This is a genomic window from Massilia aquatica (assembly GCF_011682045.1).
GTDB classification, from domain to species: Bacteria; Pseudomonadota; Gammaproteobacteria; order Burkholderiales; family Burkholderiaceae_D; genus Telluria_A; species Telluria_A aquatica.
Genome location: NZ_VVIW01000005.1, coordinates 343,761 through 399,078, shown reverse-complemented (window position 1 = coordinate 399,078; position 55,318 = coordinate 343,761). Strand labels below are relative to the sequence as shown.

Annotated in this window: 49 protein-coding genes (1 of these 49 running past the window's edge); 26 read left to right on the top strand and 23 right to left on the bottom strand. The window is 63.2% G+C overall.

The window, feature by feature from the left end; translation table 11 throughout:
* Together F1609_RS12400 and F1609_RS12395 are read right to left on the bottom strand one after the other, a co-directional pair.
* A partial coding sequence (locus F1609_RS12400) for a tetratricopeptide repeat protein (RefSeq protein WP_167076731.1) occupies positions 1–2,057 on the bottom strand: 2,057 nt, incomplete at its 3' end.
* A 10-nt stretch (positions 2,058–2,067) separates the two neighbouring features.
* Complete coding sequence (locus F1609_RS12395; protein ID WP_229421841.1) at positions 2,068–2,763, bottom strand: toll/interleukin-1 receptor domain-containing protein; 696 nt, start codon at positions 2,761–2,763, stop codon at positions 2,068–2,070.
* Between the two features lie 99 nt (positions 2,764–2,862).
* On the opposite strand from F1609_RS12395, the gene F1609_RS12390 reads away from it, so the two are divergent.
* Positions 2,863–3,843 carry an NADPH:quinone oxidoreductase family protein gene (locus F1609_RS12390; RefSeq protein ID WP_167076730.1) on the top strand — a complete coding sequence of 327 codons (981 nt, stop codon included), beginning with the start codon at positions 2,863–2,865 and terminating at the stop codon, positions 3,841–3,843.
* Positions 3,844–3,923: 80 nt separating this feature from the next.
* Here the strand turns inward: F1609_RS12390 and F1609_RS12385 are convergent, their stop codons facing one another.
* The 4 genes from F1609_RS12385 to F1609_RS12370 form a co-directional block, all read right to left on the bottom strand.
* The gene (locus tag F1609_RS12385; protein ID WP_167076729.1) at positions 3,924–4,763 is read right to left on the bottom strand and encodes a DUF6159 family protein; all 840 of its coding nucleotides are present in this window, start codon (positions 4,761–4,763) and stop codon (positions 3,924–3,926) included.
* Positions 4,764–4,899: 136 nt separating this feature from the next.
* Positions 4,900–6,726 (bottom strand): DUF885 domain-containing protein, encoded by a 1,827-nt coding sequence (locus F1609_RS12380; RefSeq protein WP_167076728.1) that lies wholly within the window; start codon positions 6,724–6,726, stop codon positions 4,900–4,902.
* Positions 6,727–6,729: 3 nt separating this feature from the next.
* A complete protein-coding gene (yoaA, locus tag F1609_RS12375; protein ID WP_370661622.1) occupies positions 6,730–8,745 on the bottom strand; it encodes a DNA repair helicase YoaA in 2,016 nt (671 codons plus the stop codon).
* Between the two features lie 55 nt (positions 8,746–8,800).
* The gene (locus F1609_RS12370; RefSeq protein ID WP_166881122.1) at positions 8,801–9,001 is read right to left on the bottom strand and encodes a YdcH family protein; all 201 of its coding nucleotides are present in this window, start codon (positions 8,999–9,001) and stop codon (positions 8,801–8,803) included.
* A gap of 221 nt (positions 9,002–9,222) precedes the next feature.
* Between F1609_RS12370 and F1609_RS12365 the strand changes: the two genes are divergently transcribed.
* On the top strand, positions 9,223–10,029 hold the full coding sequence (locus tag F1609_RS12365; RefSeq protein ID WP_167076726.1) for a PP2C family protein-serine/threonine phosphatase: 807 nt from the start codon (positions 9,223–9,225) through the stop codon (positions 10,027–10,029).
* A 46-nt stretch (positions 10,030–10,075) separates the two neighbouring features.
* On the opposite strand, the gene F1609_RS12360 is transcribed toward F1609_RS12365, so the two are convergent.
* The 6 genes from F1609_RS12360 to F1609_RS12335 all read right to left on the bottom strand — a co-directional run bounded on the left by F1609_RS12360 (position 10,076) and on the right by F1609_RS12335 (position 18,029).
* Complete coding sequence (locus F1609_RS12360; protein ID WP_167076725.1) at positions 10,076–10,777, bottom strand: hypothetical protein; 702 nt, start codon at positions 10,775–10,777, stop codon at positions 10,076–10,078.
* Positions 10,778–10,809: 32 nt separating this feature from the next.
* Complete coding sequence (gene zapE, locus F1609_RS12355; protein ID WP_167076724.1) at positions 10,810–11,907, bottom strand: cell division protein ZapE; 1,098 nt, start codon at positions 11,905–11,907, stop codon at positions 10,810–10,812.
* A gap of 67 nt (positions 11,908–11,974) precedes the next feature.
* On the bottom strand, positions 11,975–13,408 hold the full coding sequence (lpdA, locus tag F1609_RS12350) for a dihydrolipoyl dehydrogenase (protein WP_167076723.1): 1,434 nt from the start codon (positions 13,406–13,408) through the stop codon (positions 11,975–11,977).
* A 16-nt stretch (positions 13,409–13,424) separates the two neighbouring features.
* A complete protein-coding gene (locus F1609_RS12345) occupies positions 13,425–13,760 on the bottom strand; it encodes a PspC domain-containing protein (RefSeq protein WP_167076722.1) in 336 nt (111 codons plus the stop codon).
* A gap of 61 nt (positions 13,761–13,821) precedes the next feature.
* On the bottom strand, positions 13,822–15,108 hold the full coding sequence (odhB, locus tag F1609_RS12340) for a 2-oxoglutarate dehydrogenase complex dihydrolipoyllysine-residue succinyltransferase (RefSeq protein WP_167076721.1): 1,287 nt from the start codon (positions 15,106–15,108) through the stop codon (positions 13,822–13,824).
* A gap of 65 nt (positions 15,109–15,173) precedes the next feature.
* The gene (locus F1609_RS12335; RefSeq protein WP_167076720.1) at positions 15,174–18,029 is read right to left on the bottom strand and encodes a 2-oxoglutarate dehydrogenase E1 component; all 2,856 of its coding nucleotides are present in this window, start codon (positions 18,027–18,029) and stop codon (positions 15,174–15,176) included.
* 425 nt (positions 18,030–18,454) lie between these two features.
* On the opposite strand from F1609_RS12335, the gene F1609_RS12330 reads away from it, so the two are divergent.
* From F1609_RS12330 to F1609_RS12285, 10 genes are all read left to right on the top strand, one after another.
* Positions 18,455–19,093, top strand: a complete 639-nt coding sequence (locus tag F1609_RS12330) for a PepSY-associated TM helix domain-containing protein (protein ID WP_167076719.1) — start codon at positions 18,455–18,457, stop codon at positions 19,091–19,093.
* Between the two features lie 24 nt (positions 19,094–19,117).
* Complete coding sequence (locus tag F1609_RS12325) at positions 19,118–19,633, top strand: DUF2271 domain-containing protein (protein ID WP_167076718.1); 516 nt, start codon at positions 19,118–19,120, stop codon at positions 19,631–19,633.
* Positions 19,634–19,654: 21 nt separating this feature from the next.
* Complete coding sequence (locus F1609_RS12320) at positions 19,655–20,476, top strand: DUF4198 domain-containing protein (RefSeq protein ID WP_167076717.1); 822 nt, start codon at positions 19,655–19,657, stop codon at positions 20,474–20,476.
* Positions 20,477–21,499 carry an FAD:protein FMN transferase gene (locus F1609_RS12315; protein WP_167076716.1) on the top strand — a complete coding sequence of 341 codons (1,023 nt, stop codon included), beginning with the start codon at positions 20,477–20,479 and terminating at the stop codon, positions 21,497–21,499.
* Positions 21,496–22,839 carry a sulfite reductase subunit alpha gene (locus F1609_RS12310; RefSeq protein WP_167076715.1) on the top strand — a complete coding sequence of 448 codons (1,344 nt, stop codon included), beginning with the start codon at positions 21,496–21,498 and terminating at the stop codon, positions 22,837–22,839. Before F1609_RS12315 ends, F1609_RS12310 begins: the two co-directional genes overlap by 4 nt.
* A gap of 171 nt (positions 22,840–23,010) precedes the next feature.
* A complete protein-coding gene (locus F1609_RS12305; RefSeq protein WP_167076714.1) occupies positions 23,011–25,302 on the top strand; it encodes a catecholate siderophore receptor Fiu in 2,292 nt (763 codons plus the stop codon).
* Positions 25,303–25,377: 75 nt separating this feature from the next.
* Positions 25,378–26,058, top strand: a complete 681-nt coding sequence (locus F1609_RS12300) for a Fe2+-dependent dioxygenase (RefSeq protein WP_167076713.1) — start codon at positions 25,378–25,380, stop codon at positions 26,056–26,058.
* 58 nt (positions 26,059–26,116) lie between these two features.
* On the top strand, positions 26,117–26,500 hold the full coding sequence (locus tag F1609_RS12295) for a BlaI/MecI/CopY family transcriptional regulator (RefSeq protein WP_167076712.1): 384 nt from the start codon (positions 26,117–26,119) through the stop codon (positions 26,498–26,500).
* A 56-nt stretch (positions 26,501–26,556) separates the two neighbouring features.
* Complete coding sequence (locus tag F1609_RS12290) at positions 26,557–27,168, top strand: hypothetical protein (RefSeq protein WP_167076711.1); 612 nt, start codon at positions 26,557–26,559, stop codon at positions 27,166–27,168.
* Positions 27,169–27,270: 102 nt separating this feature from the next.
* The gene (locus F1609_RS12285) at positions 27,271–27,831 is read left to right on the top strand and encodes a 2OG-Fe(II) oxygenase (protein WP_196785431.1); all 561 of its coding nucleotides are present in this window, start codon (positions 27,271–27,273) and stop codon (positions 27,829–27,831) included.
* Positions 27,832–27,967: 136 nt separating this feature from the next.
* Here the strand turns inward: F1609_RS12285 and F1609_RS12280 are convergent, their stop codons facing one another.
* Positions 27,968–28,762: a class I SAM-dependent methyltransferase gene (locus F1609_RS12280; RefSeq protein WP_167076710.1), complete on the bottom strand. Its 795-nt coding sequence runs from the start codon at positions 28,760–28,762 to the stop codon at positions 27,968–27,970.
* A 136-nt stretch (positions 28,763–28,898) separates the two neighbouring features.
* Positions 28,899–29,852: a ribonuclease Z gene (locus tag F1609_RS12275; RefSeq protein ID WP_167076709.1), complete on the bottom strand. Its 954-nt coding sequence runs from the start codon at positions 29,850–29,852 to the stop codon at positions 28,899–28,901.
* Between the two features lie 141 nt (positions 29,853–29,993).
* On the opposite strand from F1609_RS12275, the gene F1609_RS12270 reads away from it, so the two are divergent.
* Complete coding sequence (locus F1609_RS12270; protein ID WP_167076708.1) at positions 29,994–30,452, top strand: DUF421 domain-containing protein; 459 nt, start codon at positions 29,994–29,996, stop codon at positions 30,450–30,452.
* A gap of 33 nt (positions 30,453–30,485) precedes the next feature.
* Here the strand turns inward: F1609_RS12270 and gluQRS are convergent, their stop codons facing one another.
* Complete coding sequence (gluQRS, locus tag F1609_RS12265; protein WP_167076707.1) at positions 30,486–31,394, bottom strand: tRNA glutamyl-Q(34) synthetase GluQRS; 909 nt, start codon at positions 31,392–31,394, stop codon at positions 30,486–30,488.
* A gap of 25 nt (positions 31,395–31,419) precedes the next feature.
* Positions 31,420–31,917, bottom strand: a complete 498-nt coding sequence (locus tag F1609_RS12260) for a nuclear transport factor 2 family protein (protein WP_167076706.1) — start codon at positions 31,915–31,917, stop codon at positions 31,420–31,422.
* A gap of 455 nt (positions 31,918–32,372) precedes the next feature.
* On the opposite strand from F1609_RS12260, the gene F1609_RS12255 reads away from it, so the two are divergent.
* On the top strand, positions 32,373–33,776 hold the full coding sequence (locus F1609_RS12255) for an Atrophin-1 multi-domain protein (protein WP_167076705.1): 1,404 nt from the start codon (positions 32,373–32,375) through the stop codon (positions 33,774–33,776).
* 399 nt (positions 33,777–34,175) lie between these two features.
* On the opposite strand, the gene gltA is transcribed toward F1609_RS12255, so the two are convergent.
* The 7 genes from gltA to F1609_RS12220 all read right to left on the bottom strand — a co-directional run bounded on the left by gltA (position 34,176) and on the right by F1609_RS12220 (position 40,349).
* Entirely contained in the window at positions 34,176–35,477 is a 1,302-nt protein-coding gene (gltA, locus tag F1609_RS12250; protein ID WP_167076704.1) for a citrate synthase, read from the bottom strand.
* Positions 35,478–35,559: 82 nt separating this feature from the next.
* A complete protein-coding gene (locus F1609_RS12245; RefSeq protein ID WP_167076703.1) occupies positions 35,560–35,826 on the bottom strand; it encodes an FAD assembly factor SdhE in 267 nt (88 codons plus the stop codon).
* A 189-nt stretch (positions 35,827–36,015) separates the two neighbouring features.
* Positions 36,016–36,726, bottom strand: a complete 711-nt coding sequence (locus F1609_RS12240) for a succinate dehydrogenase iron-sulfur subunit (RefSeq protein ID WP_054263811.1) — start codon at positions 36,724–36,726, stop codon at positions 36,016–36,018.
* 9 nt (positions 36,727–36,735) lie between these two features.
* Positions 36,736–38,514 carry a succinate dehydrogenase flavoprotein subunit gene (sdhA, locus tag F1609_RS12235; RefSeq protein WP_167076702.1) on the bottom strand — a complete coding sequence of 593 codons (1,779 nt, stop codon included), beginning with the start codon at positions 38,512–38,514 and terminating at the stop codon, positions 36,736–36,738.
* A 2-nt stretch (positions 38,515–38,516) separates the two neighbouring features.
* Positions 38,517–38,882 (bottom strand): succinate dehydrogenase, hydrophobic membrane anchor protein, encoded by a 366-nt coding sequence (gene sdhD / locus F1609_RS12230; protein WP_167076701.1) that lies wholly within the window; start codon positions 38,880–38,882, stop codon positions 38,517–38,519.
* A complete protein-coding gene (gene sdhC, locus F1609_RS12225; protein ID WP_167076700.1) occupies positions 38,882–39,304 on the bottom strand; it encodes a succinate dehydrogenase, cytochrome b556 subunit in 423 nt (140 codons plus the stop codon). The genes sdhD and sdhC overlap by 1 nt, the downstream gene beginning before the upstream one ends.
* A 247-nt stretch (positions 39,305–39,551) precedes the next feature.
* On the bottom strand, positions 39,552–40,349 hold the full coding sequence (locus F1609_RS12220; protein ID WP_167076699.1) for a GntR family transcriptional regulator: 798 nt from the start codon (positions 40,347–40,349) through the stop codon (positions 39,552–39,554).
* A gap of 318 nt (positions 40,350–40,667) precedes the next feature.
* Here F1609_RS12220 and F1609_RS12215 point away from each other — a divergent pair, with 318 nt between their 5' ends.
* The 12 genes from F1609_RS12215 to F1609_RS12160 all read left to right on the top strand — a co-directional run.
* Entirely contained in the window at positions 40,668–41,657 is a 990-nt protein-coding gene (locus tag F1609_RS12215) for a malate dehydrogenase (RefSeq protein WP_167076698.1), read from the top strand.
* A 104-nt stretch (positions 41,658–41,761) separates the two neighbouring features.
* Positions 41,762–42,757: an HpcH/HpaI aldolase/citrate lyase family protein gene (locus tag F1609_RS12210; RefSeq protein ID WP_167076697.1), complete on the top strand. Its 996-nt coding sequence runs from the start codon at positions 41,762–41,764 to the stop codon at positions 42,755–42,757.
* Positions 42,758–42,773: 16 nt separating this feature from the next.
* Entirely contained in the window at positions 42,774–43,361 is a 588-nt protein-coding gene (locus tag F1609_RS12205) for a hypothetical protein (protein ID WP_229421840.1), read from the top strand.
* Positions 43,362–43,395: 34 nt separating this feature from the next.
* Positions 43,396–46,104 carry an aconitate hydratase AcnA gene (acnA, locus tag F1609_RS12200; protein ID WP_167076696.1) on the top strand — a complete coding sequence of 903 codons (2,709 nt, stop codon included), beginning with the start codon at positions 43,396–43,398 and terminating at the stop codon, positions 46,102–46,104.
* Positions 46,105–46,356: 252 nt separating this feature from the next.
* On the top strand, positions 46,357–47,622 hold the full coding sequence (locus F1609_RS12195) for a DUF2863 family protein (RefSeq protein ID WP_167076695.1): 1,266 nt from the start codon (positions 46,357–46,359) through the stop codon (positions 47,620–47,622).
* 631 nt (positions 47,623–48,253) lie between these two features.
* Complete coding sequence (locus tag F1609_RS12190; protein WP_167076694.1) at positions 48,254–49,354, top strand: hypothetical protein; 1,101 nt, start codon at positions 48,254–48,256, stop codon at positions 49,352–49,354.
* A 350-nt stretch (positions 49,355–49,704) separates the two neighbouring features.
* Positions 49,705–50,595: a DUF4124 domain-containing protein gene (locus F1609_RS12185; RefSeq protein WP_167076693.1), complete on the top strand. Its 891-nt coding sequence runs from the start codon at positions 49,705–49,707 to the stop codon at positions 50,593–50,595.
* The gene (locus tag F1609_RS12180) at positions 50,592–51,431 is read left to right on the top strand and encodes an ankyrin repeat domain-containing protein (RefSeq protein WP_167076692.1); all 840 of its coding nucleotides are present in this window, start codon (positions 50,592–50,594) and stop codon (positions 51,429–51,431) included. Before F1609_RS12185 ends, F1609_RS12180 begins: the two co-directional genes overlap by 4 nt.
* Before the next feature lie 38 nt (positions 51,432–51,469).
* Positions 51,470–53,623, top strand: coding sequence for a type VI secretion system Vgr family protein (locus F1609_RS12175; RefSeq protein ID WP_167076691.1), 2,154 nt, complete (start codon positions 51,470–51,472; stop codon positions 53,621–53,623).
* Positions 53,623–54,141 carry a DUF6484 domain-containing protein gene (locus tag F1609_RS12170; protein ID WP_167076690.1) on the top strand — a complete coding sequence of 173 codons (519 nt, stop codon included), beginning with the start codon at positions 53,623–53,625 and terminating at the stop codon, positions 54,139–54,141. The genes F1609_RS12175 and F1609_RS12170 overlap by 1 nt, the downstream gene beginning before the upstream one ends.
* Positions 54,142–54,156: 15 nt before the next feature.
* Positions 54,157–55,302, top strand: a complete 1,146-nt coding sequence (locus F1609_RS12165; RefSeq protein WP_167076689.1) for a DUF2169 family type VI secretion system accessory protein — start codon at positions 54,157–54,159, stop codon at positions 55,300–55,302.
* Positions 55,299–55,318, top strand: the 5' portion of a protein-coding gene (locus F1609_RS12160) for a hypothetical protein (RefSeq protein ID WP_167076688.1). 1,048 nt of this gene lie beyond the right edge of the window; the window shows 20 of its 1,068 coding nt (coding positions 1–20); its start codon is at positions 55,299–55,301; its stop codon lies beyond the right edge, outside the window. Before F1609_RS12165 ends, F1609_RS12160 begins: the two co-directional genes overlap by 4 nt.

The following is a 55,318-nucleotide window of genomic DNA, read 5'->3' as shown; positions in this document are numbered from 1 at the left end:
GCCTCGGCGCCCTGCCCCGGGCGCGGCCAGCTGGCCGGCGCCGGGCCCGCCGGGTCGGGAGCGGCGCCGGCCGGCCCCGGCGCGCCGCAGTCGGCCAGCTTTTGCTGGAGCCGCCGCGCGGCGTCGACATCGCCCTGCTGGCTCAGGGTCGAGGCCAGCCGCAACTGGCTGCTGAGGGTGTCGGGATGGGCGGCGCCCAGGCTGCGTTCGCGGCTGCGCGCCAGCAGTTCGAGCATGGCGCGCACGCCGGCCAGGTCGCTCTGGGCGGCCATGATCTCGGCCAGCAGTTCGCGCGCCTGCATCGTGGCTGGATGGTCGGGGCCGGCATGGCGCTCGCGCGCCGCCACCACCCCTTCCTGCAACTTGCGCGCATTGCCCAGGTCGCCCAGCTCGCGCAGCAGGGTCGCCAGCTCCTGGGTGCAGCGCAGGGTGTCTTGGTGTTCGCTGCCGAGCAGGCGTTCGCGCCCGTCGAGCACGCGTTCGTAGACCATGCGCGCGCGGCTGTATTCACCGTGGCGGGCCAGGGTGCGGGCCTGTTCGGCCAGGCAGTCGAGCGTGCGCATGTGGGCCGCGCCGTACAGGCGCTCGCTGGCGTCGATGACCTGCTCGTGCAGCGCCAGGGCGCGCCCGAAATCGCCGCGCCGCGCCACGGTGGCGGCCAGCGCGGCGCGCGCCATGAGCGTATCGGGATGTTCGGGGCCGAGCAGGCGCGCGCAATCGTCGAGCAGCAGTTCGTGCAGGAACTGGGCCTCGGCCAGGCGCCCGTCCTGGCGCAGCAGGGTGGCCAGCTGGGCCCGTCCGGCGCGGGTGTCGGGGTGGTCGTCGCCCAGCAGGCGCTGGCGCAGGTTGATGCTTTCTTCGAAGCAGGCGATGGCCTCGGCGGCGCGCCCGGCGCCGCGCTGCAGCATGCCGAGCTGGTGCAGGTCGCGCGCCAGCGGCAGCGACAGCGCCAGGTCGATGCCGCCCCCGAGCCGCTCGCGCGCGGCGCCGATGGCGCTGGCCAGGCGCACTTCGGCGTGCGATTGCCACGGAAAATAGTTACCGAGGAACCAGTCGAGCAAGGTGTCGAAGGTGCGCGTGAGCGAAAAGCGGTCGCTGTCGCGTTCGCCGCCGTGGGCCAGCTGCGCCGCGCCGGCCATGGCGTGCAGCTCGGGCAGCTGGACTTCGTCGAAGTAACTGTCGAGCGAGACCCGGGAGACCCCGTAGCACTGGCGCAGCAACTGTTCGATCGTGCTCTGGTAGCCGGCCAGCGCCTTGTGCGGGTCGCCGCGCCGCCACAGCAGGCGGCGCGCGCTGTCGGCACTGTCGATCGCGGCCGCCAGCGGGTACACCAGCAGCGGGCGCTGCTCCTGCTCGTGGCTGCAACGGTATTCGATGGCGCGCGTGACCACTCCGGCCAGGCCGTCCAGGCTGCGCTGGGTGGGCGTAAACACCGTCACCAGGCGGCGCGGCAGCAAGGTGGTGCAGATGCTGACCGCCGCCGAACGCCCGCTGCGCGCGTCGACCAGCACGTGGGCGAAGCGCTGCGCCATGAACTCAGCGAAACAGCGGAACAGGGCCGGACACAGCTGGAACAAGCCATCCCAGTCGAACTGGTCGGCGCGCTCGCCGTAGCTGTCGTCGAAATGACCGGCGCGCATCAGGTACAGTGGACGGCTGAGGTCGACCCGCTCGACGAACGGTTCCCAGTCGACCGCCTCGAGCACCTGGCGCGCCAGCGCCACATCATCCTGGGCGTGCGCATCGTCCTCGGCATAGCCGCGCGGCGCGCGCGCCGGATGGCCGCGCCCGAGCAGGCGCAGCTGGTCGCGGCAAGCCTGGAAGTATTCGAGCAGGCCGGCGCGCTCGCCGCGGCGCTCGAAATAGTGGTGCAGGCCGGGCGAGGCGGTATCGAAATCGATCATCAGCACCGGCACGGTGGCGTTCTCGCGCCCGGCCAGCAGGCGCGCCATGGTTGCCAGGGCCACGCTACGCGCGCTGGCGCTCTCGAACGAATAGAAGGTGGTGACATCGCCGGGACCGGAACGCGGCGGCAGGGTAAGGCGTTGGATTTCCATGTTGCTCCTCTTATTTTTTCGGGAAAGACAGATCCGGCAGATCGCGCCACTCTGGTGGGACAGCGGGGAGCACGAATTGGTTGCAGTCATGGCCCACGGGCGTGTACTTTTTTTGATACTGATAATGGATGACAATCCGGTCCACGATTTTTTTGATGTCCGGCAGAAAATCCGGATGCGATTTCAAGTCGCCGGTGGCCATCGTGAAATGCGAAAAATCGACGTAGAAACGCGAGGCGGCGATCTGCGGCGGCAGGCGCGCCGGATGCATGGTCATGATCACCGGAATGATCAGGTGGCTGGGCATCGGATACCACTGGCTGCGCTCGGCTTCGATGGCCTGCATCGCGGCGAACTCGCGCCGCGTGTAGCCGTGCGCCTCGTATTTGGGGGTGTAGATCAGGATCATGGTGACGCTCTCGCACAGGGCGCGCGCGATGCGGCGGTCGAGGTCGTCGCCGCCGCCAAGCTGTTCGGTGTCAATGAACAACTCGTCTTCATTGTCGAAATAGGGTTCCAGATAGCAGCGGATGGCATCGGACAGGGAAGCCTTGAACCGGTTCATCAGCTCATAGCGGCCGTGGGCGTAACTAAAGAAACAGCCGTAACGGATTGCCATGTCAGCCTCCCTCTCCTGTGAATCCACCAGCGCGCTTGCATTTTCGACTGTAGCAAGCGCGGCGGCGCCCGCCTTGCGCGCACGCAAATGGTCGGACCATCGCGCCACCCCCGCCCATCCCGAATTGAGGCATAATCAAAAATCAAACGGTCGTACTATTTTCTGAAAATACTATTGGAGACACCTATGAAAGCCGTGGTTTGCAAAGCGTGGGGGCTGCCCGACAGCCTGGTAGTGGAACAACTGGCCGCCCCGGTGGCGGGAGCGGGCCAGGTGCTGATCGATGTACAGGCGGCCGGGGTCAACTTCCCCGACGTGCTGATCATCCAGGGCAAGTACCAGTTCAAGCCGGAGCTGCCGTTCACCCCCGGCAGCGAACTGTCGGGCGTGGTGGCCGCGCTGGGCGAAGGCGTGAGCAATGTCAAGGTGGGCGACCGGGTGATCGCGTTCTCGGCCCAGGGCGCGTTTGCGCAGCAGATCGTGGTGCCGGCCCAGGCCGTCATGCCGATGCCGCCCGGCATGGACTTCGACACCGCCGCCGCCATCACCCTCACCTACGGCACCTCGCACCACGCGGTGGTCGACCGCGCCGCGCTCAAGGCTGGCGAAACCATGCTGGTGCTGGGCGCGGCCGGCGGGGTCGGACTGGCCGCCATCGAGATCGGCAAGGCGCTGGGCGCGCGCGTGATCGCGGCCGCCTCGAGCGATGAAAAACTGGCGGTGTGCCGCGAGCACGGCGCCGACGCCACCATCAACTACACGACCGACGACCTGCGCGAAGCGATCAAGGCCGCCACCGATGGCAAGGGACCGGACGTGATCTACGATCCGGTCGGCGGCGTCTACGCCGAACCGGCGTTCCGCTCGATCGGCTGGCGCGGGCGCTACCTGGTGGTGGGGTTTGCCAACGGCGAGATCCCCAAGCTGCCGCTCAACCTGACCCTGCTCAAGGGCGCCTCGCTGATGGGGGTGTTCTGGGGCGAGTTCGCCAAGCGCGAGCCGAAGGCCAGCCTGGCGGCCATGCGCGAACTGATGGGATGGCTGGCCGAAGGCAAGATCCGCCCGCGCATCTCGGGCCGCTACGCGCTCGAACAGACCGCGCAGGCGCTCAACGACATGGCGGCGCGCAAGGTGACCGGCAAGGTCGTGATCCTGCCGCAGCGATAAGGGCAGCGCAACCGGGCGTTAACGCAAGGGCGGGTGGGGACGCTTGCGCGCCGCCACCCGCCGCTGTCAACGCGAAAAAATCAGGCCTTCGGTGCGAACGCGCTGTTGAGCACGGACTGGTCGAAACCGTTGCCGGCATTGCCGTTGGCGGCGAAGCGGTACAGGGTGGCCGCGTAGACGCCGGACAGCGCGTTATGGATCAGCAAGATCAACAGCGACGCCAGTACCCCGATCACCACGAACGCAATGGCCAGGCCCGCACTGCCGATATTCACGCCCAGGCCCACGCCGGCCAGGGTCACGCTCACCACCAGCAGCATCAGCACGCCGAAGAACAGGCTCATGCCGGACTGGCCGACCACGTTCTCGCCCCAGGTTTGCTTGAGCAGGGTGGCGCTGGCCTTGATCGACTCGATCGGACCGGTATTGCGCACCACCAGCACCGGCACCACCAGGAAGGTCGCCACGGTCCAGCCCACGCCGATCAGGCCGACGATAAAGCGGCCGACAAAGCCGAGCCGTTCCTGGATGGCGCGCAGGATGACGCCGACCGTCGCGGCGATCACCGCGTAGCCGAGAATGGTGCCGAAGCGGCTGTTGGCGATGCGCAGGCCGTCGCCCAGGGTCGGGGAACCGCCATCCATGCGGATCATGGTGGCGCCGACCAGCGCGGCATTGAAGTAGAACATGACGAAGTACTGGCTGATGTAAAACAGGAAGGCCAGCGCGGTCCAGGCGGCATCGCTCTCGCCCAGGCCGTCGAGCGAACCGAGGCCGAAGGCCGGCAGCAGGAAACACAAGGCCACGGCCAGCGAGGCCGCCACCGAAATCACGGGGAACATCAGCAGGTGGCTGTCCTGGCGCAGCACGGCGGCGCTGGCCTTGACAAGATCGAAGCTGCGCTTGAAACGGTCGAACATGGTGGCACTCCTTTGATGGTAACTACGCAAGAAAATATTTCTTATGCGCATTGCTGTACAAAGTACCACAGAAGATCATGTCAATCTATCAATAAATTGCCTTTTCAACCGGTTGATTGACAATTAACAACAATTGTCACCGGGCCTGTTGCGCGATCCAGGCATTCATCTTGGTCTCGAGCAGCGCCAATGGCAAGGTGCCGTCGGACAGCACCGCGTCATGGAATCTGGCCAGGCTGAATTTGTCGCCCAGCGCCGTCTGCGCGCGCTGGCGCAACTCCATGATCTTCAGCGCGCCGACCTTGTAGCCGAGCGCCTGGGCCGGCCACGCCATGTAGCGTTCGGTCGCATTGCGCGCATCGTCTTCCGTATTGCCGGCCTCGTCGACCAGGAAGCGGATGGTCTGCTCGCGCGTCCAGCCCTTGGCGTGCAGGCCGGTATCGACCACCAGACGCGCGGCGCGCATCATGTCGAGCATCAGGTGGCCGGCGTAGGCGTTGGGATCCTCGTACAGGCCCATTTCCTTGCCCAGCGATTCGGCGTACAGCGCCCAGCCTTCGACATACGCATTGTTGCCACCGAACTTGCGGAACTTTGGAATCGGCAGCTCCTGCTGCTTGGACAGCTGGAAGTGGTGGCCCGGATGGCCTTCGTGCAGGAACAGCGAAGTCATGCGCGTGCTGGCGTACCTGGCCGGGTCGGGAATCACGGCCCAGAAGATGCCGGGACGCGCGCCGTCGGCGGCGGCGGCGGTGTAATGGTCGGACGCGGTCTCGCGCGAGAGCGGCGGCTCGGCGCGGATCTCGAGCGGCGCCTTGGGCAGGGTCGCGAACAGGCGCGGCAGCATCGGCAGGATGCGCGCGTTCAGGGCCCGGTAGGCCTGCAGCACTTCTTCCTCGGTCTTGAACGGACGATATTTATCTTGCTGCGCCAGCCAGCGCGGCAGTCCGGCCGGGGCGCCGCTGTAGCCGAGCTTGGGCGACAGCCTGGTAAATTCGGCATTGATGCGCGCCATCTCGGCCAGTCCGATGCGATGGATTTCTTCCGGCGCGAGCGTACTGGTGGTTTGCGACGCCACCCACGCGCGGTACCAGTTGCCGCCGTCCGGCAGGCTGCCCCAGCCGGCAGTGGTGCGCGCCGCCGGCAGGTATTCGGTTTCCAGAAAGCTGGCCAGCTTGCGCAGCGCCGGCAGCACCTGCACCCGCACCGCTTCGCGGTAGGCGCCGGTCATGCGCGCCTTTTCGCCCTTGGAAAAGCGCTCAGGCAGCGAGCGCACCGGCGCCGCATAGGCGCTGGTCTCGACCGTCGCGGCGGCCAGCGTCTTGATCTGCGGCAGCAAGGACTGCACCAGCGCCTTGGGCAGCACCACGCCCTGCTTGATGCCGATGCGCATGTTCGCGATGGCCGCGTCGGTCCACTGCGGCAAGGCCGTAATGCGCTTGAGGTAAGCCTGGTAATTGGCCAGCGTAGCCAGCGGCTGCGAACCGTCGCCGGCGCCAAAATTGGCCAGCAGCACGGGCAGGCTGTCCATGTGGTTCATCGGTAGCAGGTAATCCTTGAGCGCCTCGAAGCGCAGCAGGTTGTTGACTTCGAACGCGAGAATGTCGTAGGTGGTCAGGTCCAGCGGCGCCAGCCGGCTGCGGTCGATCCGGGCCAGCTCGTCGCGCACTTCATGCAGCATGGCGAACTGGCGCGCCCGCACCGACGGCACGATGGTCATCGGCAGCAGGTCGTCGAAGCGGTTGTCGCCCGAGAACGTGGCGTTGACCGGCTCGTAGCGCGCCTGCTCTTCGTAATAGTGCTCGGCCAGCCGGGCCAGCTGCGCGGCGGGATTGGCGGCCGGCTTTGCCTCGCCCGCCAGCGGCGGCGGCGCCGGAACCGGGGCAAGTACCTGGCCCACGGCGCCCGCCGTAACGGTCGTGCCCAGCAGGGCGGAAAGTAACAGCGAGCGCAGCACGGTCATGGCTTAATCCCGGGTATCTTGAGGTGGTTTGAAAAAGGCGATCACGTCTTCCTGCAGGCGGGTGCGCTTGAACGACGGCAGGCTCTGCCACACGCGCTTGCCGTACGACTTGGAAATCAGGCGCGGGTCGCAGATCATCAGCACGCCGCGGTCGGTCTCGTCGCGGATCAGGCGCCCCGCTCCCTGCTTGAGGTTGATGATCGCCTCGGGCAAGGTGTGGTGCATGAAGCCGTTCAAGCCCTGCTTTTCCATCACGTCGATGCGCGCGGCCAGCACCGGGTCGTCGGGCGGGGCGAAGGGCAGCTTGTCGATGATGACCAGCGAGAGCGCATCGCCGCGCACGTCCACCCCTTCCCAGAAACTCTGGGAGCCGACCAGCACGCCGTTGCCGGCTTTGCGGAAGGAGTCGAGCAGTTCGGTGCGGCCGCGCTCGCCCTGGACGAACAGTGGAAAGTCGAGCCCGCGCTTGGCGAACTCGTCGCGCAGGCGTTCGGACACCTGCTTGACCGCGCGGATCGTGGTGCACAGGAAAAACGTGCGCCCGCCGGCCGCTTCGATCACCGGCAGCGCACTGTCGATCACGGCATCGGTGTAACCAAAGGAATTCGGCTCCGGCAAGCCGTTCGGCACGTACAGCAAGCCCTGCTGCTCGTAGTTGAACGGGCTCGGCCAGGTCTTGGACGGTTCGCCCGTCAGGCCCATCTGGTTGGAGAAATGCTTGAAGTCGTTCTTGACCGCCAGGGTGGCCGAGGTAAAGATCCAGCTGCGCGGCGTACCTTCGCGCTGGTTGTTGAAGATCGGCGCGATCGACAGCGGCGTCTTGTGCAATTGCAGCGAGGACGAAAAGGCCTCGACCCACAGCACCGCCTGGTCGCCTTCGACCAGCTTGCCCTTGCCGTCCTGCTTCCAGCCGTCCAGCGAAGCGGCCAGCTCGACCGCACGCACGCGCACCTGTTCGATGGTTTCGGCGCGCGCGGCCTGGTCTTCGAGCACGGTGATCATCTCGGCCAGTTTTTCCTTGAGCGTGTTCAAGGCCGGAAAAAACTCGGACGACGGCATGATCTGCGCCAGCGACAGGCGCATGATGTCTTGCGGGAAGGTCAGGCGCAGGTCGCGCGCCGCCTTTTCGACCACCATGACCACCTTGGCCCAGTCCGGCCCGCCGCGCGCGTGCGAGAGGCCCTCGGCCAGCACGTCGCGGCACAGTTCCAGGATCTGCGAGGTCGATACCGTCTGGCCGAAGAACAGGGTGGCCGTATCGGGCAGCTGGTGCGCTTCGTCGAAGATGATGGTATTGGCCGACGGCAGCAGTTCGGCCACGCCGGTGTCTTTCAGCGCCACGTCGGCGAAGAACAGGTGGTGGTTGACCACCACCACGTCAGCCTGCTGGGCTTCGCGGCGCGCCTTCATCACGAAGCAATCCTGGTAGTACTGGCACTCGGCGCCCATGCAGGTGTCGCGGGTCGAGGTGACCAGGTTCCAGATCTGCGCGTTTTCGGGCACCTTGGCCAGTTCGGCCTTGTCGCCCGAACTGGTCATCTTGATGAAGCGCGAGATTTCGCGCAGGTTGCCGACATCGTCGCGCGAGGTCATGCGCCCGTTCTGCAGGGTGCGTTCCAGGTGATAATGGCAGACATAATTCGAACGGCCCTTGAGCAAGGCCACCGAGACCGGCGCCTTGAGCGCGGCGCGCACGGTCGGAATGTCGCGCAAGAACAACTGATCCTGCAAGTTCTTGGTGCCGGTCGAGATGATGGTCTTGCCGCCCCACAGCAACGCCGGCACCAGGTAGGCGAAGGTCTTGCCGGTGCCGGTGCCGGCCTCGGCGATCAGGGTGCTCTGGTCGGCGATGGCCTGGGCGATCGACTTGGCCATTTCGGTCTGCGAGCGGCGCGGGCTGAAGCTGCCCACGGACGGCGCAAGCGGGCCGCCCGCGCTGAACAGGCGGTCGACTTCGGCATCGTGTTTACCTTCCGGCAGGGCCGGCACGGAGGGTTCGCCGTCGGCGTCAGGAGGCACCGCAGGTGCAAGTTGAGGGTCGGTCAAAGTGGCATTTCAGAGAAGCGAAGACGGATCAGGCCGGAACATCGGGCACTAATTGCATTTTCAACAGGGTAATATGGTCTTTCAGTTGCAATTTGCGCTTTTTAAGGCGGCGCAGCTGCAACTGGTCGTGGTGCCCGTCCAGGGTCAACATGTCTATGACCGCATCCAGGTCGCGATGTTCCACATCGAGTTCGATCAGGCGGCGCTGGATAGTTTGGTCATCGTTCATGTGTGGCATTCCAGACAAGTTCATTTCAAAAATTTCATCAACTGCGGGCGAAAAACGCATACAATCTGAAACAATTTTTGTCACACAGAAAATAGTCACTGCTTGCAACAAGCAGCATACTGAGTGCATAGTTTAATCTACGGCGCCGTTGCAGCCAACAATATAGAATACGGCAACCAGAGAGCCGTATGGTAACGCAGCCAGGACTTTACCCCAAGCATATGAACGTATACAAGATAGAAGCCGGCACCGCGCAGCACATCGGTAACCGGCCGGAACAGACCAACCGCACCGCCCTCTTCACCGGGGCGCGCGCGCCCGGCTACATGATGGCGGTGCTGGCGGACGGCGTTTCCGGCGGCGCCACCGCCTCGGACCAGGTGCTGCTGACAGCCAAGCAGCAGTTCGACCTGTTCAAGCCGGGCGACGACCCGAGCGTCGAGCGCCTGCAGGACTTGCTGCGCGAAATCGTGCTCGAAACCCATACCGTGCTTAAGCTCAACGGTGTCACCAGCAAAATCGAGCCGCATGCGACCTTTGTCGGGCTGATCATCACCCCCAAAGGCCGGGCTGTGTGGGCGCACGTGGGCGATTCGCGCCTGTACCGCTTCGTGCGCGCCGAATGCGTGGTGCGCACCAGCGACGTGCCCTACATCGAGCACCTGGTCGGCACCGACAAGCTGCCGCTGGAAGCGGCCAGGAACCATCGCCACTCCAAGCTGCTGGTCAATGTGCTCGGCAACAGCCGCAAGGAGCCGTTCGTGTCTGTCGGCCAGCACGACAACCTGGCTGCCGGCGACACCTTCCTGCTGGCCTCGGACGGGCTGTGGCACTTCTTCACGGATGCCGAACTCGGTGCCGCGACCAGCAAGAACACCCCGCGCCAGGCGTCGGAACTGCTGATCAACAAGGCGGTGGAACGGGCCCAGGGCAAGGGTGGCAACTGCACCATGGCCATTGTGAAGCTGGTCAAGCCGCCCAAGGAAGTGCCGAATTACACGGTCGAACGGATGCGTAGGGCGGTATAGCCCGTCGTTCCCCGCCAAGGCGGCCGCCGAGGCCGGGAACGACGTGTTATTTGGAAATTTTCGCTTCCTTCTTCTGCGCAGCCGCTGCGGCGTCCTGCGCCGCCTTTTCCGCTTTCCTGGCGCTGGCCGCCTTCTTCTCTTCGACCTTGCGCTGGCGCTTCTCCGAATCGATGCGCTTCTGCTCGAACGCCGCCGCGTTGGCCGCCCGTTCCGGCACAGCCGCTTTCTCGGCGGCGGCGATGTTGGCCAGCTTGGCCGCCTGCGCCGCCTGGCGCGCTTCCAGGCTCGGCCTGGTCGATGGTTTCTTCACTTTCGGCGGCGCCGCCACCGGCGCCGGCACCGGATTGGCCGCCAGGCGCGCTTCTTCCGCTTCCGCCACGCGGATCGATTCGGCCACCGCCGCGTCGCGCGTGTCGGCCGAAGCCTTGCGCTGGAAGTGCTTGGCTTCGTCTTCCACCGCGTTCAGGTAGGCCAGGGTCACGCGCCGGTATTCGCGCGCTTCATCGAGGCAGTCGTTGACAAAGAATTTTTCGTAGCAGGTCACTTCGCTGTTGGCGTAGCGCGCTTCGGTGGCGGCGCGCTGGGCGCGTACCTGGTCGAGCTTGAGCGCGGCCTGTTCCAGCGACTCGGTGGCGGGCACCAGCGGCGCCATGCTGGTCGGCTGCAGCCCGGGCGTGCAGGCGGCCAGGCCGGCGGCCAGCGCCAGCGCGGCAAGCCGGATCATCGGAAAAGCAAATCGGTTGTTCATGTTCAGTGTCCTGTGGGCTGGTCGGCGAAGGGTCAGGAAAGCGACTCGGCCGCGCCGCGCCGCTCCGCATCCATGTATTCACGCGACTGCATTTCAATAATACGCGAGACGGTGCGGTGAAACTCGTTCGACAGCGTCCCTTGCGTGTACAGCTCTTCCGGCGCCACGGCGGCCGACATCAGCAGTTTAACCTTGTGGTCGTAGAAGACGTCGATCAGCCAGGTAAACCGGCGCGCCTCGGACGACTGCGCCGCCGACATGGCCGGTATCCCGGACAGCACCACGGTGTGGAAGCGGCTGGCGATTTCCAGGTAATCGTTCTGCGAGCGCGGCCCGCCGCACAGGGTCGCAAAGTCGAACCAGATGATGCCGCCGGCATGGCGCAGCGCGCGGATCTCGCGCTCTTCGATGCGGATGCGCGGGTCTTCGTCGGCCGTCTCGGCGATGCGCGCGTAGGCGCTGCGCAGCGCTGCGTCGGAGGCGGCGTTCAGGGGCGTGTAGTAGCTCTCGACCTGCTCCAGCGCGCGCTTGCGGTAATCGATGCCGGCGTCGACGTTCAAGACGTCGAGCTTGTCCTTGAGCAGGGCGATGGTCGGCAGCATGCGGTCGCGGTGCAGGCCGTCCGGGTACAGCAGGTCGGGATCGTAGTTCGACGTCATGATGAACGACACGCCATTGTTGAACAGCGCCGTCAGCAGGTTATACAGGATCATGGCGTCGGCGATATCCGACACATGGAATTCGTCGAAGCAGATCAGGCGGTATTTTTTGGCGATGCGGCGCGCGACTTCGTCGAGCGGATCGGCCACGCCCTTGAGCTCATCGAGCTCGCGGTGCACGCCGCGCATGAATTCGTGGAAGTGCAGGCGCGTCTTGCGCACCACCGGCACCACCGAGTAAAAACTGTCCATCAAAAACGACTTGCCGCGCCCTACCCCGCCCCACAGGTAGACCCCGCGCGGCACGTCCGGGCGGTTGATCAGGCGCTTGAAGGTGGACGAGCGCTGCGAGCGGAATTCGACCCACTCCTCGTAGGCGCGCTGCAGGCGGTCGACCGCGCGTTGCTGCGCCTCGTCCGAGGTAAAGCCGCGTTGGGATAAGGCGTGCTGGTAGAACTCTTGGACATTCATCTGGGGAGGCAATACAGAAAGCCGGGCGCGCCGATGGCATCCATCGGCGCGGCGGCGGGGTACTTACTTAGAAGTTCAAGGTACGCTTGTCGACGGCCAGCGCGGCTTCCTTGGTCGCTTCGGACAGCGACGGGTGCGCGTGGCAGATGCGGGCAATGTCTTCCGCCGAGGCGCGGAATTCCATCGCGACGACCGCTTCCGAAATCAGTTCGGAGGCCATCGGGCCGACGATGTGCACGCCGAGGATTTCATCGGTGGTGGCATCGGCCAAAAACTTGACCATGCCCGAGGTGTCGCCCAGCGCGCGCGCACGGCCGTTGGCCATGAACGGGAAGGTGCCCGCCTTGTAGGCCACGCCGGCTGCTTTGAGCTGCTGCTCGGTCTGGCCAACCCAGGCGATTTCCGGCGAGGTGTAGATCACCCACGGAATCGTGTTGAAGTTGGTGTGGCCATGCTGGCCGGCGATCCGCTCGGCCACGGCAACGCCTTCTTCTTCGGCTTTGTGCGCCAGCATCGGGCCGCGCACCACGTCGCCCACCGCCCACACGTTCGGCAGGTTGGTCTTGCAGTCGTCGTCCACGGCGATGAAGCCGCGCTCGTCCAGCTTGAGGCCAACCGCGTCGGCACCCAGGCCGATGGTGTTCGGCACGCGCCCGATCGAGATGATCAGCTTGTCGAACACGGCGCTCTGCGCTTCGCCGGCGGCGTTGGCGTAGTCCACGGTGACCTTGTTCTCGCCGGCCGTGACTTTGCTGATCTTCACACCGAGGTTGATCGCCAGGCCCTGCTTGGTGAACAGCTTGTGCGCTTCTTTCGCGATCTGCTCGTCGACCGCGCCGAGGAACGTTGGCAGGCCTTCCAGCACGGTGACCTTGGCGCCCAGGCGGCGCCAGACGCTGCCCATTTCCAGGCCGATCACGCCGGCGCCGATCACGCCCAGGGTTTCCGGCACGGCGTCGATGGTCAGTGCGCCGGTGTTCGACAGGATCAGTTTTTCGTCGAACGGTGCGCCCGGCAGTTCACGCGCGTTGGAACCGGTGGCGATGATGACATGCTTGGCGGAGAGCGTTTCCGGCGCGGCGCCGGTGACGCTGACCTGGTAAAGCCCTTCGGCAGCGCTAGAAAACGCGCCACGGCCGTGGAAGAAGGCGATCTTGTTTTTCTTGAACAGGAACAGGATGCCGTCGTTGTTCTGTTTGACGACGGTGTCCTTGCGCTTCAACATCTGCGGCAGGTTCAGCGCCAGGCCGGCGACATCGATGCCGTGCTCGGCGAACGCATGGCCGGCGTGCTCGAAGTGCTCGGACGATTGCAGCAGCGCCTTCGATGGAATGCAGCCGACGTTGGTGCAGGTGCCGCCCGGTGCCGGGCCGCCCTTGGCGTTGGACCATTCATCGATACAGGCAACCTTGAAACCCAGTTGCGCCGCGCGGATGGCGGCGATATAGCCGCCAGGACCGGCGCCGATGACAACCACGTCGAATTGTTTTGCGTCACTCATTATTGATTCCCTTGATTTATTCTTCTGGTACGAATACCCACATCAGCAGGTAGATCAGCAGGCCAAGCAGGAAGTACAGGGTAAAGACGGTAAACACCAGCCGCCATACCCATGCATCCATGCCCGACACCCTGGCCAGGCCGCCGCACACGCCCGAGATCCAGCGGTCGCCGCGCGTGCGGCGCAGCCGCGAAAACTCGCTGGCCAGGTCACCGTTGCCGGGACCGGGGCCAAGGCTGGCCCGCTCTTGTTCGGCCAGCACGCGCGCCTTGGCCTGTGAAAATTCGGCGTCGGAGAGCGCGCCGGCTTGATGCAGTTCGTGCAAACGCTTGATTTCGTCGGAGATATTCAATGATCCACCCATCCAAAACAACCGGCGAAGCACGCGCTGCAAGCAAGCGCGCGCTTCGTTGTTACAGGTCCAGCAGCAGGCGCGCCGGATCTTCCAGCGTTTCCTTCATCGTCACCAGGCCCAGGACGGCTTCGCGGCCGTCGATGATGCGGTGATCGTACGACATCGCCAGGTAGTTCATCGGACGCACCACGACAACGCCGTTTTCGACGACGGCGCGGTCCTTGGTCGCGTGCACGCCCAGGATGGCCGACTGCGGCGGGTTGATGATCGGGGTCGACAGCATGGAGCCGAAGGTGCCGCCGTTCGAGATCGAGAAGGTGCCGCCGGTCAGGTCGTCCAGGGTCAGCTTGCCTTCCTTGGCTTTCTGGCCGAATTCACCGATCTTCTTCTCGATTTCGGCGATCGACATCTGGTCGGCGTTGCGCAGGATCGGCACCACCAGGCCGCGTGGCGAACCGACCGCGATGCCGATATCGAAGTAGCCGTGGTAGACGATGTCGTTACCGTCGACCGACGCATTGATGATCGGGTACTTCTTCAGCGCGGCGACGGCGGCCTTGACGAAGAAGGACATGAAGCCCAGCTTGACGCCGTGCTCTTTCTCGAACTTGTCCTTGTACTTGTTGCGCAGGTCGATCACCGGCTGCATGTTTACTTCATTGAACGTGGTCAGGATGGCGTTGGTCGACTGCGACATGACCAGGCGCTCGGCGATGCGGGCGCGCAGGCGGCTCATCGGCACGCGCTCTTCCGGACGGTCGCCCAGGTTGGCGGCGGCCGGTGCGGCGATCTGCTGCAGCGGTGCTTTTACCGGCGCGGCAGGCGCTGCCAGTGGCGCTGGTGCGGCAGGCTTGACGCCGCCCGGCTGGGTTGCAGAACCCAGCGCGCCCAGGACGTCGCCCTTGGTCACGCGGCCATCGCGGCCGCTGCCGGCCACGTCGGAGGTGGTCAGGTTATTATCGGCCAGCAGCTTGGCGGCGGCGGGCATGGCGACGTTCGATTTCGAGGCGATCGCGCTGATCGCTGCGGCAACCGGATCGGCGGCGGCAGGCGCGGTCTGCACCGGCGCGCTGGAGATCTGCAGCGGGCTCACTTGCGCCGGCGCTTCGGTGTCGATGATGGCGATGACTTCGCCGGCGACGACGGTGGCGCCGTCGGCCTTGAGAATCTGGGTGATGATGCCGGCGTTCGGCGCAGGCAGTTCGAGGACGACCTTGTCGGTCTCGATGTCGATCATGTTTTCGTCGCGCGCAACTGGCTCGCCGACTTTTTTGTGCCACGACAGCAGGGTCGCTTCCGCTACCGATTCCGACAGAACTGGGACTTTGACTTCAATTTGTGCCATGTAAAACTCCGTGTATTGTTTTTAGCAGCGCCGCACCGGGCGATCGACCCGGCGCGGCGTGGTGATTATTTGGTCAGGATGAAACCCTTGAGCTTCGAGAATGCCGTTTCCAGCAATTCCTTCTGCTGCGCATTGTGCTTGTCGCCGTAACCGACGGCAGGCGATGCCGAAGCCGGACGGCCCGCATACGCCAGGCGCTGGCCCGATTCGAGGCTCTCGAAGATGTTGTGCTGGATCTGGAACCATGGTCCCTGATTCTGCGGCTCATCCTGGGTCCACACCACTTCGGTCGCGTTCGGGAACTTTTTCAGTTCAGCCGCGAACGACTTGTGCGGGAACGGATACAGTTGTTCGACACGGATGATGGCGGTGTCGGTCTGGCCGCGCGTCTTGCGGCTGTTGACCAGGTCGTAGTAGACCTTGCCCGAGCAGGCGATCACGCGCTTGACCTTCTTGGCGTCGATTTTTTCGTCGACTTCACCGATCACGGTGTGGAACATGCCCTTGGCCAGTTCGCTCAAAGGCGAGCTGGCGTCCTTGTTACGCAGCAGCGACTTCGGCGTCAGGATGACCAAAGGCTTCCTGAACTGGCGCACCATCTGGCGGCGCAACAGGTGGAAGATCTGTGAGCCGGTGGTCGGCTGCACGACTTGCATGTTGTTGTCCGCGCACAGTTGCAGGAAGCGTTCAGGACGCGCCGACGAGTGCTCCGGACCCTGGCCTTCGTAACCGTGCGGCAGCATCATCACGAGACCCGACGCGCGGCCCCATTTGACTTCGCCGGACGCGATAAACTGGTCGATCACGACCTGGGCGCCGTTGGCGAAGTCGCCGAACTGGGCTTCCCAGATGGTCAAGGTGTTCGGTTCGGCGGTCGAGTAGCCGTATTCGAAGGCCAGTACGGCTTCTTCCGACAGTACCGAGTCGATCACGACGAACGGCGCCTGGCCTTCCGACACATTGCACAGCGGGACGTAGGTGCCCGCATCCCAACGCTCGCGGTTCTGGTCGTGCAGCACGGCGTGGCGGTGGGTAAAGGTACCGCGGCCGGCATCCTGGCCCGACAGGCGGATGGCGTAGCCGGACGACACCAGCGAAGCGTACGCGAGATGCTCGCCCATGCCCCAGTCCAGGTTCAGTTCACCACGGCCCATGGTGGCGCGGTCGGCCAGCACTTTTTCGACCAGCGAGTGGACCTTGAAGTTTTCCGGCAGGGTGGTGATGCGGGTTGCCAGGCGTTTCAGTTCCGTCATCGGCACGGCGGTGTCGGCACTGTCGGTCCATTTGCGGTTCAGGAACGGCAGCCAATCGACCGCGTACTTGTTCTTGAAGTTCGAGATGACCGGGTCGATCGTGTGCTTGCCGGCGTCCATGGCGTCGCGGTAAGCGGAGACCATCTTGTCGCCGCCGTCGGCCGCCAGGGTGCCCTGGGCGATCAGCTTGTCCGCGTACAGCTTGCGGGTGCCCGGATGCTGGCCGATTTTCTTGTACATCAGCGGCTGGGTCAGCGCCGGCGTGTCTTGTTCATTGTGACCGAGCTTACGGTAGCAGATGATGTCGACCACGACATCTTTCTTGAACTGGACGCGGTAGTCGAGCGCGATTTGGGTCGCCAGCACGACCGCTTCAGGGTCGTCGCCGTTCACGTGCAGGACCGGCGCTTCGATCATCTTGACGACGTCCGAGCAGTACAGGGTCGAACGCGCGTCGCGCGGGTCGGACGTGGTGAAACCGATCTGGTTGTTGATCACGATGTGCACCGTGCCGCCCGTGCCGTAGCCGCGGGTCTGCGCAAGGTTCAGCGTTTCCATGACCACGCCCTGGCCGGCGAATGCGGCGTCGCCGTGGACCAGGATCGGCAGCACTTGCGCGCCATCCTTGTCGCCGCGACGCTCCATGCGCGCCTTGACCGAACCTTCGACGACCGGGTTGACGATCTCGAGGTGGGATGGATTAAAGGCCAGCGACAGGTGAACCGGACCGCCGGCGGTCGAGATATCGCTCGAAAAACCCTGGTGGTACTTGACGTCGCCCGATGGCAGGTCGTCGCCGTGCTTGCCTTCGAATTCTTCGAACAGTTCCTGCGGCGACTTGCCCAGGGTGTTGACCAGCACGTTCAGGCGGCCGCGGTGGGCCATGCCGATGACGATCTCCTGCACGCCTTTTTCACCGGCGCGCTGGATGGTTTCGTCGATCGAGGCGATGAAGGACTCGGAGCCCTCCAGCGAGAAGCGCTTGGCGCCGACGTATTTGGTGTGCAGGTAGCGCTCCAGGCCTTCGGCGGCGGTGAGGCGCTCGAGGATGTGGGCTTTTTTCTCGGCCGTGAAGTTCGGGGTCGAGCGGATCGCTTCGAGTTTCTCCTGCAGCCAGCGCTTTTCCGCCGGATCGCCGATGTACATGAATTCGGCGCCGATCGAACGGCAGTAGGTATCGCGCAGGAAGTTCAGCAGGTCGCGCAGGGATGCGGTTTCAGGGCCGAAGTAGGTATTGCTGATGTTGAAGACGATGTCCATGTCGGCATCGGTGAAACCGTAGAACGCCGGATCGAGTTCCGGAATCATCGGACGTTCCTGGCGCTGCAGCGGGTCCAGGTTGGCCCACTGCGAACCGAGATAGCGGTAAGCGGCGATCAGCTGGGTGACGGCGACGCGCTTGCGTCCCATTTCGGCGTCGGTGGACGCGGTCACGACACGGATCGGGCCTGCTTTGGCGCGCTCGGCGAACGAGGCGATGACGGAAGCGTGGGCTACGTCGGGTTTGTTGGAGCCGTCGACCGCAGGGACATTCTGCATGGAGTCGAAATAGGCGCGCCAGTTGTCTGGCACCGAGCCTGGGTTGTCGAGATAAGCCTCGTACAGCTCTTCAACGTACGGCGCGTTACCACCGAACAGATAGGAGTTCGCGGTTTGGTCTTGCATCATCTTGCTCACCTTTCTTCGCGCTTCGCGAGTTTGGCGGGTTAATCTAACCTTCCGCGACACGGCCTGACCGGTTAGCGGATTGCACATCAAGTTGTGGGGAAGGACTTGTAAAGCTCGAAGCATTCTTACGTCGTCGGAAGAATAGCACGCGTATTGTAGCCTAACATTCCACCCCGCGAAAAAAGTTGCCAATCATCTTTTTGTATTGAGCGATACCAAAACCACGAATTGGCGCGAATATATTGACATCTAACAAGTTTATGGCGTGTCAGCGCGCCAATTCCTTGCGCCAGATCATGGTCGATATCAGGGTTTTGTGATTAAAGACAAGCGATTGTTGCGTATTGTAAATGTGTCTTAATGCCATTGACCGCGCAAATGATAATAGTTATCATTTGCGTTTAGTTCGTTGACGGAAGCACCGAATGTCCTCCCCTGCCACGCTCCCCAGCGCCAGCCGCGCCGCCTGGCTGAAGAACCTGCACCGCTGGCACTGGATCAGCTCGGCCTTGTGCCTGATGGGCATGCTCTTGTTCAGTATCACCGGCATTACGCTCAACCACGCCACCCAGATCGAAGCCAGGCCGGCCGTGACCAAGCGCAAGGCCACCCTGCCCGCGCCCCTGCTGCGCGACCTGGAGCAGGCCGCCACCAGACACGTGGATGCGCGCGCCCCGCTGCCGCCGCGCGTGGCCAACTGGGCCGACCGCGAGTTCGGCCTGGACGTCGGCGCCATCGACGCCGAATGGACCGAGGAAGACGCGTACGTCGCCCTGCCGCGTCCCGGCGGCGACGCCTGGCTGCGCATCGCCGTCGACGGCGCCGCCGAATTCGAAAAAACCGACCGCGGCATGGTTTCCTGGCTCAACGACCTGCACAAGGGCCGCAACGCCGGCCCGGTGTGGAGCTGGTTCATCGATATCTTTGCGGTGGCGTGCGTGGTGTTTTCGCTGACCGGTTTCCTGATCATGAAACTGCACGCCGCCAACCGTCCGTCCACCTGGCCGGTGATCGGCGCCGGCATCCTGCTGCCGCTGCTGCTGGCCCTTCTGTTTACTCACTAAATTTACTCACCACGTCTGACACCCATGAAACTACAGCACACGCTTGCCCTTACCCTTCCCATGCTGAGCGGCTGGGCCGTCGGCGCCGACCTGGCCGTCAAGTTCGAGATCCCGCAACTGAACGTGGCCGAATACCACCGGCCCTACGTGGCCATGTGGCTTGAGCGCGCCGACCAGAGCGTGGCGGCCAACCTGTCGGTGCTGTACGACGTCAAGAAGAAGGACAACGCCGGCACCAAGTGGGTCAAGGACCTGCGCACCTGGTGGCGCAAGGCCGGGCGCGACGTGGAACTGCCGATGGATGGCGTCAGCGGCGCGACGCGCTCGGCGGGCGAGCAGACCATCAGCTTCGGCCCTGCGCGCAGCGGCATCGACAAGCTGCCGGCCGGCGACTACAAGCTGGTGATCGAAGCGGCGCGCGAATCGGGTGGCCGTGAACTGGTGCGCGTGCCGTTTTCCCTGCCGCTCAAGGGCAAGCAAACCTTCAGCGCGCGCGGCAAGGAAGAACTTGGCGCGGTTTCCCTCCAGATCACCCCTTGATTGACGACGATGACCAACACCATGATCAAAAAGACCCTGCTCGCCCTTAGCCTGGCCGCCCTGTCCCTGAGCGCTTCGGCCCACCGTGGCTGGCTGTACCCGCAGTCGACGATGGTTGAAGCGAAGGAGCCGTGGGTGACCATCGACGGCGCCATTTCGGAAGGCCTGTTCGACATCGACCACGTCGCCCTCAAGCTCGACGCGGCCACCATCACCGATCCGGACGGCGTGAACACGCCGGCGCCGGCCGGCTACATGGGCAAGCAGCGCAGCACGTTCGACCTGAAGATGCCCAAGAACGGCACCTACAAGATCAGCATCGTCAGCCGCAATGTGATGGCCAGCTACAAGGACAAAGCCGGCGAAACCAAGCGCTTTCGCGGCAGCGAAGAAGCCTTTGCCAAGGAAGTCCCACGCGACGCGCCGGAACTGAAAACCACCTACGCCCACCAGCGCCTCGAGACTTTTGTGAGCGCCAACAAGACCAGCGACGGCGCATTGAAGCCGAGCGGCGTGGGACTGGAGATGATCCCCCTGACCAATCCGACCGACCTGCGCGCCGGCGAAACCGCCAGGTGGCGCTTCCAGCTCGATGGCAAGGCGCTGCCGAAGTTCGCCTTCAGCCTGATTCCGGGCGGCGTGCGCTATCGCGGCGTGCTCGGTGAAGTGCGCCTGGAGACCGACGCCAAAGGCGAGGTGGCGGTGACCTTGCCGGCAGCCGGCATGTACTGGCTCAACGCCGGCTTCCCGGCAGCCCAGGCTAAGGGCGCCGCCCCGGCCGACGCGCCGGCCGTGACGCGCCGCTACAGCTACGCCGCCACGCTCGAAGTGCTGCCTGAGTAGATGGAGCGCCGCGTTCTCGTTCCGCTGGCCATCGCGCCAGCCCTGCCGCCGCGCACAAGCATGCTGCATCGCCTGGGCGGCAGCACCATGGGCACCAGCTGGTCGGCGCACGTGATGGCGCCGCCCGGCGCCGCGCCGACCGTGCTGGAAGGCTTGCAGCGCCAGCTCGACCTGGTGGTGGCGCAAATGAGTCACTGGGAACGCGACTCGAACCTGAGCCGCTTCAACAGCGCGCCGGCCGGCAACTGGCATCGCCTGCCGGAGGCGTTTTTCACGGTGCTCAGTTACGCGCTGGAGGTGGCCGAGGCCAGCGGCGGCGCGTACGATCCGTGCGCCGGCGCGCTGGTCAACGCCTGGGGCTTCGGCGCCCGCCAGCGCTACAACGAAGTCAATTTTTATGCACCGCTACCGGCGGCTACCCAAGCCATCGTGGCGCGCGCCGACCGCCAGCGCCTGCAACTGGACCACGCCAGCCGGCGCGCGCTGCAACCGGGCGGCGTGCAGATCGACCTGTCGTCGGTGGCCAAAGGCTACGCGGTGGACCTGCTGGCGCGCTGCCTGGAAGCGCAGGGACTGTTTCACTATCTGGTGGAGATCGGCGGCGAGTTGCGCGGCGCCGGCACCAAGGCCGATGGCCAGCCGTGGTGGGTCGCGCTCGAAGGCGTGCCCGGTGCGGCAGGGGTTGGCGGCGATGGCGCCGGCCCGACCACGGTGGCGCTGCATGGCCTGGCGGTCGCCACCTCGGGCGACTACCGGCGCTACTTCGAGCATGGCGGCCAGCGCGCCTCGCACACGCTCGATCCGCGCAGCGGCGCGCCGATCCGCAACCACGTGGCCTCGGTGACCGTGCTGCATGCAGAATGCATGGCGGCCGATGCCCTCTCGACCGCGCTGTCGGTGCTCGGCCCCGACGAGGGTCTGGCGCTGGCTGAAAAACAACAGCTGGCAGCGCGCTTTTTGCTGCGCCACGACGGCGGCCTGCGCGAAGTGGTCTCCACGGCCTACGAGGAATTACTGCAATGATGACTGTCGATCCGGTGCGCTGGAGCGGCGCCGCTGCCGCCGTGGCGGCCTACGCGGGCATGTGCCTGGCCCTGTTGCGCGCACGGCGCGCCGTGCACAAGGATAGCGGCGGCGAGAATGCCGACTGGCTGGTGGCCTATGCCAGCCAGACCGGCACCGGTGAAGCGCTGGCGCAACATACCGTGGCCACGCTGCGCACCGGCGGCTTGTCGGCACGCGCGCTCAGTGTCGAGCATCTGGACCAGGCCAGCCTGCGCGGCGCGGCGCGCATCCTGTTCATTGCCAGCACCTACGGCGAGGGCGATGCGCCCGACAGCGCGGCGCGCCTGGCGCGCCTGCTCGACGACCCGGGCATGGATCTCGGCCGCCTGCACTATGGGGTGCTGGCCCTGGGCGACAGCACCTATGCCAACTACTGCGGCTTCGGGCGCCGCCTGGACGCCGCCCTGCAAGCGCGCGGTGCGCAGGCGCTGTTCGCGCGGGTCGACGTAGACCGTGGCCGCAGCGCCGCCATCGAAGCCTGGCAGCATCACCTGAGCCACCTGGCAGGCACCAGCGACGCCCCCGACTGGAGCGCGCCGGCCTACGGCGACTGGCGCATCGCCTCGCGCCGCCTGCTCAACCCCGGCAGCGCGGGTGCGCCGGTGTACCGCATCGACCTGCTGCCGGCCGCCGGCCCCCTGCCCGCATGGGAAGCGGGCGACCTGGTGCAGGTGAGCGCGCCGGGCGACCCGGCGTATCCGCGCGAGTATTCGATTGCGTCGACCATGGCCGAAGGCTGCCTGTCCTTGCTGGTGCGCCTGCACCAGCGCGAGGATGGCAGCCTGGGGCTGGCATCGGGCTGGCTGTGCCGCGAGGCGCGGGAAGGCGCGCCGGTGCTGCTGCGCGTGCGCCAGCACAGCCGATTCCGCATCGGCGACAACGCCGGGCGCCCGCTGATCTTGATCGGCAACGGCACCGGCATCGCCGGCCTGCGCGCGCACCTGCAACGCCGCGCCGAGGCGGGCCAAGCGCGCAACTGGCTGGTGTTCGGCGAGCGCGCGGCCGCGCACGATCACTTCTGCGCCGCCGACATCGCGGCGTGGCAGCGCGCCGGCATGCTCGATGCGCTCAGCGTGGTGTTCTCGCGCGACGGCGGCAGCGAGCGCTATGTGCAGCACGCGCTGGCGGCGCGGGCCGCCGAACTGCAAGCGTGGGTGGCCGAGGGCGCCGCCATCTACGTCTGCGGCAGCCTGCAGGGCATGGCCGGCGCCGTCCACGCCACCCTGGAAGCGGTGCTCGGCTTTGACACCGTGGCCATGCTCGACGAAGCCGGGCGCTACCGGCGCGATGTGTATTGATGCCGCTTTTCACATACAAAAATATGCAAAAAGCATAAACTTGCCAATTTCACCAAATGCGAATGAGAATTGTATTGATAACGATTCTCATTTACATAGTTTTACATTTCTCCTACAATGACTAGGTTGTTGGCAATTTATGTCCAATCCACCCTATCCGAAGAGAAGCAGATGGCCCCGATCAAAAGCCGCAAGCACGCGCAATCCCGTTTCAATCAACACATGAGCGCCGCGCTTGCCGCGCTGCTGGTCCCGGTAGCGGCCCATGGCGCCGCCGACGTCCCCCAGGCCAAGACCCTTCCGGAAGTCCAGGTCGTCAGCAAAACCAGCGAAGAAAGCACCAACGACTTCAAGGCCGAGCGCGCCGCCTCGCCTAAATACACCGAGATCCTGCTCAACACCGCGCAAACGGTCACTGTGATCAAGAAAGAGCTGATCATGCAGCAAGGCGCGGTCACCCTGACCGAAGCGCTGCGCAACACCCCTGGCGTAGGCACTTTCTTCCTCGGCGAAAACGGCAACACCACCACCGGCGACACCATCTACATGCGCGGCTTCGATTCCTCGAGCAGCATTTTTGTCGACGGCGTGCGCGACATCGGCTCGATTTCGCGCGACGTCTTCAACGTTGAACAGCTCGACGTGCTCAAGGGCCCGGCCGGCACCGACACCGGACGCGCGTCGCCGACCGGCTCGGTCAACATGGTGACCAAGCAGGCGGTGATGGAGTCCGGCACCACCGGCACCGTGGTGGCCGGTAGCGGCAAGCAAAAGCGCGCCACCGTCGATTACGCGACCGTGATGAGCGCCGAAAAAGGCGTCGCCTTCCGCCTCAACGCGCTGGCGCAGGACAGCGGCACGCCGGGCCGCGATGTGGTCAAGAACAAGCGCTGGGCGCTGGCGCCCTCGCTCGCCTTCGGCCTGAACAGCCCGACCCGGGTCTACCTGAACTACCTGCACGTGGACCAGGACAACGTGCCGACCGGCGGCGTGCCGACCATCGGCCTGCCCGGCTACAAGAGCCCGGATGCGCGCACCTTCCTGACCACGGCGGCGCCGGTCAACCCGGAGAATTTCTACGGCTCGGCCAGCGACTACGACAAGGTCAAGGCCGACATGTTCACGGTCAAGGTCGAGCATGATTTCTCGCCGACCGTCAAACTGCAGAACACCACGCGCTACGGCAAGACCTCGCAGGACTACCTGCTGACCGCCTTCATGGGGACCGGCGCCAACCTGAAAACGCCGAACGCGGGCGATCCGTCCACCTGGACCATCACGCGCGGCAACCGCACCGTCAAGGACCAGTCCAACACCATCCTGACCAACCAGAGCGTGGCGACGGTCAACCTGGATCTGGGCGGGCTGAAGCACACCCTGGTCGGCGGCCTGGAACTGACCAGCGAAGAGCAGACCAACTACAGCTATACCGGCGCCGGCACGATGGCGGTGGACTCGCTGTACGCGCCGAACCCGTATTCGCCGATCACCGGCCTGAACCTGGTGCGCAACGGCGTCGGCACCAATGCCAAGGTCGATACCCAGAGCGTGTACCTGTTCGATACCATCAAACTGGGCGAGCAGTGGATTTTCAACGTGGGTGGCCGCATGGACCACTTCAACGTGAACTACAACGCCACCAGCCTGTCGACCGCGGCCGCCAATCCGACCTTGCCGGTGGGCACCCTGGTGCCGACCAACCTGAAGCTGAGCGACACGGTCGGCAACGGCAAGATCTCGGCCCTGTACAAGCCGACCAAGGACAGCAGCGTGTACGCCATGATTGCCACGTCCAAGGCGCCGCCGGGCACCAATTTCTCGCTGTCGAGCTCGGCCAACAGCGCGTCGAATCCGAAATACGATCCACAGCAGTCGACCACGACTGAAATCGGCACCAAGTGGGATTTCCTCAAGCAAAAGCTGTCGGTGACGGCGGCGGTGTACAAGACCACCGTCAAGAACGAGCTGGAGCAGGATCCGGTGGACTTGCTGTACTACCAGACCGGGCGCAAGCAGGTGAAGGGAATCGAGCTGGGCGTGACGGGCGAAGTGGCGCGTAACTGGCTGGTCAGTGCAGGATATGCCCGCATGGATACGGAAGTCAGTCACGGCAAGGTGGTGACCGCCAGCGGCATCAACAACCTGAACTACACGCCGAAAGATGCGTTCACCTCGTGGACCTCGTACACCCTGCCGATGGGCCTGAAAGTGGGCGGCGGCGCGCGCTACGTCGGCAAGCTGCTGCGCGGCACCGATGGCGCGGTGGGCACGCCGGCCTTTGCCGATGCCTACTGGGTGGTCGATGCGATGGCGTCGTACAGCGTGAGCAAGAATGTTGACCTGCAACTGAACTTGTACAATCTGGCGGACAAAGAGTACATTGCGCAGATTAACAAGAGCGGCTATCGCTACACGCCGGGCGCGCCACGCTCGGCCAGTTTGACGGCGAATTTCCGTTTCTAAGCCAGTTGGTTCCCCTCGGCGCCGTCCTTCCCGCCATTGGCCGGAGGGACGGCGCCTTACGTTACGGTTTCCCCCATGATGCTCCACATTCCCCAGGTACTCACCCCCGACCAGGTCGCCGCCATGCGGCGCGCGCTCGATGAGGCCGACTGGACCGACGGCCGCGCCACGGTCGGCGCCCAGGGCGCCCAGGTCAAGCACAACCAGCAACTGCCGACCGGCAGCCCCCTCGCCGCCGAACTCGGCCAGATCATCCTCGCCGCACTTTCCGCCAATCCCCTGTATTTCGCCGCCGCCCTGCCGCTGCGCACCGTGCCGCCGCTGTTCAACCGCTACACCGGCGGCGGCCACTACGGCGCGCACGTGGATGGCGCCGTGCGCAACGTGGCCGGCAGCGCCCTGCCGCTGCGCACCGACGTCTCCTGCACCCTGTTCCTGTGCGAGCCCGAGGACTACGACGGCGGCGAACTGATCGTCAACGACACCTACGGCGTGCATGAAGTCAAGCTGCCGGCCGGCGACATGATCGTGTATCCCTCGTCGAGCGTGCACAAGGTCGAACCGGTCACGCGAGGCAGCCGCGTGTGCTCCTTCTTCTGGGTCCAGAGCATGGTGCGCGACGACGCCCGGCGCGCCATGCTGCTCGAACTCGACCAGACGATCGTGCGCCTGCGCGCGCAACTGGGCGACAGCGAGGAAACCGTCGGCCTGACCGGGCATTATCACAACCTGCTGCGCATGTGGTCGGAGATCTGAACTGGACTTTCCCATCTAGATAATTTACTCTAGGTGCATTCCCACCGCTCCCCTCCCCATGCCAGAACCGACCGCCATCCCCAAGCCCACCGCAGCGGAACTGGAAATGCTGCGCCTGCTGTGGCAACTCGGGCCGGCCAGCGCCAAACAGGTGCACCAGGCGGCCGTGGCCAGCCGTCCCGACATGGCGTACGCGACCGTGCTACGCCTGCTTCAGTTAATGCACACCAAGGGTTTGCTCACGCGCGACGAAAGCGCCCGCGCGCACGTGTACGCGCCGGCGCAGCCGCAGGACTCGCTGCAGACCAGCCTGATCAAGGAACTGATCCACAAGGCGTTTTCGGGCTCCGGCAAGGAACTGGTGCTCGCCGCCCTGCGCGGGCACGTGAGCGCGCGTGAACGGGCGGAAATCCAGGCGATCCTGGATCAGGAACAACCGTAGTTCGTTTTCATGCCTCGGGCGCGCAAACCGCCTTCATCAACCAATGGGAATATTCGATGGGCACCTACGTGCACTATTCGCTCGGCGACGCCGATGGCGTCAAGACCTCCTTTCTTGCCGATCTCGGCGTCTTGCTCGCATGGCTAGACCCGCGCATTGCAGAGTATCCCGATGAGTTCCCAACAGGCATGCGGGAAAAGATCCTCGACTTCATGCAGCGTGGCGAAGCCGCCTTTCTTACCGCATCGCGCGACGAAGCCAGGCTGATTGACCTGATCGTGGACGAGTACTACTGGAACTTCAGCTTCGACAGCCACCGTCATCCGGCCATCGATATCACGCCGTCCATGCACAAGTGGTATCGCTACGCCAGCGAGCTATCCGATGTCTTGCCGGCTGCCTCGGCCGTCGCCTGCGGTTATTATCGCGCGCTGTTTCGCGGCTGTTCGCTGGTCGAATGCGACGGGCATGTCTACCAATCGCAAGACGACGTCTTTCATCTGTCCTGGCTGTTGCCGGCGCAGGTAGTGGCATTGCTGGCCGAGCTGGAGCCCTTCGAGAGCGAGCTCGATGATCGGCAGGACGACCAGGCGGGCGTCTTGTGGGTACTCGTGTCTCTCCAGGAAGCCAAGCGCGCGGGGGCAAGCCTGATCGTGGCGATTGCCTGAGCGCGGCTGCCGATCATCTTAGTGAGAAATTTATACTAAGTTAGTTGTGCGCAAACACTAAGTCAATTATGATGTGTTCATTCCAAGAGAAAATGAACCCATATGAACCCCAGCATGCGCGTCGTCGAGAAAAACTCGGGAGCATTCGTCATCGAACACTTCCTCACCCCGGCCATGTGCCAGCATTACATCGCGCTCGGCGAAGAAGCCGGCTACGTACCGTCGGAAGTGAAGTTCAGTGACGGCTCGCGGCGGGCGGAAGAGATCCGCAATAACGACCGCGTCATTTTCGACGATGCCGCGCTGGCCGTCTCGCTGTTCGACCAGGCGCGCGCCCTGCTGCCCGCCAGCATCGGCGACTGGACCTTGAGCGGCTTTAACGAACGGTTGCGTTTTTACCGGTATGGCCCGAAGGAGTACTTCAAGTGGCATACGGACGGCGTGTATGCCAGGTCGCCCGATGAAGCGAGCCGCCTGACCTTCATGATTTACCTGAACGGCGACTTCGAGGGCGGCGATACGCAATTCAAGACCGAATTGATCAAACCGCAGCAAGGCGCGGCGCTGGTATTCCCGCACAAGCTGCCGCACCAGGGAACGGAAGTCATCGACGGCCTCAAATACGTGCTGCGGACCGACGTGATGTACCGCCGCGCGCAATGACGATGGCGGCCAGCATGACAACGATCCGAAAGCGAACCATGACAGCTGACAGCGTCGTCCTCTACCGCCCCACCGGCCCCGAGAAGCGCGCACTGCTGCGCCAGCGCGGCGCAGGCAGGGTGTCAGGTATTTGAATTCAGCCCGCTTTTCTTACCAGCAGCGTGGCCGGACGCAGCGAGCCGAAGGTGATGATGGTCGTGAGCAGCGCTTCGATGCGCGAGCCGATGCGCTCGACATGGGTGCAGCCGTTTCGCATGAAGCTCGCCTCGTACTCGCCGCCGTGGCGGATATCTTCAATCAGCGCGTGACCGCCCGGCCGTAATACGCGCGCCACTTCGCCGATCGCCTTGGCGCGGTCGCCGGCGTCGTACAGATTGTGGATGGCGGCACGCGAGACGACCACGTCGAACGAGCCGTCCGCGAACGGCAGCGCACGCATATCGGCGGTTTGGATGTCCACCCGCGCCTCCACGCCCTCGCAGCGCGCATTGTCCAGCGTCGCTTCGGGCCGATTGCCGGACAGATCTTCCGTTTGCCAGATGTCGATGCCGGTGGCGGTGCCTGTCGTCAAGCGCCGGGCGGCGCCGATCATCAACAGCCCGCGGCCGCAGCCAAGATCGAGCACCTGCTCCTTGCCGGTCCACGTCAGGCGCTGCAGCATTTTTTCGCGGTTGCGCAGCTTGCCGACTTTGCTTTCCCACACCATCCAGAGCGCGGTCAAGGGCAGGACAATGGCGAAGAAGCGCCCGCTATCGGCGACGCCAATCCGCAGTCCCTCGGCGCCCAGCGGAATGAGCACTTGCCCGGACCACAGTCCCAAGCTGGCCGAACCCCACAGCAACAGGCCGGCGATGGCCCCCAACACCAGATTGCGAACTACCTTCGGTGCGTCAAGGCCATAGTTGGCACGGCGCAGTTGCGGAGCGGTCATCGGGTTTCCTTTGAAATGGGTACACATGGGGAAGATGTATTTACTCGCAGAACAGTTGCGATACTAACACCGGCATGTCTGGCCAGATCGAAGTTTTCGATACATACACAGAAGGGGTAAGAGCGCGCAATCGCGCCTACAGCTTGCGCACCACCCCGGCCGCATCGAGCTCGTAGCTGGCGAAGTCCTCTGCCAGGAACAGATTGCCCGCGTAATGCAGGCGCGCCTCGGCGTCGAGTTCGGCCATGCCTTCCGGATTGTCGTAGCGCGCGCTGAAGTGGGTCAGGATCAGGTTCGGCAGGCCGGCTTCGGTGGCGAACTGCGCCACGCGCTGCACCGAACTGTGGGTCGGCCCCGGTCCCACCTTTTGCAAGATGGCCTCGGTATAGGTGGCCTCGTGCACCAGCACCTGCGCCTCGGCGCAGGCGTCGCTAAGCAGCGCCGGAGTATCGTTGTCGCCGCCAATCACGGCAACCGCGCGTTGCACATCGGCCACGCGGAAGTCGGCGGCTGCCAGCACGCTGCCGTCATCCAGCAGCACGTCAATCCCCGCCTGCAATTTCCCCCACAGCGGCCCGGACGGCACGCCGCGCGCGCGCAGTGCCGCGCTGTCGAGCTTCCATTTGCTGCTTTCCACCGCGAAGCGAAAACCCACGCTCGGGGCGCGGTGCGACAAATGATGGCGCTCGATGCGCAGGCCGCTCTCTTCGTGCACCAGCTGGTCGCCGGCCACATCCACATGGATCAGCGGGAATGGCAGGAACAGCTCGGTGTGCAAGATGGTCGCGTCCAGCCAGGCCCTGACGGCCAGCGGCGCGATCAGGATCAGCGGACGCTTGCGTCCGGTCATGGCGGCGCTGGCCAGCAGGCCCGGCAGGCCGTAGCTGTGGTCGCCATGGATATGGGTGATGCAAATGCCGGCCAAGTCGTGCACGGTGAGCGCGATGTGCTGCAGGCGGTGCTGGGTCGCCTCGCCGCAGTCGACCAGCCACCAGTCGCGGTTCAGGGAAGTCTGCAGCGCCAGCGCGGTGACGTTGCGGTTTTTGGTGGGCACGCCCGAGGAGGTGCCTAAAAAAGTCAGTTTGAACATCCCATATTATGCGCCAGCCGGCTTACCCGCGCCAGCGCCGGCCCCATGCCCTGCGCACGAGCATGCAATCCGCCTGTCACGCGGTTTCTTTACAATATGATAAATCCAATGCACTACATCCCCTCCTGAAAGGAAATGCACATGTTCGAGATGGACCATCCCTGGTGGGAATTTGTCGTGCGCGGCGCGGCGGTATATCTGATCCTGCTGCTCATGGTGCGCGTCTCCGGACGGCGCACGGTGGGCCAGTTCACCCCGTTCGACCTGCTGGTGGTGATGTTGCTCAGCGAAGCGGTATCGAACTCGCTCACGGGCGGCGATCAATCGCTGTTCGGCGGCTTCATCGTCGCGGCCGTGCTGGTGGGACTGAACATGACGATGTCATTCCTGTCGTCGCACAGCAAGAAAATGTCGGACATTCTCGACGGCAGCGCGGTGCTGCTCGGACGCGACGGCGAACTGTACGACAAGGTAATGAAGCGCTGCCGCATTTCACGCGAAGAGGTCGACCAGGCCCTGCGCTGCTCCGATTGCGACATGAAAGACATGCGCTGCGCCTTTCTGGAAGCGGACGGGCAGATCACCATCCAGAAAAAATAAATCCGTTTCCCGATTGTGCTGTGGGTGGGTGGCTCAGCTTGCGTCGCAAGCGAGCCCGATCCGCTTGGCCCAGGCGGAAATGGCAGCTTGCCAGAAGGCGCTGAGCGAGCTTGCCGGCGCCAGTGGCAACTGCAGGAACCCGGCGGCGGCCTGCAAGGCGGCCAGGGCCTGGCGCTCGTCCTCGGGAGCGACCGCCAGCGCGCCGGTTTGCTTGGACAGCTTTTCGCCATCGGCATTGCGCACGACAGGCACATGCAGGTAGCGCAGGACAGGCACGCCCAGCAGGTGCTGCAAATAGATCTGGCGCGGCGTCGAATCGATCAGGTCGGCGCCACGCACGACGTCGGTGACGCCCTGTTGCGCGTCATCGACCACCACCGCCAGCTGGTAGGCCCAGAAGCCATCGGCGCGCTTGAGCACGAAGTCGCCTGATTGCGTGGCAAGATGTTGTGCTACCGGCCCGGCGGCGCGGTCGGGGAATGTGACCAGATCGGCGTTGCCGGCAGGATCCGGCACGCGCACGCGCAGGCTGCGCATGGTCTTGCCGGGCGCGAGGCCGTGACGGCAGGTACCCGGATAGATTGCCGACCCGTCGGGTGCGGTGCCGAGGCGCGAATCGGCGATTTCGCGGCGGTTGCAGCCGCAGGGGTAGACGTGTGCGCCGAGTTTGTCGGCGGCGGCTTGGTACAGCTGCTTGCGCCGGCTTTGCCAGACCACCTCGCCGTCCCAGTCCATGCCCAGGGTGCGCAACAGTGCCAGGATGTTGTCGGCCGCGCCGGGCACGCTGCGGCCTTCGTCCACATCCTCGATGCGCACCAGCCAGCGGCCGTGATGCGCCCTGGCGTCCAGGTAGCTCGCCATGGCCGCCACCAGCGATCCCTGGTGCAGCGGACCGCTCGGCGATGGCGCGAAGCGGCCAATGTAGTGGTTTCGGTCAGGCACGTGCGGTTTTCTCGTGGGGAATCGTCTATTTTGCGGCCGGAGCGGCTTCAAAATCCTTGATCGTTCTGGTCACCTGGCCGGCCACCGGATTGGGAACGGCGATCGAGAGCTGATAATGCTCGATTTCGAATCCCTTGCCGGTCTTGCGCATCACGCCGCTGGCCTGGCACACACCCATCTGGGTATCGAGAAGTTCATCGAACCAGATGAATTTTTTGTCTGCCGACATATATACATTGCGCTTGATGGCCTTGAAGGACCAGGCGGAGCCCTTGGCGAAATGCGGCCTGGCCCACGCCTTGAACGCATCGCGGTTCCACAGCTCGGTCTTGTCGGTGCCGATGTACACGCCGTGTTTCGCCATCTTGTCGAAATAGGCCGGACGCGCGTGCGCGGCGTCATCGTGCCATTCATCGACGAATGCGTTGATCCGCCTGACGTCGGGGGAAGCGGGGTCGGATGGCTGCGCGAACGCGCCCAGGCTGAATATGAACAAGATGCAAGCGAGCAGTGTCTTTGTCATTGGACTTCCTTGAATGCGATCGACGAGGGGAGCCGCGATTGTACACGTCCCTTTGTGTACCGGCAGCGCCGACGCGGCGCACCCGGTCTGCGCTCCGGTTTACCGCGTAAAGCAATATCCAATGCCTTAATAATAAATAATATTAATCTTATGCATCGGCTGTTATCACTTTATACGTGAATGAGATTTTTTAATGCAATAAGCGGAACACGCCAGTCATTGTGAATCAAAGACACTCGGGTATTTACATATCGCGGCAATAAAACCATACCCCTGACGTTATTTTGCAAACGATTGCAAAAACGGGCCAATCGTGCCAAATCCTGTGCTACTGTCAGTACCAGCTAATCACCCTTATTAGCAAATTGCCGACTTCTCCCGACTTTCACGATCGCGCGTAGCCGCTTCCGGGCGCGTCTTCTTGCCGGTTATTACTCCATATCGAGGACTTGTAAATGAAACGATACATAGCAGTTGGAACACTGGCGCTGACGGTGGCGGCACTGGCGCAGGCACAATTCGATACGAAGCCAACTTTCGGCACCTACAAGAAACCATTCGCGGCCGATTCGCTCTGGAACTCGTATCCGGTCAATCCGGTACTCGGCACCTATCAAATACCGCTCACCAACAAGCCAGAGTGGGATCCGACGATTGATGCCGGCATATTTGCGGCAGGGGTATTCGAGGCGAAAGAAACCGATGGCCCGATGCTGATCTATCCTTATCCGAACAGCAAGGGCGTGATGGACACCGATACCGAAATTCCGGTGCCGACCTATACGATTCCCCATTGGCCGGCAACGACCCTCCCCGCGTCCGGCGGTGACGGCCATGCCGACATTGCCGACGCCAAGCTCAATCGCTTGTATTCATTCTCCAACCTGAAGAAGAACAGCGAGGGCAAGTGGATCGCGACCCGTGTTTCCTGGACGCCGCTGAACGGCAGCGGGTGGGGCACGCCGTCCCACCATTACCAGGGTGGACGCGCCGCCGGACCGGCGCCCGCCGGCGGACTGATCCGCAAAGACGAGGTCAATGATGGCAAGGCCATCTACGACCATGCACTGTCCATGTCGCTCGACTTCACCGGATTGAGCGCGGAGCCGAATCACTATGTGTATCCGGCGACGGCGGCCGACACCACGATCGCGGCCAGGCCAAACACCGGCGAGATTCCCGAAGGCGCGCTGGTGATGCTGCCGCCGACGTTTGACACGAGCAAGATCACCGATCCGAAGCTCTTGAAGGTCGTCAGGACGCTCATGAAATACGGCGCCTACGTCGTCGACCGCAACGAAGACACCCCGTTCGCCATTTACGTTGAAATTGGCTCCCCATGGAGCGCCATGCCGCGTGACCAACTCAGGCTCATTCGTCCAGCGCTGCGCCGGGTGGTCTCGCACAGCGGCCATATCGCTGGCAATGGCCGGCCGCGGGTACCGGAAACGAACGTCAACCTGCTGTCCATGCGCGGCGTGTGGACGAAAATCCAGGGAGTCGGTCCCTTGGGCTTCTTTGATACCTTCACCCAGTCGCTGCAATGGACAGCGCCGACGACCAACTACGAAATGATTCAAAGAAACTTCTCGAACGGGGGTTTAGGACGGGTCATGTATGGCGCGCCAAAAGCGGGGAATCGTTACAAGTTTTCGGTTGAATCCACCGGTGGCGTCAAGATGAGGATGTGGATCGAGGTAAACAAGGTCGTGCAGAAAGACACCAAATTGCTGGCGAATGGCCAGAGCGACATCATTGTCTGGCCGGACAAAGGCATCGCCTACTATGAGGCCCTGAAGCCAGTTGGTGGCGCGGCGAGCGCCAAGGTCAGCCTGGTCGAACTGCCACCGGGACAATAAGCCCGCGCGCGGACTTCAACAAGCGCGCCTGGCGCGACTTGTCGATGTTCGCGCGGTGTCAGGCCGGTCGATAGCGCATTGCCGGACTCGTTCCGGAATAAGCGGCCTGACACGCAGCGTGTGGAGGTTGGCGACAACCCAATCGATAACTGCATATCGGTCATCCCGGCCAATTTCATCTATTACTTATTTTACGATTATCTTATTTTGCAACCATCTCCGATATTCTGCCGATATCAGCGGAATGTCATGGCGCGGCAGTCGTATCGTTATGCTCGATGTTATTTCCAACGCTCCCATACAGGCGTATCATGAAATAAAGAGCGCGAACCCGATCGATACGTCCGGACGTAAAAAAAGCGAGCCAAGGCTCGCTTTTTTAATGGAGAAACGCGTCGATCAGCGTTTGTCGATCGCTGGCACGTCGCGCGTTGGCGAGCCGACGAACAGCTGGCGTGGACGGCCGATCTTCTGTTCTGGATCCGAAATCATTTCGTTCCACTGGGCGATCCAGCCGATGGTGCGCGCCATCGCGAAAATACCGGTGAACAGCGACACCGGAATGCCCAGCGCCGATTGCACGATGCCCGAGTAGAAGTCGACGTTCGGATACAGCTTGCGCGATACGAAGTAGTCGTCTTCCAGCGCAATTTTTTCCAGCGCCATGGCCAGTTTGAACAGCGGGTCGTCTTGCAGGCCCAGCTCTTCCAGCACTTCGTGGCAGGTTTCGCGCATCAGCTTGGCGCGCGGGTCGAAGTTCTTGTAGACGCGGTGACCGAAACCCATCAGCTTGACGCCGGAGTTCTTGTCTTTCACTTTTTCGATGAAAGCTGGAATGTTCTCGACGCTGCCGATTTCTTTCAGCATGTTCAGTGCGGCTTCGTTCGCACCACCGTGCGCAGGACCCCACAGGCAGGCGATGCCGGCGGCGATACAGGCGAACGGGTTGGCGCCCGAGGAACCGGCCAGGCGAACGGTCGAGGTCGACGCGTTCTGCTCGTGGTCCGCGTGCAGGATCAGGATGCGGTCGAGTGCGCGCACCAGCACTTCGTTGACCACGTATTCTTCGCACGGATTGCCGAACATCATGCGCATGAAATTGGCGCTGTACGACAGGTCGTTGCGCGGGTACACGAACGGCTGGCCGATCGAGTATTTGTACGACATGGCGACCAGGGTCGGCATCTTGGCGATCAGGCGGATCGCCGACACTTCGCGGTGATGCGGGTCGTTGATGTCGAGCGAGTCGTGGTAGAACGAGGCCAGCGCGCCGACGGTGCCGACCAGCACCGACATCGGGTGCGCGTCACGGCGGAAGCCGCGGAAGAAGAATTGCATCTGCTCGTGCACCATGGTGTGCTTGGTGACGGTATCACTGAATTTCTGGTTTTCTTCTTTGTTCGGCAGTTCGCCGTTCAGCAGCAGGTAGCAGGTTTCCAGGAAGTCGCAATTGACGGCCAGCTGCTCGATCGGGTAACCGCGGTACAGCAGTTCGCCCTTGTCGCCATCGATGTAGGTGATGCTCGAGTTGCAGGCGGCGGTCGACATGAAGCCCGGGTCGTACGTGAATTTGCCGGTCTGGGCGTACAGCTTGCGGATGTCGATGACGTCCGGGCCAACGGTGCCCTTGTAGATCGGCATGTCGATCGGGGTGCTGCCATCGGAAAACGACAGGGTGGCTTTGGTATCAGAGATATTCATGGCACTTCCTTCTTGGGAGGTGAGGTCAACAAAATAAAAATTACGAAACTCGTCGGGCTTTCGCCACGGGCTGTCGCCACGTTCAGGCTTGCCGCAGGCGCGCCAGCAAGGCGCGTACATGCGGCAAGTCGACTTCACCTTCGGGCTCTTTGCGCGCCAGGATCAGGTCCATCAGCGGATTGTCCGCCAGATCGAGCAGCCGGGTCAGCGCGTCGACTTCATCATCGGTCAACCCTTCTTCATGCGCGTCAAGGAAGCGCGTGAGGATCAGGTCGTTTTCGAGCAAACCCCGGCGGCTGCGCCAGCGCAGTCGCGAGCGGTTGGCCGGGTCGGATTGGTGCGTATTCACTCTAGAGTCCGTCGTTGGGTCAACACTATACTCCGCCTGCCGGATTTCGGCAGTACGGTACTTTTACTGTATTGCTTACAATCTTTTTCCATACCGGGCAGCATGCAAACCTGTCCCGGATGGCAAGCGGGCGCGCCGCCGACACCTTCTGTCCGCGCCGCGCCCGCCCTGCTGTTCTTCGAACGTGCCTTACACAGCGCGGCGAACCATCAATTCCTTGATCTTGCCGATCGCCTTGTTCGGGTTCAGCCCTTTAGGGCAGACGTCGACGCAATTCATGATCGAGTGGCAGCGGAACAGGCGGTACGGGTCTTCCAGGTTGTCCAGGCGCGCGCCGGTGTCTTCGTCGCGGCTGTCGGCGATGAAGCGGTAGGCTTGCAAGAGGCCGGCAGGGCCGACGAATTTGTCGGGATTCCACCAGAACGACGGGCACGAGGTCGAGCAGCAAGCGCACAGGATGCACTCGTACAGGCCGTCGAGCTCTTCGCGTTCGGTCGGGGTCTGCAGACGCTCTTTTTCAGGCGGAATCGAATCGTTGACCAGGTACGGCTTGATTGAATCGTACTGCTTGAAAAATTGCGTCATGTCGACGATCAGGTCGCGGATGACAGGCAGGCCGGCCAGCGGACGCAGCACGATCGGCTGGGTCAGCTCGTTCAGGTTGGTGGTGCAGGCCAGGCCGTTCTTGCCGTTGATGTTCATCGCGTCCGAACCGCACACGCCTTCACGGCACGAGCGGCGCAGGCTCAGTGTATCGTCGACATCGGACTTGATGCGCTGCAGGGCGTCGAGCAGCATCTTGTCGGTGTCCTGCAATTCGACGGTCACGTCTTGCATGTACGGCTTGGCATCCTGGTCGGGATCGTAGCGGTAGATTTTCAGTTTTACGGTGCGTGTCATGTTCTGACCTTAGAAAGTACGTGGTTTCGGCTTGAAGGTATCGACCGTCAGCGGCTTGGTGATCACAGGCTTGTACTCGAGGCGGTTGCCCTCGGAGTAGTACAGGGTGTGCTTCATCCAGACCTCGTCGTCGCGGTTCGGGAAGTCGCTGTGCGCGTGCGCGCCGCGCGATTCCTTGCGTGCCACTGCCGATGTGATGGTGGCCTTGGCCGTTTCAATGAGATTATCGAGTTCCAGCGCTTCGACGCGGGCGGTGTTGAACACCATCGACTTGTCCTTGAACGAGACATGCTTGCGACGCTCGTCGAGCACCATGATTTCCTTGTAGCCCTGGGTAAGCAGCTCGTCGGTGCGAAACACGCCGCAGTATTTCTGCATGGTCGAACGGATGTCGTTGGCCACGCCCTGTACGCGCTCGGAACCGGTCGAGGTTTCCAGGCGGTTCATGCGCTCGAGCGCAAAGTCGGCCGCGTCTTTCGGCAAAGGCTTGTTTTCCTTTTGCTTCAGGTTCGACGCCACCACGTGGTTGCCGGCCGCGCGGCCGAACACGATCAGGTCGAGCAGCGAGTTGGTGCCGAGGCGGTTGGCCCCGTGCACCGAGACGCAGGCGCATTCGCCGATCGCGTACAGGCCATTGACCACCGAGACCGGATTGCCGTCTTTCGGAGCGACCACCTGGCCGTGGATGTTGGTCGGAATGCCGCCCATCTGGTAGTGAATCGTCGGCACGACCGGGATCGGTTCCTTGGTGGCGTCGACGTTGGCGAACTTGTGGCCGATTTCGAGAATCGACGGCAGGCGCTTGGCGATGGTGTCGGCGCCGATGTGGCGCAGGTCGAGCAGCACGTGGTCCTTGTTCGGACCGCAGCCGCGCCCTTCCTTGATTTCCTGGTCCATCGAACGCGACACGAAGTCGCGCGGCGCCAGGTCTTTCAGGGTCGGCGCATAGCGCTCCATGAAGCGTTCGCCATTGCTGTTGATCAGGATGCCGCCTTCGCCGCGCACGCCTTCGGTGATCAAGACGCCCGCGCCGGACACGCCGGTCGGGTGGAACTGCCAGAATTCCATGTCCTGCAGCGGCAGGCCGGCGCGTGCCGCCATGCCCATGCCGTCGCCGGTGTTAATGAAGGCGTTGGTCGAGGCGGCGAAGATGCGCCCTGCCCCGCCGGTGGCGAAGATGGTGGTCTTCGCTTCCAGGACCATGCATTCGCCGGTTTCCATTTCGAGCGCAACGACGCCGACGCAGTCGCCGTCGGCATCACGGATGATGTCGATCGCCATCCACTCCACGAAGAAATGGGTGCGCGCGCGCACATTGCGCTGGTACAGGGTGTGCAGCAGGGCGTGGCCGGTGCGGTCGGCCGCGGCGCAAGCGCGCTGGACCGGCTTTTCGCCGAAGTTGGCGGTGTGGCCGCCGAACGGACGCTGGTAAATCGTGCCATCCGGATTGCGGTCGAAGGGCATGCCGAAGTGTTCCAGCTCATACACGACCTTCGGTGCTTCGCGGCACATGAATTCGATCGCATCCTGGTCGCCCAGGTAGTCGCCACCCTTGACGGTGTCGAACATGTGCCAGTACCAGTCGTCTTCCGACATATTGCCAAGCGAGGCGCCGATGCCGCCCTGGGCCGCCACGGTGTGCGAGCGGGTCGGGAAGACTTTCGACAGTACGGCCACGTTCAGGCCGGCTTCGGCCAGTTGCAGGGAAGCGCGCATGCCGGAGCCGCCCGCGCCGATGATGACCGCGTCGAAGCGGCGGGTAGGAAGTGCTTTTTTGATTGCTGCCACGATTAAACGCTCCAGAGAATTTGTACGGTCCAGGCTGCGCAGCCGATCAGCCACAGGATGGTGAGCGCTTGCAGGGTCAGGCGCACGCCGACCGGTTTGATGTAATCCATCCAGATGTCGCGCATGCCGACCCAGGCGTGGTAGTACAGGCCGGCGAAGGTCACCAGGGAAAACAGCTTGAACCACTGTTGCGAGAACAGGTGGGACCAGCCTTCGTAGGTGAAGTTATTACCGGTCAAGAAGGAGATCAGCAGGGTGAAGGTGTACACCGCCATCACCACCGCGGTAAGGCGCTGGGCCATCCAGTCTTTCAGGCCGTAGTGGGCGCCGACGACCAGGCGGTTACGTCCGACATTATTCTTTGCCATCAAAACACTCCAAACAGTTTGAGACCAGCCAGTGCGGTCAGGATCAGGCTGACAACCAGCACGCTGACAGCGCTATGGCGCGAGGAATCTTTCTCGATGCCCATGTGCATGTCCATGAACAGGTGGCGGAAACCGGCGCAGAAGTGGTGCATGTAGGCCCAGATCAGGCCCAGCAGGACCAGCTTGACCAGGGGATGCGCGAGGACGCCCTTGAAATAGTCGAACGACATTTCCGACTGCACGCTATGCTGGAACATGTACAGCAGGAACGGCAGCATCAGGAAGATGGCCGCGCCGCTGACGCGGTGCAGGATCGAGACCCAGGCGCCGGGCGTCATGTTGTAATTCATCAAATCGGTAACATGAATGTTACGGATCTCTGGCCGTTCTTTTTTTGGAACTTCCTTCACGGCTTCGGACATGGCAGTACCCCCTTTGACTAACTAAATTGTAATTAACCCGCAATTTTCGCCCATTTTGCCGAAATGCACCAATATTCCTCTTGCGATTTGCAAGTTCGGCAACAATATGAGACGACGCTCGCTACTTTCTTATGATCAATGCATTTTAAACGTTACGGACGTTTTGTGCACTGCACCGTCCTAGTGCGGCCCCCTTAATCGGGGGTCAATCGCGGTTCAGCAACACCGTGCTTCGGTTATCTTGAAACTACGACAAGTCATTCTGGTAATGATGATGCGATGTCAGGTACAGCCCACGCCTGAGCTCGACCGCCTTGTCGCCGTAGGTGAACGAGACGCGCTCGGCGCACAGCAGCGGCGTGCCCTGCTCCACCCCGAGGTACTGGGCGGCGCCGGCATCGGCCCCGAGCGCGCGGATCTTTTCGCTGGCGCGGATCATGCGGGTGCCGAACTCGGACTCGAACAATCCGTACATTGGACCCTTGTACTCGACCAGGCGTTCCGCGGTCAGTCCCTTGAACAGGAGGCCGGGAAGCCACATTTCTTCAAGAATTGTGGGCGTGCCGTCGAACGACATCACGCGCTTGATATACACTACGGAGTCGCCCGATTTGAGGTCCAGCAGGCGCGCCACTTCGGCCGGCGCGCGCATGCGCTTGACTTCGATGATCTTGTTGTCGGGGTGATGCGGCACGCCTTCGTCGGGCATCAGGCGCAAAAAGCGGAAATGCGCGCGCGCTTCATGGTGGGTGGCGACAAAGGTGCCCTTGCCCTGGCGCCGCACGACCAGGTTTTCGGCGGCCAGTTCATCGATCGCCTTGCGCACCGTGCCCTGGCTGACCTTGAAGCGGCCGGCCAGTTCGACTTCGCTGGGGATCATCTCGCCGGGCTTCCACTCGCCGGCCTGCAAACCCTGGGTGAGCAGGGCCTTGATCTGCTGGTACAGCGGGCTGAAGGTGGGTGAGGCGCCCGGAGTGCTGGCGGCAGCGCCGCTCCCGCTGGCAGGTAGTCCATGCAGGATCGGTGGGGTCGGGAGGGAATTCATAGACCGCGATTTCAACACAAACCGGCCTGCCAGTCCAGTGCAATCGCCGCTGACAGGTGTTTTATATAAGGTGTCTTATATAAGATATATGATACGAATTGACAGATTGCCGACCTGCGCCTACACTCGCGTTCGATCCGGCATACGCGCGTATCGCACCGGGCTTTTTTCACCGGCGCGGGGAGTTCCGGCTGTGGTGTCCGAGGTCGGCATCCGATTTTGGTATCATTACGGTTTTCCCGGACAAGCGTAGCCCCAGCTTCGACCGTTGCTTCGATCGTTGCTTCGTCCGTTTTTTTCCCACTTTGGAGATTCATCATGGCTAAAACCCCACTGCGCGTTGCTGTCACCGGCGCTGCCGGCCAGATCGGCTATTCCCTGCTGTTCCGCATCGCGAACGGTGACATGCTCGGCAAAGACCAGCCAGTCATCCTGCAATTGCTGGAAATCGCCGACGAAAAAGCCCAGAAAGCGCTCAAGGGCGTCATGATGGAAATCGACGACTGCGCATTCCCGCTGCTGGCCGGCATGACCGCCCACGCCGATCCGATGACCGCCTTCAAGGATGCCGATTTCGCCCTGCTGGTCGGCGCCCGTCCGCGCGGTCCTGGGATGGAGCGTAAAGACCTGCTCGAAGCCAATGCCCAGATCTTCACGGTGCAAGGCAAGGCGCTCGACGCCGTTGCTTCGCGCAACGTCAAGGTGCTGGTGGTCGGCAACCCGGCCAACACCAACGCCTACATCGCCATGAAATCGGCGCCGTCGCTGCCGGCCAAGAACTTCACCGCCATGCTGCGCCTGGACCACAACCGTGCCCTGTCGCAAATCGCGGCCAAGACCGGCAAACCAGTCGCGTCGATCGAAAAACTGTGCGTGTGGGGCAACCACTCGCCAACCATGTACGCCGACTACCGCTTTGCGCAGATCGACGGCGCATCGGTCAAGGACAGCATTGGCGACGACGCCTGGAACCGCGACACCTTCCTGCCAACCGTGGGCAAGCGCGGCGGAGCGATCATCGAAGCGCGCGGCCTGTCGTCGGCTGCCTCGGCCGCCAACGCCGCCATCGACCACATGCACGACTGGTTCCTCGGCACCAACGGCAAGTGGACCACGATGGGCATCCCTTCGGATGGCTCGTACGGCATCCCTGAAGGCACCATGTTCGGCTTCCCGGTCACCACCGAGAATGGCGAATACACGATCGTGCAAGATTTGCCGATCGACGAGTTCTCGCAGGAACGCATCAACCTCACGCTCAAGGAACTGACCGAAGAGCGTGACGGCGTCGCCCACCTGCTGGCCTGAGTTTCAACGCGGCCGGATTCGTGGATCCCGTAACACCACCGATTCGCCGCACGCCCTGTGCCGCCCCGAGCGGCACAGGCGCTGCCGTACCTGAGAAAATGATCATGCATCCCTCCGAGGTTTTATTCCAGGGCAAACGCCAGCCTTTGCTGCTCCCCGCCTGCGACCACTATGCAGGCTCCGAAAAGCTGATGCTCAAGTCGATGGCCCTGCAACAAGAGCTTGGCCCCCTGTTCGACATCACGTTCGATTGCGAAGACGGCGCCACCGCCGGCTCCGAGCCCGAACACGCCCAAATGATCGTGCGTCTGCTTAACGACGACGGCAACCGCCACAACCGCATCGGCGTGCGCGTGCACGACGTCGACAGCCCTTTCTTCGAGGGCGACCTGGCCGTCATCGTGGGTGGTGCGGCGCAGCGCCTGGCCTACGTGGTGCTGCCCAAGGCCAACGGCGCGGCCGACGTGGCGCGCGCCATCGAGGCCATCAACGTGCACGCCGCCAAGGGCGGCAGGCTCACGCCGATGCCGGTGCACGTGCTGGTCGAAACCCACGGCGCGCTGCGCGAAGCGGACGCCATTGCCGCCCAGCCGCAGGTCGAGTGCCTGTCGTTCGGCATCATGGATTTCGTCTCGTCGCACTACGGCGCCATTCCCGGCGCGGCCATGCGCACACCGGGCCAGTTCACGCACCCGCTGGTGGTGCGCGCCAAGCTCGAGATGGCGGCCGCCTGCCACGCGCACGGCAAGGTGCCCTCGCACAATGTAACGACCGACATCAAGGACAGCGCCGTGGTCGCCAACGATGCCCAGCGCGCCGCCGCCGAATTCGGTTTTACGCGCATGTGGAGCATCCATCCCGACCAGATCAAGCCGATCCTCAAGGCGTTTACGCCGCGCCTGTCGGAAGTGAACGAAGCGACCAACATCCTGACCGAAGGCAAGAACGCCAGCTGGGGCCCGATTTCCCAGAACGGGCGCTTGCACGACCGCGCCAGCTATCGCTATTATTGGACGGTGCTGCAGCGCGCGAAACTGGCAGGCCTGGCCCTGCCCGACGCCGCCGCCGCCCTCGTCAACGAACCACAACCAGCCACCTGAACGGAAGCTACCCCCGATGCCCACCCTGATCAAGAACACCCTGCTCGCCTGCTCCCTGGCGATGGCAGCGGCAACCCTGTGCGCGGCCCCGGCGGCCAACGCGGCCGAACCGAAAGCCACCGCCAAGGCGGCCAAGGCCAAGCCGGCCGCCAAGTCCAAAACGCGCGCGCACCCGAAAGCGGTCGACGTGGTTGGCAGCGAGCCGGAACCGGACATTACCGACACCACCACCACCGACTTCGACTGCGAGCTGGGCAACAAGGTCACGACCTACCACAACGATAACGACGACGGCCACATCGCGCTGCGCTGGAAGAAGCGCCTGCACCGCCTGACCCGCGTGGGCACGACCACGGGCGCCAAGCGCTTCGAAAACCCGACCTTCGGCCTGGTCTGGATCGGTATTCCGGCCAAGGGCATGCTGCTCGATTCGCGCCTGAACCGCCAGCTGGCCAACGAATGCAAGAACGCCGAGCAGATGAAGCCGGTCGTTGAAAAACCGATCGCGCCACCAGCGGCAACGCCGGCGCCGGGCGAACTTGCAGTACCAGCGACGCCAGCAGTGGCGGCGCCGGCGGCGCTTGACGCCCCTGCAGCAAAATAACTGAAATAATAAATATCTCACTGAAGGAGAGGTCATGTCCCGCAACACTCTGAACACGCTCAAGGATTTCAAACTGTCGGCCGGCCAGAAAGGCAAGTTCTACTCGCTGCCGGCGCTCGAGAAAAGCCTTGGGGTGAACGTCTCGCGCCTGCCGGTGTCGATCCGCCTGGTCCTCGAATCCGTGCTGCGTAACTGCGACGGCAAGAAGGTCACGGAAGAACACGTCAAGCAATTGGCGAACTGGGCGCCAAACGGCGAACGCACCGACGAGATTCCTTTCGTCGTGGCCCGCGTGGTGCTGCAAGACTTCACCGGCGTGCCGTTGCTGGCCGACCTGGCCGCGATGCGCAACGTCGCCAAGAAGATGGGCATGAACCCGAAAAACATCGAGCCGCTGGTACCGGTCGACCTGGTGGTCGATCACTCGGTCACCATCGACCACTACCGCGAAAAGAACGCGCTCGACCTGAACATGAAGCTGGAATTCTCGCGCAACAACGAGCGCTACCAGTTCATGAAGTGGGGCATGCAGGCCTTCGACACCTTCGGCGTGGTGCCACCGGGCTTCGGCATCGTCCACCAGGTCAACCTGGAGTACCTGGCGCGCGGCGTGCACAAGGCGGGCAACACCTACTACCCTGACACCCTGGTCGGCACCGACTCGCACACCACCATGATCAACGGCATCGGCGTGGTCGGCTGGGGCGTGGGCGGCATCGAAGCCGAAGCGGGCATGCTGGGCCAGCCGGTCTACTTCCTGACCCCTGACGTCATCGGCGTGAACCTGACCGGCGCCCTGCGCGAAGGCTGCACCGCGACCGACCTGGTCTTGACCATCACCGAAATGCTGCGTAAAGAAAAAGTCGTCGGCAAGTTCGTCGAATTCTTTGGCGCCGGCACCGAAACGCTGTCGCTGACCGACCGCGCAACGATCGCCAACATGGCCCCGGAATACGGCGCGACCATGGGCTTCTTCCCGGTTGACGACGCCACCATCGAATACTTCGAAGGCACCGGCCGCACCACCGAAGAAATCACCGCGTTCAAGAACTACTTCAAGGCCCAGAACCTGTACGGCGTGCCGCAGGAAGGCGAGATCGACTACACCCGCGTGGTGTCGCTCGACCTGGCTACCGTGACCCCGTCGCTGGCAGGACCGAAGCGTCCACAGGACCGTATCGAAATCGGCAACGTCAAGAACAACTTCATCGAACTGTTCTCGAAGCCGACCACCGAAAACGGTTTCAACAAGAACCCGGCCGACCTGACCAACCACTACGAAACCACCAACGGCGTGCACGTCAAGAATGGCGACGTGCTGATCGCGGCGATTACCTCGTGCACCAACACCTCGAACCCGAGCGTGCTGCTGGCGGCGGGCCTCTTGGCCAAGAAGGCCGTTGAAGCGGGCCTGACGGTCGCGCCGCACATCAAGACCTCGCTGGCCCCTGGCTCGCGCGTCGTGACCGAGTACCTGACCGCCGCCGGCCTGCTGCCGTACCTGGAGCAACTGGGCTTTGGCGTGACCGCCTACGGCTGCACCACCTGCATCGGCAACGCCGGCGACCTGACCCCCGAGCTGAACGCGGCGATTGCCGAAAACGACATCGTGGCCTCGGCGGTGCTGTCGGGCAACCGTAACTTCGAAGCGCGGATCCACCCGAACATCCGTTCCAACTTCCTGGCTTCGCCGCCGCTGGTGGTGGCCTATGCCATCGCCGGCAACATGACGCGCGACCTGATGACGGAACCTGTCGGCAAGGGCACCAACGGCAAGGACGTGTACCTGGGCGACATCTGGCCGACCTCGAAAGAAATCGGCAAGCTGATGAAGTTCGCCATGAACTCCAAGGTCTTCAAGGCCAACTACGCCGACGTCAAGGGCGCACCGGGCAAGCTGTGGGAAGACGTGACCACCACCACCGGCCAGGTCTACGACTGGCCGAAGTCGACCTACATCGCCGAGCCGCCGTTCTTCGACGGCTTCGAGATGACCCCGAAAGCGGCGGCGACCGGCATTTCCGGCGCGCGCGCACTGGGCGTGTTCGGCGACTCGATCACCACCGACCACATTTCGCCGGCCGGTTCGATCCAGGAAAGCGGCCCTGCGGGCAAATGGCTGCTGGCCAACGGCGTGATGAAGGCCGACTTCAACTCGTACGGCTCGCGCCGCGGCAATCACGAGATCATGATGCGCGGCACCTTCGCCAACGTGCGTATCAAGAACCGCATGATTCCGGCCAAGGCCGACGGTTCCGCGGTTGAAGGCGGCATCACGATCCACCAGCCGAGCGGCGAACAGATGTCGATCTACGACGCGGCCATGAAGTACGTGGCCGACGGCGTGCCGACCATGGTCTTCGGCGGCGAAGAGTACGGCACCGGTTCCTCGCGCGACTGGGCGGCCAAGGGCACCCAGCTGCTGGGCGTGAAAGCGGTCATCACCCGCTCGTTCGAGCGTATCCACCGCTCCAACCTGGTGGGCATGGGCGTGCTGCCGCTGCAATTCATCGGCGACGACAGCGTGCAGACCCTGAACATTACCGGCAAGGAAGTGTTCGACCTGAAGGGCCTGGAAGGCGAGATCAAGCCGCAGCAACTGGCGACCCTGGTCATCACCCGCGAAAACGGCGACGTGCAGGAAGTCAAAGTCCTGCTGCGTATCGACACCCCGATCGAAGTCGACTACTACAAGCATGGCGGCATCCTGCCGTTCGTGCTGCGCCAGCTGCTGGCCGCGTAATACGCCGACACCCTGCGCCAGCGCAGGGATCGACCAGGAAACGCCGGATTCGTCCGGCGTTTTTTTTCGTCCACTGAAGCCGCGCGGCGCCCAAGTGAGCGCCCACTACCAACCTCTTTTTCACCTTTTCCGCACGCTTCTTGCGCCGTCTTCATGGCGGGCGGGGGAATGGACTACAATACGGCTGATAAGGGTTTATCATTGTTCCGACATTATTGATCCGTTCATTCACTTACAAAGACTCTTATCCCCATGCGTCGTCCAACCAAAGATTCATCCCACAAGTTGTCGGCCGAGAGCCAGCGCCTGGTCAGCATCAGCCAGGCGATCGTCCAGGCGGCCAGCCGCATTGAAGAACGGTCCTGGGAGCGCCAGCTCGACACCCATCTCCAGCGCCTGCTCAAGACCGGCCACCAGGATACCGTCGACACCACCCTCAACGTGCTGTTCAAGGAAGACCTGAACGCCTACGACACCCTGATGGAGGGCGTGGAAGCGGTCAGCGAATCGTCGACCATGGTCGAGCAGCACGACGGGGTCGAAAAGACCTTCCAGGCCTTGCTGGTGGCGGCGCCGATTCTTGCGTGGACGCGTTTTTCGATCGCGTCCGGCACCATTCCGGCCGAGTTGCTGCAAACCCTGTCCGCCCATTTTTCGGCGCACCTGCTGGCCGACGGCGTGCAGATGGCCATGGCGCCGACCCTGTTCTCGATCGACCAGTTGCCGCGCACCCATGCCGAGACCTACGCCGCCACCCACAAGCTGGCCCAGGCCGCGCACAAGGGCAGCAGCGTCAAGCCGCTGGCCAAGCCGGCCGAGACCGCGCCCTTCCTGGCCGACACGCGCTACCTGATGGTCGCCATCGTGGCGCCGCTGGGCAGCCCGCTGTTCCGCTGGCAGGAAGCGCAGTTCCAGTCGAGCTTCATGGTCGAACGCGCCAACGCGCTGGAACAGTGGCGCGCCCAGGCCGGCCCGAGCATTTCGCGCCTGCTGCCGGGCTGCGGCACCGAACTGCTGCTGCCGGAAGCGTATTACGTCGCCTGCCGCGAGGCGGACAAACTGATCCGCCCGGTCTCGGTGCGCGCCGCCGTGCATTACCTCACGCACACCCTGGGCGTGGAAGCATCCGATCTGCGCGCCGTCATTGCCGGCTTTGGCGATGAATCGGCCGAGGGCCAGATCGACGAGTACCGCGTCGGCTTCACCATGCGCCAGACCGCCGACGTGATCTACGGCATCGTGTGGCCCCTGTACGGTCAGGAAGACGAAGACGGCACCCCGGTCGAAGGCTTGTCGGCAGCCAACCTCGGCGGCGTGATCGAGCCGAAAGCACCGCTCGACGAGATCGTCGGGCACCTGAACGAAGCGGGCGTCACGCACGTGAAGCGCCACAGCGAGCGTTTTGTGACCGAGTATTGCGATGATTGCGATGCGCCGCTGTTTGCCGATCCAACAGGCGAGCTGGTGCATGCCGAAATGCCGGAAGACGCGCCTGCGGGCACGGAACACTTCCACTAAGTTACGCTTGCCGCATGAAAAACCCGGGTCTGCCCGGGTTTTTTTACGCCTGTTCGCGTTGACGCCGGCGCGCCGGCGGCATCGCTGTGTGCCCCACCTTCGTTGGGTTCGCACAAGATATCGATATGACAAGGCCATTACACTCGCTGAGCGGCCCGCCCGGGCCGCATTCAACGTACTGTGGAGAACAAGCATGGACGATCTGATGATTCAGGCAGTGCCGGTCCTGACCGGGTTTATCGATACTTTCATCACCTGGTGGCTGGCCCTGGCCAAGGTCTTCAAGTGGTAAGCAAGCTCCTCTAGTTCGCCGCACCGCGTGGGTGCCCTGCCCGCGCCGGCGCTTTTTGCCCGCCCGGGCAGCGTGGTGGTGAACGTCGCCCGGCGCGTCAACGATGCCAGCCAGGCAAACGTGGCAGGGGTTTCCTGGCGCCAAGCTGCACAATCGACTTTACTGCCTCGACGACAGCAGCCAGCGGGTGGACGGCATCGACTACCTGCTCGCGCCGCACACGGGACCCAAATCGTTTGCCTGCGCACAGGCCATGCCGGCTCATCACGTTCCACTACCCTGTCGATCGGCCATCCCTTACAATAACAGCCCTGCGCCAGCGCCGTCCATTCAACTCCCATGACCACTTCCTCCCACTATCCGGTTCGGATCGCCGCCCCCGCAAGCGCGGGGGCCCAATCGCGCGCGCGCAAGCAATTTAACAATCTGGTCAAAAAGCTGGAAGCCGAACGCGCCAAACTGGCGCTCTGGCGCGAGGAATTGCCGAAAATACAAGCCCTGGCGGACCGCGAGTATCGTCCGCTGGCGGAGCAATTCGACGCGCATCGCAAACAATTGCTGTTGATATACGACCGGGCATACGACCACCCATCGACGGGCAAAAAGGACAAGGAGAAGCTGCAAGCGCTGATCTGTCCAGCGGCCTGGGAGCTGATGGAAGCCGACGACGACGAACTCATCAAAGCTATTTTCAACAAGCACAGCGGCGGCGACTACGACAAGGAATTAAACGAGGAAAAAGAACGCATGCTCAAGGTGGTTGGCAGCATGACCGGCCTCGATCTGGATGCCGAAGCCTTCATCCATTCGCCCGACGCGTTTTTTGCCTCGCTGGAAGAAAAATTTGCCGAGCGCGAACACAACGCCCGCCAGGCCGAGCCGGCCGAATCGCCCAAGCCCAGCAAGCGCGAAGAAAAGCACCTGGCCGAGCAAGCCAAACTCAAGCAGTCGGTGCGCGACATTTTCCGCAAGCTTGCCAGCGCCCTGCATCCGGACCGCGAAACCGATCCGGCCGAGCGCGAGCGCAAGACCGGACTGATGCAGCGCGCCAACCTCGCCTATGCGGCCAACGACCTGCTCGGCTTGCTGGAATTGCAACTGGAAGTCGACCAGATCGACCAGACCGGCCTGGACAACCTGGGCGATGAGCACATCAAACAGTACAACCGTGTACTGAGCGGCCAGCTCGATGACATCAGCGGCGAACTGTTCGACATGGAAATGTCGCTGGCGCGCGATATCGGCTGGGAATCGAACCGCCGGCCAGTACCGAAAACGGTGCTGAAAATGCTGCACACCGACATTGCCACCATGCGCGTGCGCATCGCGCAAGCCGAAGCCGAGATTGCGGAGTTTGCCGACATCGGCGCACTCAAACGCTGGTTGAAGACCTTGCGCATTGTGCGCGACAGCCCGTTCGATGACGGCCCCTGGTTTTAGTGCCGCCGGCATGGCGCGCCCAAGACGTGTAGCCCGGCCTCGATAGCGCCCACCGGGCATGCTGAAAAGTCGGCACAGGCTGGTTTGACCACCTCTGCCGGCGCTGCCACGCCGGCCAGCTGCCGATGGCGCCTCAGCGCCCCCCATCACCCCCCTTCCCGGTGACGATAAGTCATCTGCGTAAACACGCAATAAATTATTATAAAAACAACAAACGATGCTGTTTTCGTGGCGGATTTGCCTCAATTTTTTGCAAATGTAAGTTCGAGAGGGCAATATTTTGTTAAAATGACAGCAATTGCTTTTTTATAGCATTCTTCTCATCTTGTAACTGATAGTCAAGGACGTCGATGGCGGTTTATAAAATACAGCGTCCGGATGGCACCGTAGAATACTCCGACCGGCCGCAAGGTCCCGGCAAAATCTCGTCGGTCAATCGCAGCGGCACCACCACGGTGCGCGAGCGCGAGCGGACCGCCGACGAACACAACCGGCACATCAAGTTCCTGCTGGCACAGGCGCGCATCCGCGGCCTGAAGCTGAACGACTACCTCGAGTACATCGACTACCTGCGTCACAACAGCCCGGTTCGCTTCGACCGCGTCATGAGCGAGCTGCGCCTGGAAGATCCGCAAGCCTGGATGAAACTGCAAAGGCATGCCCAGTTCCGTCCGCTGCGCGAAACCGGCATTGGCCTGAAAGCGGCCGCCAACATCATGGGCGCCTCGGCGGGCATGGCCAATGGCAAGTTCGGCGGCAGCATGGAAAAGTGGATGGAAAGCACGCTCAAGGACTTGATGAAGCGCGACCGCTACGGCCCCTACGCGGACGTGCTTGGCGACAAGGCCGGCACCCTGGCCACCAAAACGCCCACGTATTCCAATTCGCGCCTTGGCCAATACATGAGCGTGGAAGTGGCGCGCGCCGACATGGAAACGGCCAAGGTGTCCAAAGAAATGGCTGGCACGCAAGCTGCCTTGCGCGCCGCCAAAGGCAGCGCCGTGGTGCGGCCGGTAGGAACCATCATCGACGTGATGATCGGCGCGCTCAGACCCGAGGTCTGGTCGGGCACCGCCATCGCCCTGCTGCGCAAGCGCATGCTCGACATGTTCGCCGCCGGCGTGCTGTCCGAGCACGAATTGGTGACAATACAGAATTATCTCAGCCAGGGTCAATTTGGCGCAGCCAAACGCAGCCTCGACGATGCGCAAGCAGCCTACGTCAAGAGCGGCCCCAAATGAGGCCGACGATCACCATCGCCCCGAAAACAGCCGCGCTCGCATCGCTGGCCTTGCTGGCCGCCTGTGTTTGCAGCTCGCCTGCGCGCGCCCGCACCCCGGTGGCGGCCGCCGCTGCGGCGCCTGTGCGCTGCCTGGATACGAACGCCGGCGGCGACGTGCTCATCACAGCTGCGCGTGACTTCCAGCCTGGCGTCGCCCCGCGCCTGTTCCTGGTATTGGGCAAGGACCGTCATGCGCTGCTGAAAAAAGTGCTCGACGCCGGCGACGACCCGAACATCTGCCATGCAGGCCTGAGCCCGCTGATGGTGGCCGTTGCCAGTGCCGACATCGAGGCGGTCAAGCTCTTGCTCGACGCCGGCGCCCGGCCCGACAACCCGCGCGACTCGAACGGCAGTACGCCGCTGCACTACGCGCTTGGCAGCCCGCCGCTGGAGATCGCGGCCCTGCTGCTCGACCGTGGAGCCGATGCCAGGGTGCTTGGCGACGGCGGCAAGACCACCTTGCACAGCCTGGTGCTGCAAGCGCTGCCGCCGGCGCCGCAGCGTGCCTTGCAAAGTGTCTTGGCGGCACGCCTGTTGCAGCAAGGTGTGGCGCTCGATGCGGTCATGGCGCAAGGCAGTTCCGCCCTGTTGATGGCCGCAGGGACCGGCAATCTTGAGCTGACCAGCCTGCTGCTCGAACGCGGCGCCAATCCGGTGCTGCGCAACAAACGCGGCGAAGACGCCCTTGCCTCGGCGCGCCAGCGCGGCCATGCGGCCGTCATCGAACGCCTGGAACAGCATCTTGCAGGCAAGACGGCACGCGTTCCCGCGCGCGCCGCTGCCGCTCAAAAATAATTAATGCAACGTCACATTCCCACCAAAAGGAAGCCCGCATGACCCGTCAGAACAACCGCCTGCTGCGCCTGAATTTTCCGAGCGGAGGCCCAGCCAGCCTCGTGGCCAACCGGATCGACGCGGTGGAAGGCCTGTCGCGCGACTTCCACTTCACCGTCGAGTGCCTGAGCGACGATCCGAACATTGCCCTCAAGGACGTGCAGGGCAAGATGGCGACCGTCGAACTGGTGCGCGAAGACAACAGCAAACGCTACTTCAACGGCTACGTGTTCGAATTCCGGCGCGTGCGCGCCGACGGCGGCGAAGTCTATTACGACATGGTCCTGTTGCCGTGGCTGGCCTACCTGCGCCTGCGCCGCGACAACTATCTGTTCCACAACATGACCGTCAAGGACCAGACCGACGACATCTTCGGCGACTACGGCGTGCGCAAGAGCGAGTTCCGCGTGGGCGGACCCGACCCGGTCATGAAGGACGCCTGCCAGTACGACGAATCCGACTACAACTACGTGCACCGGCGCTGGGAAGAAAAAGGCTGGTTCTACTGGTACGAGCACACCGCGTCCGGCCACACCCTGATCATCTCGGACGACTCGACCGCCGCCGCCCCGATCGACGGCCCGGCCCACATTCCCTTCAACCGCGCCGCCGGCGCCGAGGAAGACGATGCGCTGGGCGAATGGACGCCGGTGCGGCGCCTGGTGCCGGCCAAGTACGCCTTGTCCAGCTTCAACTTCAAAAGCCCGAAACCGGTCAAGACCCAACTGCCGACGGTCAACGAACAAGGTGACGTGCTCAAGAAGGAAGTCTACGAATACGTGGGCGCGTATGGGTTCAAGGACGCCGGCGACGGCGACGCCAAGACCCGCCTGCGGCTGGAAGAAATCGAAGCGTCCGGCAAGCATTTCGAAGGCGCCGGCAACGACCGCTACGTCATGCCGGGCCGCAGCTTTACCCTGACGGAACACTTCGACGACGGTTCAAAAAACTTCCTGATCCTGGAAGTGCGCCACACAGCCAGCAACAATTACCAGGTGAATGTGGAAACGCCGTCGTACTACGAAAACCGCGTCTCCTGCATCCGCAAGCAGATTCCATGGCGTCCGGGACGCGGCTACAACAGCATCGAGCCGAAGATCTACGGGCTGCAAACGGCGCTGGTGGTGGGGCCGAAGGGCGAAGAGATTCACACCGACAAGTACGGCCGCGTGCGCGTGCAGTTCCACTGGGACCGCATCGGCGAATACGACGAGAAAAGTTCGGCGTGGATCCGCGTCGCTACCTCGTGGTCGGGCGCCAACTTCGGCGTGACGGCGATTCCGCGCATCGGCTCGGAAGTGATCGTGCAGTTCATGGACGGCAACCCGGACCGGCCGCTGGTGACGGGCATGGTGCCGAATGAAGACACCATGGTGCCGTGGACGCTGCCGGAGAACAAGACCCAGAGTGGCGTGTTGACGCGTTCCACGCCGAAGGGCAACTACAACACCGCCAACGCGCTGCGCTTTGAGGATAAGAAGGGCCAGGAGCAGTTGTGGCTGCATGCCGAGAAGGACCAGCTGACCGAGGTCGAGCACGATGAGGACAAATGGGTCGGGAATGATCGCCGCAAGACCATTGATCGCGATGAGACCACGCTCGTCAAGCGCGACCGCACGGAGACCGTGGACCGCGATGAAACGATTACCATCCACAACAACCGCAAGGAACGGGTCGACCATAACGAGACCATCAGCATCGGCGACAACCGGACCGAGGATGTGGGGATCAACGAGACCATCACCATCGGGGCGAACCGGACCAAAACGGTGGTGCAGAACGAGACCAATACCATCGGCGGCGCCTGGACCATCGATGTTGCCATGATGAAGGCGGAAACGATCGGCCTGGCATCGGTCCAGAACGTCGGCATGGCGCGCATGGATAACGTCGGGCTTGGCTACGACCTGAACGTGGGAATGGGCATGGCGACGATTGTCGGCAAGAGCCAGATTACCCAGGTTGAAAATTCCATTTCAATCACGGCGGGCGATGAACTGTCGATCACCGTCGGCAAGGCAAGCCTGCTGATGAAGAAAGACGGCACCATCGTGATCAACGGTCACACGTTCAGCGTGGGCACCAGCGACGACCAAACCTTCAAGGCCGATGGCAACATCACCCTGAAGGGTAAAAAGATTCTGGAGAACTGATGAAGCAAGCCACAGAAGCCGGCAGCAGCCTGCCGGTCACCGAATCAACGCAGCCAAGCGGGCTGTTGCATGACGTAATCGTGCAAACGCCGCAGCGCCCGGCACGCGCCGACGGCATTGCTGTTGGCACCTTCGACGGTATCGGTACCGATGGAAGTGCTTTGGTCAGCATCGCCACATTCGGCCTGAGCCGCATCCGCGCCCGCAGCATCAGCCCGCTCGATCCGAGCAACATCGGCCAGGCGCTGGCGCTCGGTTTCGAGGGCGGCGATCCGATGCAGCCGATTATCCTCGGGCTGATGCTGGCCGGGCCGGCAGCGCCCGCGCCCGCCCCTGCCGAGGTATTGCTCGACGGCGAACGCGTGGTGCTGACCGCCGAGCACGAAATCGAACTGCGCTGCGGCGAAGCGGCGCTGATCCTCAGCGCGGACGGACGCATTCAATTGCGCGGCACCTACATCACCAGCCACGCCAGCGCGACCCAGCGCATCCTGGGCGGTTCGGTCAACATCAATTAACGCCCAAGGTTTTCTGTGGAAGTCATCGTAGGATCCAAATATCTCACTGTCGAAGTCATCTGCGCTCCAGACGTTACCGGCCGCGACCACCTGGTCGTCATAGCCAAGAGCACCTGGCAGATTCCCGGCTCAGGCCAGCGTCCACGCCCGCTGCCACCGCAGCCGGTCGAACACACCGACGTCTTTGTCGGCCCGCCGGGCGAGAGCGCCATGCTGTACGGCTCCGACATCGCCCGCTTCAAGCCGCGCTGCGACGTGTTATTCAATGCCAGCGCCCATTCTCCGGACGGCTCGCCGGTCAAGGAACTGGGCGTGGTCTGGCAAGTCGGCGCACTACGCAAGGGCATCAAGGTGCACGGGCCGCGCCACTGGCGCAAGCGGCTGGGCATGGTGTCGTTGTCAAATGCTGCGCCGTTCACGCAGATGCCGCTGCATTTCGGCATGGCTTTCGGCGGCACAAGAACCTATAAAAAGGGCTGGGGCGAGAAGGCGCAGCATGTGCCGGAGCCGCATCCGAACAATCCGGACGGCATAGGCTGGTTCGGCTCGCGTACGGACGAGGATATCGACGGCCAGCCCGCGCCCAGCCTGGAAGCGCTCGACGAGCCGGTGAGCAAGCCGGGCGGAAAACAGGCGCCGGTTGCTTTTTCGGCGATTGCGCGGCATTGGCCACCAAGGCCGAGCTTTGCCGGTACGTACGACGATGAGTGGCTGGAAAACGTGTTTCCCTTCATGCCAGACGATTTCGACGAGCAGTTTCATCAGTGTGCGCCAACGGATCAGCAGATGCCCTACCCGGTCGGCCAGGAACCCGTCATCCTGCGCAACATGATGGCCGGCCGTCCCGACGTGCGCTTCAAGCTGCCACGCCTGGACAACGTCAAGATTCGCGTCCTGCGCCACGACTACTCCAGCGACGAACCGGTGGCGGTTGTCGACACCTTGTATTTCGAGCCGGACCAGGAGCGTTTTACGGTGGTGTGGCGTGCCACCCTGCCGATCAGGAAGCGCATGCAGGAGTTCAAGACAATTGCCGTGGGCCCGGTCAATACCGAATGGTGGCACCGGAAAGCGGGCGGCGGCGAAGGCTGCGGCAATTGCGGCGGCGCAAACACGGCGCCGACCTTGGAGCAGGACAACCATCAGGGAGCAGAGGCGTGAGCAACAAGGCCGTTAA

Bases quoted from the DNA above. Each gene is read 5' to 3' on its own strand.
- F1609_RS12390 (WP_167076730.1), top strand. From the start codon at position 2,863: ATGAAAGCCGTGGTTTGCAAAGCGTGGGGGCTGCCCGACAGCCTGGTA.
- F1609_RS12385 (WP_167076729.1), bottom strand. From the start codon at position 4,763: ATGTTCGACCGTTTCAAGCGCAGCTTCGATCTTGTCAAGGCCAGCGCC.
- F1609_RS12380 (WP_167076728.1), bottom strand. From the start codon at position 6,726: ATGACCGTGCTGCGCTCGCTGTTACTTTCCGCCCTGCTGGGCACGACC.
- F1609_RS12370 (WP_166881122.1), bottom strand. From the start codon at position 9,001: ATGAACGATGACCAAACTATCCAGCGCCGCCTGATCGAACTCGATGTG.
- F1609_RS12365 (WP_167076726.1), top strand. From the start codon at position 9,223: ATGAACGTATACAAGATAGAAGCCGGCACCGCGCAGCACATCGGTAAC.
- F1609_RS12360 (WP_167076725.1), bottom strand. From the start codon at position 10,777: ATGAACAACCGATTTGCTTTTCCGATGATCCGGCTTGCCGCGCTGGCG.
- zapE (WP_167076724.1), bottom strand. From the start codon at position 11,907: ATGAATGTCCAAGAGTTCTACCAGCACGCCTTATCCCAACGCGGCTTT.
- lpdA (WP_167076723.1), bottom strand. From the start codon at position 13,408: ATGAGTGACGCAAAACAATTCGACGTGGTTGTCATCGGCGCCGGTCCT.
- odhB (WP_167076721.1), bottom strand. From the start codon at position 15,108: ATGGCACAAATTGAAGTCAAAGTCCCAGTTCTGTCGGAATCGGTAGCG.
- F1609_RS12335 (WP_167076720.1), bottom strand. From the start codon at position 18,029: ATGATGCAAGACCAAACCGCGAACTCCTATCTGTTCGGTGGTAACGCG.
- F1609_RS12330 (WP_167076719.1), top strand. From the start codon at position 18,455: ATGTCCTCCCCTGCCACGCTCCCCAGCGCCAGCCGCGCCGCCTGGCTG.
- F1609_RS12325 (WP_167076718.1), top strand. From the start codon at position 19,118: ATGAAACTACAGCACACGCTTGCCCTTACCCTTCCCATGCTGAGCGGC.
- F1609_RS12320 (WP_167076717.1), top strand. From the start codon at position 19,655: ATGATCAAAAAGACCCTGCTCGCCCTTAGCCTGGCCGCCCTGTCCCTG.
- F1609_RS12315 (WP_167076716.1), top strand. From the start codon at position 20,477: ATGGAGCGCCGCGTTCTCGTTCCGCTGGCCATCGCGCCAGCCCTGCCG.
- F1609_RS12310 (WP_167076715.1), top strand. From the start codon at position 21,496: ATGATGACTGTCGATCCGGTGCGCTGGAGCGGCGCCGCTGCCGCCGTG.
- F1609_RS12305 (WP_167076714.1), top strand. From the start codon at position 23,011: ATGGCCCCGATCAAAAGCCGCAAGCACGCGCAATCCCGTTTCAATCAA.
- F1609_RS12300 (WP_167076713.1), top strand. From the start codon at position 25,378: ATGATGCTCCACATTCCCCAGGTACTCACCCCCGACCAGGTCGCCGCC.
- F1609_RS12295 (WP_167076712.1), top strand. From the start codon at position 26,117: ATGCCAGAACCGACCGCCATCCCCAAGCCCACCGCAGCGGAACTGGAA.
- F1609_RS12290 (WP_167076711.1), top strand. From the start codon at position 26,557: ATGGGCACCTACGTGCACTATTCGCTCGGCGACGCCGATGGCGTCAAG.
- F1609_RS12285 (WP_196785431.1), top strand. From the start codon at position 27,271: ATGAACCCCAGCATGCGCGTCGTCGAGAAAAACTCGGGAGCATTCGTC.
- F1609_RS12280 (WP_167076710.1), bottom strand. From the start codon at position 28,762: ATGACCGCTCCGCAACTGCGCCGTGCCAACTATGGCCTTGACGCACCG.
- F1609_RS12275 (WP_167076709.1), bottom strand. From the start codon at position 29,852: ATGTTCAAACTGACTTTTTTAGGCACCTCCTCGGGCGTGCCCACCAAA.
- F1609_RS12270 (WP_167076708.1), top strand. From the start codon at position 29,994: ATGTTCGAGATGGACCATCCCTGGTGGGAATTTGTCGTGCGCGGCGCG.
- F1609_RS12260 (WP_167076706.1), bottom strand. From the start codon at position 31,917: ATGACAAAGACACTGCTCGCTTGCATCTTGTTCATATTCAGCCTGGGC.
- F1609_RS12255 (WP_167076705.1), top strand. From the start codon at position 32,373: ATGAAACGATACATAGCAGTTGGAACACTGGCGCTGACGGTGGCGGCA.
- gltA (WP_167076704.1), bottom strand. From the start codon at position 35,477: ATGAATATCTCTGATACCAAAGCCACCCTGTCGTTTTCCGATGGCAGC.
- F1609_RS12240 (WP_054263811.1), bottom strand. From the start codon at position 36,726: ATGACACGCACCGTAAAACTGAAAATCTACCGCTACGATCCCGACCAG.
- sdhD (WP_167076701.1), bottom strand. From the start codon at position 38,882: ATGGCAAAGAATAATGTCGGACGTAACCGCCTGGTCGTCGGCGCCCAC.
- sdhC (WP_167076700.1), bottom strand. From the start codon at position 39,304: ATGTCCGAAGCCGTGAAGGAAGTTCCAAAAAAAGAACGGCCAGAGATC.
- F1609_RS12220 (WP_167076699.1), bottom strand. From the start codon at position 40,349: ATGAATTCCCTCCCGACCCCACCGATCCTGCATGGACTACCTGCCAGC.
- F1609_RS12215 (WP_167076698.1), top strand. From the start codon at position 40,668: ATGGCTAAAACCCCACTGCGCGTTGCTGTCACCGGCGCTGCCGGCCAG.
- F1609_RS12210 (WP_167076697.1), top strand. From the start codon at position 41,762: ATGCATCCCTCCGAGGTTTTATTCCAGGGCAAACGCCAGCCTTTGCTG.
- F1609_RS12205 (WP_229421840.1), top strand. From the start codon at position 42,774: ATGCCCACCCTGATCAAGAACACCCTGCTCGCCTGCTCCCTGGCGATG.
- acnA (WP_167076696.1), top strand. From the start codon at position 43,396: ATGTCCCGCAACACTCTGAACACGCTCAAGGATTTCAAACTGTCGGCC.
- F1609_RS12195 (WP_167076695.1), top strand. From the start codon at position 46,357: ATGCGTCGTCCAACCAAAGATTCATCCCACAAGTTGTCGGCCGAGAGC.
- F1609_RS12190 (WP_167076694.1), top strand. From the start codon at position 48,254: ATGACCACTTCCTCCCACTATCCGGTTCGGATCGCCGCCCCCGCAAGC.
- F1609_RS12185 (WP_167076693.1), top strand. From the start codon at position 49,705: ATGGCGGTTTATAAAATACAGCGTCCGGATGGCACCGTAGAATACTCC.
- F1609_RS12180 (WP_167076692.1), top strand. From the start codon at position 50,592: ATGAGGCCGACGATCACCATCGCCCCGAAAACAGCCGCGCTCGCATCG.
- F1609_RS12175 (WP_167076691.1), top strand. From the start codon at position 51,470: ATGACCCGTCAGAACAACCGCCTGCTGCGCCTGAATTTTCCGAGCGGA.
- F1609_RS12170 (WP_167076690.1), top strand. From the start codon at position 53,623: ATGAAGCAAGCCACAGAAGCCGGCAGCAGCCTGCCGGTCACCGAATCA.